Source organism: Pseudomonas sp. 22082 (assembly GCF_052046055.1).
In the GTDB taxonomy this organism is placed as follows: Bacteria; Pseudomonadota; Gammaproteobacteria; order Pseudomonadales; family Pseudomonadaceae; genus Aquipseudomonas; species Aquipseudomonas pharyngis.
In genome coordinates this window covers 57672-113810 of sequence record NZ_JBQEQB010000016.1, presented here as the reverse complement: position 1 = coordinate 113810, position 56139 = coordinate 57672, and the positions used below count along the sequence as shown (strand labels likewise).

Annotated in this window: 52 protein-coding genes (2 of these 52 running past the window's edge); 25 read left to right on the top strand and 27 right to left on the bottom strand. The window is 61.3% G+C overall.

Annotated features, from left to right (window positions below; translation table 11 throughout):
- Together ACTJK9_RS19120 and ACTJK9_RS19115 are read left to right on the top strand one after the other, a co-directional pair.
- On the top strand, positions 1-184 hold the final stretch of the coding sequence (locus tag ACTJK9_RS19120; protein WP_440815464.1) for a LacI family DNA-binding transcriptional regulator. It extends 854 nt beyond the left edge of the window; only the last 184 of its 1038 coding nucleotides appear in the window; the start codon falls outside the window, past its left edge; the stop codon is at positions 182-184.
- A 199-nt stretch (positions 185-383) separates the two neighbouring features.
- On the top strand, positions 384-644 hold the full coding sequence (locus ACTJK9_RS19115; RefSeq protein WP_007952727.1) for a hypothetical protein: 261 nt from the start codon (positions 384-386) through the stop codon (positions 642-644).
- Between the two features lie 24 nt (positions 645-668).
- Here ACTJK9_RS19115 and betT read toward each other — a convergent pair whose 3' ends face one another.
- A complete protein-coding gene (gene betT / locus ACTJK9_RS19110; protein ID WP_172829513.1) occupies positions 669-2630 on the bottom strand; it encodes a choline transporter BetT in 1962 nt (653 codons plus the stop codon).
- Positions 2631-2919: 289 nt separating this feature from the next.
- Positions 2920-3846, bottom strand: coding sequence for a serine O-acetyltransferase EpsC (gene epsC / locus ACTJK9_RS19105; RefSeq protein ID WP_007952730.1), 927 nt, complete (start codon positions 3844-3846; stop codon positions 2920-2922).
- A gap of 190 nt (positions 3847-4036) precedes the next feature.
- Between epsC and ACTJK9_RS19100 the strand changes: the two genes are divergently transcribed.
- From ACTJK9_RS19100 to ACTJK9_RS19050, 11 genes are all read left to right on the top strand, one after another.
- Positions 4037-5041 (top strand): D-cysteine desulfhydrase, encoded by a 1005-nt coding sequence (locus tag ACTJK9_RS19100; protein ID WP_085647938.1) that lies wholly within the window; start codon positions 4037-4039, stop codon positions 5039-5041.
- A gap of 245 nt (positions 5042-5286) precedes the next feature.
- On the top strand, positions 5287-6087 hold the full coding sequence (tcyJ, locus tag ACTJK9_RS19095) for a cystine ABC transporter substrate-binding protein (RefSeq protein ID WP_064592710.1): 801 nt from the start codon (positions 5287-5289) through the stop codon (positions 6085-6087).
- Positions 6087-6752, top strand: coding sequence for a cystine ABC transporter permease (gene tcyL, locus ACTJK9_RS19090; RefSeq protein ID WP_007952735.1), 666 nt, complete (start codon positions 6087-6089; stop codon positions 6750-6752). The genes tcyJ and tcyL overlap by 1 nt, the downstream gene beginning before the upstream one ends.
- Before the next feature lie 4 nt (positions 6753-6756).
- On the top strand, positions 6757-7506 hold the full coding sequence (gene tcyN, locus ACTJK9_RS19085; RefSeq protein WP_064382730.1) for an L-cystine ABC transporter ATP-binding protein TcyN: 750 nt from the start codon (positions 6757-6759) through the stop codon (positions 7504-7506).
- Between the two features lie 456 nt (positions 7507-7962).
- Positions 7963-8727 (top strand): hypothetical protein, encoded by a 765-nt coding sequence (locus ACTJK9_RS19080; protein WP_085611209.1) that lies wholly within the window; start codon positions 7963-7965, stop codon positions 8725-8727.
- A gap of 265 nt (positions 8728-8992) precedes the next feature.
- Complete coding sequence (locus ACTJK9_RS19075) at positions 8993-10234, top strand: SfnB family sulfur acquisition oxidoreductase (protein WP_039764545.1); 1242 nt, start codon at positions 8993-8995, stop codon at positions 10232-10234.
- Between the two features lie 38 nt (positions 10235-10272).
- Positions 10273-11466 (top strand): SfnB family sulfur acquisition oxidoreductase, encoded by a 1194-nt coding sequence (locus ACTJK9_RS19070; RefSeq protein ID WP_085611210.1) that lies wholly within the window; start codon positions 10273-10275, stop codon positions 11464-11466.
- Positions 11466-12818, top strand: coding sequence for an LLM class flavin-dependent oxidoreductase (locus ACTJK9_RS19065; RefSeq protein ID WP_085611211.1), 1353 nt, complete (start codon positions 11466-11468; stop codon positions 12816-12818). The genes ACTJK9_RS19070 and ACTJK9_RS19065 overlap by 1 nt, the downstream gene beginning before the upstream one ends.
- Positions 12819-12885: 67 nt before the next feature.
- On the top strand, positions 12886-13695 hold the full coding sequence (locus ACTJK9_RS19060) for a MetQ/NlpA family ABC transporter substrate-binding protein (RefSeq protein WP_440815455.1): 810 nt from the start codon (positions 12886-12888) through the stop codon (positions 13693-13695).
- A gap of 2 nt (positions 13696-13697) precedes the next feature.
- Entirely contained in the window at positions 13698-14822 is a 1125-nt protein-coding gene (locus ACTJK9_RS19055; protein ID WP_440815452.1) for a methionine ABC transporter ATP-binding protein, read from the top strand.
- Positions 14812-15456: a methionine ABC transporter permease gene (locus ACTJK9_RS19050; protein WP_007952752.1), complete on the top strand. Its 645-nt coding sequence runs from the start codon at positions 14812-14814 to the stop codon at positions 15454-15456. The genes ACTJK9_RS19055 and ACTJK9_RS19050 overlap by 11 nt, the downstream gene beginning before the upstream one ends.
- Positions 15457-15486: 30 nt before the next feature.
- Here ACTJK9_RS19050 and ACTJK9_RS19045 read toward each other — a convergent pair whose 3' ends face one another.
- Positions 15487-16890, bottom strand: a complete 1404-nt coding sequence (locus ACTJK9_RS19045; RefSeq protein ID WP_440815449.1) for a hypothetical protein — start codon at positions 16888-16890, stop codon at positions 15487-15489.
- 216 nt (positions 16891-17106) lie between these two features.
- Here ACTJK9_RS19045 and ACTJK9_RS19040 point away from each other — a divergent pair, with 216 nt between their 5' ends.
- Entirely contained in the window at positions 17107-17736 is a 630-nt protein-coding gene (locus ACTJK9_RS19040) for a class I SAM-dependent methyltransferase (protein WP_440815446.1), read from the top strand.
- Between the two features lie 26 nt (positions 17737-17762).
- Here ACTJK9_RS19040 and ACTJK9_RS19035 read toward each other — a convergent pair whose 3' ends face one another.
- Genes ACTJK9_RS19035 through ACTJK9_RS19025 form a run of 3 tightly spaced genes read right to left on the bottom strand, consistent with a single transcriptional unit; the run spans position 17763 to position 22977 of the window.
- Positions 17763-20816: an efflux RND transporter permease subunit gene (locus ACTJK9_RS19035; protein ID WP_085611215.1), complete on the bottom strand. Its 3054-nt coding sequence runs from the start codon at positions 20814-20816 to the stop codon at positions 17763-17765.
- Entirely contained in the window at positions 20813-21877 is a 1065-nt protein-coding gene (locus tag ACTJK9_RS19030) for an efflux RND transporter periplasmic adaptor subunit (protein ID WP_085611216.1), read from the bottom strand. Before ACTJK9_RS19030 ends, ACTJK9_RS19035 begins: the two co-directional genes overlap by 4 nt.
- Entirely contained in the window at positions 21874-22977 is a 1104-nt protein-coding gene (locus tag ACTJK9_RS19025) for an efflux RND transporter periplasmic adaptor subunit (protein WP_011331936.1), read from the bottom strand. The genes ACTJK9_RS19030 and ACTJK9_RS19025 overlap by 4 nt, the downstream gene beginning before the upstream one ends.
- A gap of 144 nt (positions 22978-23121) precedes the next feature.
- Here ACTJK9_RS19025 and ACTJK9_RS19020 point away from each other — a divergent pair, with 144 nt between their 5' ends.
- Positions 23122-24282 carry an AAA family ATPase gene (locus tag ACTJK9_RS19020; RefSeq protein ID WP_064592687.1) on the top strand — a complete coding sequence of 387 codons (1161 nt, stop codon included), beginning with the start codon at positions 23122-23124 and terminating at the stop codon, positions 24280-24282.
- On the opposite strand, the gene ACTJK9_RS19015 is transcribed toward ACTJK9_RS19020, so the two are convergent.
- The 12 genes from ACTJK9_RS19015 to ACTJK9_RS18960 all read right to left on the bottom strand — a co-directional run bounded on the left by ACTJK9_RS19015 (position 24279) and on the right by ACTJK9_RS18960 (position 36522).
- The gene (locus ACTJK9_RS19015; RefSeq protein ID WP_440815441.1) at positions 24279-25157 is read right to left on the bottom strand and encodes a transporter substrate-binding domain-containing protein; all 879 of its coding nucleotides are present in this window, start codon (positions 25155-25157) and stop codon (positions 24279-24281) included. The genes ACTJK9_RS19020 and ACTJK9_RS19015 overlap by 4 nt on opposite strands.
- Positions 25154-25951, bottom strand: coding sequence for an amino acid ABC transporter ATP-binding protein (locus tag ACTJK9_RS19010; RefSeq protein ID WP_440815438.1), 798 nt, complete (start codon positions 25949-25951; stop codon positions 25154-25156). The genes ACTJK9_RS19015 and ACTJK9_RS19010 overlap by 4 nt, the downstream gene beginning before the upstream one ends.
- Positions 25948-26607, bottom strand: a complete 660-nt coding sequence (locus ACTJK9_RS19005; protein ID WP_007952770.1) for an amino acid ABC transporter permease — start codon at positions 26605-26607, stop codon at positions 25948-25950. Before ACTJK9_RS19005 ends, ACTJK9_RS19010 begins: the two co-directional genes overlap by 4 nt.
- A complete protein-coding gene (locus ACTJK9_RS19000) occupies positions 26588-27253 on the bottom strand; it encodes an amino acid ABC transporter permease (RefSeq protein ID WP_440815434.1) in 666 nt (221 codons plus the stop codon). The genes ACTJK9_RS19005 and ACTJK9_RS19000 overlap by 20 nt, the downstream gene beginning before the upstream one ends.
- Before the next feature lie 462 nt (positions 27254-27715).
- A complete protein-coding gene (locus ACTJK9_RS18995) occupies positions 27716-28513 on the bottom strand; it encodes a MetQ/NlpA family ABC transporter substrate-binding protein (RefSeq protein ID WP_011331930.1) in 798 nt (265 codons plus the stop codon).
- 166 nt (positions 28514-28679) lie between these two features.
- Entirely contained in the window at positions 28680-29612 is a 933-nt protein-coding gene (locus ACTJK9_RS18990) for a sigma 54-interacting transcriptional regulator (protein WP_085611220.1), read from the bottom strand.
- 56 nt (positions 29613-29668) lie between these two features.
- The gene (locus ACTJK9_RS18985) at positions 29669-30250 is read right to left on the bottom strand and encodes an alpha/beta hydrolase (protein WP_007952774.1); all 582 of its coding nucleotides are present in this window, start codon (positions 30248-30250) and stop codon (positions 29669-29671) included.
- A 169-nt stretch (positions 30251-30419) separates the two neighbouring features.
- Positions 30420-30821 (bottom strand): ExbD/TolR family protein, encoded by a 402-nt coding sequence (locus ACTJK9_RS18980; RefSeq protein ID WP_003220570.1) that lies wholly within the window; start codon positions 30819-30821, stop codon positions 30420-30422.
- A 1-nt stretch (position 30822) separates the two neighbouring features.
- On the bottom strand, positions 30823-31548 hold the full coding sequence (locus ACTJK9_RS18975; RefSeq protein WP_011331927.1) for a MotA/TolQ/ExbB proton channel family protein: 726 nt from the start codon (positions 31546-31548) through the stop codon (positions 30823-30825).
- A gap of 45 nt (positions 31549-31593) precedes the next feature.
- Positions 31594-32415 carry an energy transducer TonB gene (locus tag ACTJK9_RS18970; protein WP_440815430.1) on the bottom strand — a complete coding sequence of 274 codons (822 nt, stop codon included), beginning with the start codon at positions 32413-32415 and terminating at the stop codon, positions 31594-31596.
- A 379-nt stretch (positions 32416-32794) separates the two neighbouring features.
- On the bottom strand, positions 32795-34138 hold the full coding sequence (locus tag ACTJK9_RS18965; protein ID WP_440815427.1) for an aryl-sulfate sulfotransferase: 1344 nt from the start codon (positions 34136-34138) through the stop codon (positions 32795-32797).
- Positions 34139-34161: 23 nt separating this feature from the next.
- A complete protein-coding gene (locus ACTJK9_RS18960; RefSeq protein ID WP_074689406.1) occupies positions 34162-36522 on the bottom strand; it encodes a TonB-dependent receptor in 2361 nt (786 codons plus the stop codon).
- Between the two features lie 165 nt (positions 36523-36687).
- On the opposite strand from ACTJK9_RS18960, the gene ACTJK9_RS18955 reads away from it, so the two are divergent.
- Together ACTJK9_RS18955 and ACTJK9_RS18950 are read left to right on the top strand one after the other, a co-directional pair.
- The gene (locus ACTJK9_RS18955; RefSeq protein ID WP_085611223.1) at positions 36688-37632 is read left to right on the top strand and encodes a LysR family transcriptional regulator; all 945 of its coding nucleotides are present in this window, start codon (positions 36688-36690) and stop codon (positions 37630-37632) included.
- Between the two features lie 171 nt (positions 37633-37803).
- On the top strand, positions 37804-39414 hold the full coding sequence (locus ACTJK9_RS18950; RefSeq protein ID WP_440815422.1) for an alkaline phosphatase family protein: 1611 nt from the start codon (positions 37804-37806) through the stop codon (positions 39412-39414).
- A 188-nt stretch (positions 39415-39602) separates the two neighbouring features.
- On the opposite strand, the gene ACTJK9_RS18945 is transcribed toward ACTJK9_RS18950, so the two are convergent.
- A complete protein-coding gene (locus tag ACTJK9_RS18945; protein ID WP_440815419.1) occupies positions 39603-40511 on the bottom strand; it encodes a TauD/TfdA dioxygenase family protein in 909 nt (302 codons plus the stop codon).
- 180 nt (positions 40512-40691) lie between these two features.
- Between ACTJK9_RS18945 and ACTJK9_RS18940 the strand changes: the two genes are divergently transcribed.
- Positions 40692-41612: a LysR family transcriptional regulator gene (locus tag ACTJK9_RS18940; RefSeq protein ID WP_041475105.1), complete on the top strand. Its 921-nt coding sequence runs from the start codon at positions 40692-40694 to the stop codon at positions 41610-41612.
- A 39-nt stretch (positions 41613-41651) separates the two neighbouring features.
- On the opposite strand, the gene ACTJK9_RS18935 is transcribed toward ACTJK9_RS18940, so the two are convergent.
- Complete coding sequence (locus ACTJK9_RS18935) at positions 41652-42665, bottom strand: ABC transporter substrate-binding protein (protein ID WP_440815415.1); 1014 nt, start codon at positions 42663-42665, stop codon at positions 41652-41654.
- A 309-nt stretch (positions 42666-42974) separates the two neighbouring features.
- Here ACTJK9_RS18935 and ACTJK9_RS18930 point away from each other — a divergent pair, with 309 nt between their 5' ends.
- Genes ACTJK9_RS18930 through ACTJK9_RS18920 form a run of 3 tightly spaced genes read left to right on the top strand, consistent with a single transcriptional unit; the run spans position 42975 to position 47010 of the window.
- A complete protein-coding gene (locus tag ACTJK9_RS18930; protein WP_440815412.1) occupies positions 42975-44573 on the top strand; it encodes an ABC transporter permease in 1599 nt (532 codons plus the stop codon).
- A complete protein-coding gene (locus ACTJK9_RS18925) occupies positions 44570-45385 on the top strand; it encodes an ABC transporter ATP-binding protein (protein WP_064592661.1) in 816 nt (271 codons plus the stop codon). Before ACTJK9_RS18930 ends, ACTJK9_RS18925 begins: the two co-directional genes overlap by 4 nt.
- Before the next feature lie 14 nt (positions 45386-45399).
- On the top strand, positions 45400-47010 hold the full coding sequence (locus ACTJK9_RS18920) for an arylsulfatase (RefSeq protein WP_440815408.1): 1611 nt from the start codon (positions 45400-45402) through the stop codon (positions 47008-47010).
- A 110-nt stretch (positions 47011-47120) separates the two neighbouring features.
- On the opposite strand, the gene ACTJK9_RS18915 is transcribed toward ACTJK9_RS18920, so the two are convergent.
- Positions 47121-48194: a fatty acid desaturase gene (locus tag ACTJK9_RS18915; RefSeq protein ID WP_440815405.1), complete on the bottom strand. Its 1074-nt coding sequence runs from the start codon at positions 48192-48194 to the stop codon at positions 47121-47123.
- A 100-nt stretch (positions 48195-48294) separates the two neighbouring features.
- On the opposite strand from ACTJK9_RS18915, the gene ACTJK9_RS18910 reads away from it, so the two are divergent.
- Positions 48295-49299 (top strand): AraC family transcriptional regulator, encoded by a 1005-nt coding sequence (locus ACTJK9_RS18910; protein ID WP_064592655.1) that lies wholly within the window; start codon positions 48295-48297, stop codon positions 49297-49299.
- A gap of 15 nt (positions 49300-49314) precedes the next feature.
- Here the strand turns inward: ACTJK9_RS18910 and ACTJK9_RS18905 are convergent, their stop codons facing one another.
- The 4 genes from ACTJK9_RS18905 to ACTJK9_RS18890 all read right to left on the bottom strand — a co-directional run bounded on the left by ACTJK9_RS18905 (position 49315) and on the right by ACTJK9_RS18890 (position 52952).
- Positions 49315-50538 carry a type II toxin-antitoxin system HipA family toxin gene (locus ACTJK9_RS18905; RefSeq protein WP_085647916.1) on the bottom strand — a complete coding sequence of 408 codons (1224 nt, stop codon included), beginning with the start codon at positions 50536-50538 and terminating at the stop codon, positions 49315-49317.
- On the bottom strand, positions 50531-50779 hold the full coding sequence (locus tag ACTJK9_RS18900; RefSeq protein ID WP_085647915.1) for a helix-turn-helix domain-containing protein: 249 nt from the start codon (positions 50777-50779) through the stop codon (positions 50531-50533). The genes ACTJK9_RS18905 and ACTJK9_RS18900 overlap by 8 nt, the downstream gene beginning before the upstream one ends.
- Before the next feature lie 114 nt (positions 50780-50893).
- Complete coding sequence (locus tag ACTJK9_RS18895; protein ID WP_440815401.1) at positions 50894-52282, bottom strand: heavy metal sensor histidine kinase; 1389 nt, start codon at positions 52280-52282, stop codon at positions 50894-50896.
- Positions 52272-52952, bottom strand: a complete 681-nt coding sequence (locus ACTJK9_RS18890) for a heavy metal response regulator transcription factor (protein WP_085611233.1) — start codon at positions 52950-52952, stop codon at positions 52272-52274. The genes ACTJK9_RS18895 and ACTJK9_RS18890 overlap by 11 nt, the downstream gene beginning before the upstream one ends.
- A 136-nt stretch (positions 52953-53088) precedes the next feature.
- On the opposite strand from ACTJK9_RS18890, the gene ACTJK9_RS18885 reads away from it, so the two are divergent.
- The gene (locus tag ACTJK9_RS18885) at positions 53089-53571 is read left to right on the top strand and encodes a GlcG/HbpS family heme-binding protein (RefSeq protein ID WP_085611234.1); all 483 of its coding nucleotides are present in this window, start codon (positions 53089-53091) and stop codon (positions 53569-53571) included.
- 16 nt (positions 53572-53587) lie between these two features.
- Complete coding sequence (uraH, locus tag ACTJK9_RS18880) at positions 53588-53998, top strand: hydroxyisourate hydrolase (protein WP_064592647.1); 411 nt, start codon at positions 53588-53590, stop codon at positions 53996-53998.
- 35 nt (positions 53999-54033) lie between these two features.
- Here uraH and ACTJK9_RS18875 read toward each other — a convergent pair whose 3' ends face one another.
- Entirely contained in the window at positions 54034-54717 is a 684-nt protein-coding gene (locus tag ACTJK9_RS18875; RefSeq protein ID WP_064592639.1) for a Crp/Fnr family transcriptional regulator, read from the bottom strand.
- Between the two features lie 85 nt (positions 54718-54802).
- Here ACTJK9_RS18875 and ACTJK9_RS18870 point away from each other — a divergent pair, with 85 nt between their 5' ends.
- Complete coding sequence (locus tag ACTJK9_RS18870; protein WP_440815397.1) at positions 54803-55327, top strand: Mpo1 family 2-hydroxy fatty acid dioxygenase; 525 nt, start codon at positions 54803-54805, stop codon at positions 55325-55327.
- Between the two features lie 123 nt (positions 55328-55450).
- Here the strand turns inward: ACTJK9_RS18870 and ACTJK9_RS18865 are convergent, their stop codons facing one another.
- Positions 55451-56139: the 3' portion of a sulfate/molybdate ABC transporter ATP-binding protein gene (locus ACTJK9_RS18865; RefSeq protein WP_064592629.1), read on the bottom strand. The gene runs 301 nt beyond the window's last position; 689 of the gene's 990 nt are visible here — the last part of the coding sequence; its start codon lies beyond the right edge, outside the window — the gene reads right to left on this strand; the stop codon is at positions 55451-55453.

The window sequence follows — 56139 nt, the reverse complement described above, 5'->3', positions numbered from 1 at the left end:
CTTCGGCGACTACCCGTTCGCCGAGATGCTGCTGCCCAGCCTGAGCACGATCAAACCGCCCGCGCTGGAGATCGGCGTGCTGGCGGCAACGCGGGTACTGGAAAGCCTTGGCGTGTTGCCGAGCGATGAGGTGCAGCGGCTGAACCTGCTGCAGTGCACGGTTATTGAGCGGGAAAGTACCTGACGAATATGGCGTGGGCTGGTTTGGCTATGCTCTAAATGAAACCGAGGTGGCGCCTTCGCGGGCAAGCCCGCTCCCACAGGTTCTGTGTTGCGTACAAAATCTGTGGAGGACACAGAACCCTTGTGGGAGCGGCGGTGCGACGATTCGACTTGCCCGCGAAGGCGCCCGACCAAACACCGACTATGCCGCAGGCCTCCCCATGCACACCGCAATCATCATCTTCTTCGGCCTGATCCTGCTGGCGCTGATGTTCTACATCGGCGAGCGCATCGGCTTCAGTCGGCAGACGCTGGCCTATGGTTTCGCGGCGTTGTGGCTGGCGTTGACGGTGATCAATGGTGCGGTCGGCGTGGTCCACGCCGGGCAGCCGTTGGGGTCGGAGATTGCGATCGGCAGCGCCGTGTATGGTGTGCCGCTGGCGGCGATGGTGTTGTTCATGGTGCTGAGCGCCGAGACCTGAAAGCGTCCCGGCGCCCTGCCCCGATCAACGCACCAGATGCAGGAACTGCATGTGCCGTTCGTACTGGTCGAGGATGTCGTTGATGATCTGCTCTTTCGTGTAACCGACCAGATCGTAATCCTGACTGCCCTCGCTCAAGTGCACCTCGGCACGGTAGTAGCGGCGATTGTTGAGCTGTTTGGAACCCATCCCGCCTCGAGCGAACGACGGCGTGAAGTAGCCGCGCATCTGCACCTGATAGATGAACGGGTGCTGCTCGCCGTGACCGATTTCCAGGCTGACGCTGTCGTGCGCCGGATCGGGTTGGGTGACCACGTTCAGGCCTTTCTCGGCGAACACGGCCGTCACTTCTTCGATGGCCGGTTTTACCGTGGTGTCCATGAAGCGGTACACCTCGTCGCGCGACGGGAAGTGCACAGCCTGGCTCAAACGCTGACGCCAGCCGCCCTTGCCACGCCGTGAACCGGAGACCGGCGCCAGGGAATGCAGCTGCGCGATCTGCTTCTGCGACTCCAGATAGAACGCCTTGTGCAGGCCCCACATCATCAGCAGCAAGATCATCGAGAACGGCAGCGAGGTCAGCACCACCGCCGACTTCAACGCATCGATGCTGCCGGAGAACAGCAGCGCACTGGTCACCAGCGCGGTCATCGCACCCCAGAACACCCGCAGCCATTTCGGCCCGTCTTCATCCGGGTTGCCGCCCTTCGCCGACAGGGTCGAGAGCACCACGGTGCCGGAGTCGGCGGAGGTGACGAAGAACACGAAGCTGATGAACACCGTCACCGCGATGACGGTCTTGCTCCACGGATAGGTCTCCAGCAGCAGGTAAAGGGTCATCGACGGGTTGTCGAGGGCCGACATGCCCAGTGCCGTCATACCGTGATTGAGCACCTGGTCGATGGCGCTGTTGCCGAAGATCGACATCCACGCCAGGGTGAAACCCAGCGGAATCAGCAGCACGCCGAAGACGAATTCGCGGATGGTCCGGCCACGGGAAATCCGTGCGATGAACAGGCCCACGAACGGCGACCATGCAATCCACCAGGCCCAGTAGAACACCGTCCAGCCGCCGAGCCAGTCGCTCGGTTTGTCGTAGGCATAGAGATCGAAACTCTTCATCGGCAACGCGCCGAGGTAGTCACCGAGGTTCTGGATCAGGGTGTTGAGCAAATGCTGGGTGGGGCCGGCGAACAACACGAACAGCAGCAACGCACAGGCCAGCAGCATGTTGATGTCGGACATCACCCGCACACCTTTATCCACGCCGGAGACGGCGACGATGATCGCCGCGCCCATCATCAGCGTGATCAGGCCGACCTGAATCCACTGGGTGTGGGCGATGCCGAACAGATAGTCCAGACCGGAGTTGAGATGGAGCACGCCGAAGCCCATGTCCGCACCGAGGCCGAACACCGTGGCGATAATGCCGAAGCCGTCCACCGCGTAGCCGATGGGACCGTTGATGCGTTTGCCGATCAGCGGATACAGCGCCGAACGCAGGGCCAGTGGCAGGTTGTGCCGATAAGCGAAATACGCCAGCGCCATGCCGACGAAAGCGAACACGCCCCAGCCGTGCAGGCCCCAGTGCAGAAACAGAATCTGCATCGCCTGACGCGCCGCGTCCGCCGTGCCGGCCTCGCCCTGGGGCGGCTGGAGCATGTGGGTCAACGGTTCGGACACACAGAAGAAAAACAGCGTGATGCTGATCCCGGCGGCGAACAGCATGCCGGCCCAGGACAGGTAACTGAATTCGGGTTCGTCGTGGTCGGCACCGAGTTTGATCTTGCCGTAGCCCGACAACGCGGTAACCACCACGAAGATCAGATACAGGGTCATGGCGAGCATGTAGTACCAGCCGACCGTGTTGGCCGCCCAGTTTTGCGCTTCGAGAAGCCAGGCGCCGGCCTGTTCCGGCATGGCGATGACGGTCAGGCCGAACAGCAGAATCACCGTCGCGGCGAACCAGAACACCGGCGGATTCATGCGCACCAGACCGCTGGCGGGGGTGGACGATGCACTCATGAACGGTGCACCTCAAGGCGTTGGGAAATGGCTGAAATGATCGGACTCAGCAAAGGCAAGCCTCCTGTTGTGAGCGGGCAGCGAACCGCCGGTTTAACTTGAATGAACGTTCAAGTTAAACATGGATAGCGCGCCAAGGACTAATCGCAGGGCTCAGCGGTACTTTTCGTACGCTAGCTCAAGAGGGGGTATGACGCTGTGGCGAGGACGATCGTTCCCGCGTTGCGCGGGAACGATCAGATAGAAAAAATTACTTCTGCGTCCCGTCATCATGCTGCAGGTTGGCCTGGGTCAGGTTGCACCCGGCCGGCACGCTGCGGGTCAGCCAGACGTTGCCGCCAATGGTCGAGCCTTTGCCGATGGTGATCCGCCCGAGAATCGTCGCTCCGGCGTAGATCACCACGTCGTCCTCGACAATCGGATGGCGCGGATGGCCTTTCTGCAACTGGCCGTCCTCGTCCGCCGGGAAGCGCTTGGCGCCGAGGGTCACCGCCTGATAAATCCTGACGCGCTCGCCGATGATCGCGGTCTCGCCGATCACCACACCTGTCCCGTGGTCGATGAAGAAACTGCGGCCGATCTGCGCGCCCGGATGAATATCGATGCCGGTCGCCGAGTGGGCGATTTCCGAGCTGATCCGCGCCAGCAGCGGCAGGCCTGCGCGGTACAAATGGTGGGCCAGACGATGGTGAATCACCGCCAGAATCCCCGGATAGCACAGCAGCACTTCATCGACGCTGCGCGCCGCCGGGTCGCCGTGGTAGGCGGCCAGCACATCGGTGTCGAGCAGGCTGCGCAGGCCCGGCAGTGCGAGGGCGAAATCCTGGATGATCCTGATCGCCTGTGCCTCGACTTCAGTGTCAGCCTGGGCGCTGTGACGGGCGACGTAACGCAACTCGAGTCGTGCCTGGGCCAGCAACGCATTCAGCGCGACATCGAGGGTATGACCGACGTAAAAATCCTCGCTCTCTTCACGCAGATCCACCGGCCCCAGCCGCATCGGAAACAGTGCGCCGCACAGGGCTTCAAGGATCTGCGCCATCGCATCGCGGGACGGCAATTCGCGCCCGCCCTGCTCGCCGGAAGCACGGCCATTTTGTGCCCGCCACTGATCCCGCGCGGTACGCAGCTGGCTGACGATGGTCTGCAATTGCCAATGGCTGGAACGCTCGCTCACGGTAAAGACTCCTCACGGGCGGCCGGACTGTCTGGCCGCGTCAACGGCGACTACTTTACGGCAAGCCCACGGGCGCGAATTAAGAACCGATAGTGCTGGACTAAGCACATTTGGCTATAAGCGATTGACGGTTGCCCCGGTAAATCGGCGTGCCTATAGTCCGGTGATCTTCCTCCGCCAGTACGGAACCATGTCCACACAACCGATCAAACAACAGCTGCAACGCTTCAACCGCCTCGACCTGCTCGGCCAACCGACCCCACTGGAAAAGCTCGAGCGTCTGTCCACCTGGCTCGGCCGCGATGTCTACATCAAACGCGACGACCTGACGCCGCTGGCCATGGGCGGCAACAAGCTGCGCAAGCTCGAATACCTTGCCGCCGATGCCCTCGCCCAAGGCGCCGATACCCTGATCACCGCCGGTGCACTGCAATCGAACCACGTTCGCCAGACCGCCGCGCTGGCCGCCAAACTGGGCCTGGGTTGCGTAGCGCTGCTGGAAAATCCACTGGGCACCGACGACAGCAACTACACCGGCAACGGCAACCGCCTGCTGCTGGACCTGTTCGACACCAAGGTAGAGCTGGTCGACAACCTCGACAACGCCGACGAACAACTGGCCGCCCTCGCCGTGCGCCTGCGCAGCAACGGCAAGAAGCCGTATCTGGTGCCGATCGGTGGCTCCAACGCCCTCGGCGCGCTGGGTTACGTGCGCGCCGGTCTGGAGCTGGCGGAACAGATCAAGGACACCGGGCTGCAATTTTCCGCCGTCGTTTTGGCCTCGGGCAGTGCCGGCACTCACAGCGGTCTGGCGCTGGCGTTGAGTGAAGCCCTGCCACAACTGCCGGTGATCGGCGTGACGGTGTCGCGCAGCGAAGAAGACCAGCGCCCGAAAGTTCAGGGTCTGGCCGAACGCACCGCCGACCTGCTGGGTGTGGCGCTGCCGGACAGCTTCAAGGTCGAGTTGTGGGACGAATACTTCGGCCCGCGCTACGGCGAGCCGAACGCCGGGACACTGGCGGCGGTGAAACTGCTGGCGAGTCAGGACGCCGTGCTGCTCGATCCGGTCTACACCGGCAAGGCCATGGCCGGGTTGCTCGACGGCATCGGTCGCGGGCGTTTCGACGACGGCCCGATCATCTTTCTGCACACCGGCGGCGCCCCGGCGTTGTTTGCGTACAAGGATTTTCTCTGACGCGCTCGTTCCCACGCTCTGCGTGGGAATGCATCCCGGAATACGAAAAACACATATTCCAAAGATGAATAACAAACAGAAAATTCATTATTTTCCATTCTAAAAGAACCGTCATATAGTCTCGCCGCAGGCGAATTTCGCGAGAGACGCATAAGCCGCTTTAAGGCAGGATAGCGCTGTCGTCCAATTCCCGGATTCGCCAACTTTCCTTAAGCGTCTTCCATAAGAAAACACAGGGGCTTGTCATGATTCTTTCCGCACTACGTCGAAATCTGCTGGTAGGTTCGCTGGGCCTGGCACTGAGCGCCGGTCTGATCAGCAGCGCCGTTGCCGGTGAACAACTGCAACAGATCAAGGACAAAGGCGTTATCAACGTCGGCCTGGAAGGCACTTACCCACCGTTCAGCTTCGTCGATGCCGACGGCAAGCTGTCGGGTTTCGAAGTCGAACTGTCCGAAGCCCTGGCCAAGAAGCTGGGCGTGAAGGCCAAGATTCAGCCGACCAAATGGGACGGCATCCTCGCGGCACTGGAATCCAAGCGTCTGGACGTCGTGGTCAATCAGGTGACCATCTCCGACGAGCGCAAGAAGAAGTATGACTTCTCCGAGCCGTACACCGTTTCCGGGATTCAGGCGCTGGTACTGAAAGACAAGGCCGCCGCGCTGAACATCAAATCCGCCGCCGACCTGTCCGGCAAGAAAGTCGGCGTGGGCCTGGGCACCAACTACGAACAGTGGGTCCGCGCCAACGTGCCGGGTGCCGACGTGCGCACCTACGACGATGATCCGACCAAGTTCGCCGACCTGAACAACGGCCGTACCGACGCGATCCTGATCGACCGTCTGGCTGCGCTGGAATACGCCAAGAAAGCGCCGAAAACCGTCGCCGCCGGTGAAGCCTTCTCGCGTCAGGAAGCCGGTATTGCCCTGCGCAAAGGCGAGCCTGAACTGCTGGCCGCCGTGAACAAGGCCCTCGACGAACTGCGTGCCGACGGCACCCTTGAGAAGCTGTCCACGAAATACTTCAACGCTGACGTCACCCAATAATGGAAGAAGCTTTCCAACTCGCACTGGACTCCGCGCCCTTCCTGTTGAAGGGCGCTTACTACACGGTAATCCTCAGCCTCGGCGGCATGTTTTTCGGCCTGCTGCTGGGCTTTGGCCTGGCGTTGATGCGCCTGTCGCGTTTCAAGTCGGTCAGTTGGCTGGCCCGCATCTACGTGTCGTTCTTTCGCGGCACGCCGTTGCTGGTGCAACTGTTCGTGATCTATTACGGCTTGCCGCAATTGGGCATGGAACTCGACCCGCTGCCGGCGGCGCTGATCGGCTTCTCGCTGAACATGGCCGCCTACGCCTGTGAAATCCTGCGGTCCGCGATCGGCTCGATTGAACGCGGCCAGTGGGAAGCCGCTGCGAGCATCGGCATGACCCGCGCGCAGACCCTGCGCCGGGCCATCCTGCCGCAGGCGATGCGCACGGCGTTGCCGCCGCTGGGCAACAGCTTCATTTCGCTGGTCAAGGACACCGCGCTGGCCGCCACCATCCAGGTGCCGGAGCTGTTCCGTCAGGCGCAGCTGATTACCGCCCGGACTTTCGAAGTCTTCACCATGTATCTTGCCGCCGCGCTGATCTACTGGATTCTGGCCACGGTGCTGTCGCACTTCCAGAACAAGTTGGAAGAGCGGGTCAATCGGCACGACCAGGAGTCCTGACCCCATGATTGTCGTGGAAAAACTGACAAAGCAGTTCAAGGGTCAAGTCGTGCTCAACGGCATTGATCTGGAGGTGAAGGAAGGCGAGGTCGTGGCAATCATCGGCCCCAGCGGCTCGGGCAAGACCACGTTCCTGCGTTGCCTGAACTTCCTCGAGGAACCCACCAGCGGCCGGATCAAGGTCGGCGAGATCGAGATCGATACCAGCCGCCCGCTGAACCAGCAGCAGAGCCTGGTGCGCAACCTGCGCCAGCATGTGGGCTTCGTGTTCCAGAACTTCAACCTGTTCCCGCACCGCACCGCCCTGGAAAACGTCATCGAAGGCCCGATCGTGGTCAAGAAGACGCCTCGCGATGCAGCCATTGCCCTGGGCAAGAAGCTGCTGGCCAAGGTTGGCCTGGCGGGCAAGGAAGACGCCTACCCACGGCGCCTGTCTGGTGGCCAGCAACAGCGCGTGGCGATTGCCCGGGCGCTGGCGATGGAGCCGGAAGTGATCCTGTTCGACGAGCCGACCTCGGCCCTCGATCCGGAACTGGTGGGTGAAGTGCTGGCGACCATCCGCGGCCTCGCCGAGGAGAAACGCACCATGGTGATCGTCACCCACGAAATGGCGTTCGCCCGTGACGTGGCCAACCGCGTGGTGTTTTTCGATAAAGGCGTGATCGTCGAACAAGGTGAAGCGAAAGCGTTGTTTGCCAATCCGAAAGAAGAACGCACTCGACAGTTCCTCAGCAAGTTCAGAAATAACGGCTGACCTGTAAACTTTCCGGAATACAAACTTCCATGGATGGAAGTTTCGCTTACGCCCTCCCCACTAAAAAATTAATCAAGTGACTGCATTACATATATATGTCCTGCAACAGTCTCGCCGCGATTAAAGTTCGCCCCCTCCAAATTCCCAGCTGTACAAACCGACCGACGACAGAACGATAAAATCCGGCAAAAGCTGTGGCTCGATTCGCCATGCAGAATAGGTAGAGTGCCTTATCTGCGTAGGAAGCTTCTGATAAATCCGTAATTCTCCAATTAACTAACCCTGTCCGTTGACACGCCATTCAGCGAACTTTTATCTAGTCACTCATCGCGCCCCACAACATTACCAAGACCCGATAACGAATGGCCGAACGACCCTGTTTTTATTACCAGGCAATTCACGCCATTTGAACTTTCAGAAACGGATTTCGCTGCAAGGCTTCAAGGAGAGGATTTCATGACCCGCACTTCGCACATTCCCGAACTGGCCGCGCCGAGCCTGGCGCCATCCCGAAACAAAGGCATCAACCTCGCGGCAGCGGCTCATCTGCTGGTCGATGTGCCGCCTTATCCGGACATGGACACCGGCGACCTGATCGAACTGTTCTGGAACAACTGCTATGTCGCCTCTCACCTGCTGACAGCACAGGACGTCGCGGCCCCAATCAGTCTGCGAGTGCCGGAAAGCTTCATCGCCAGCGGCTCGTCTCGCATCCACTATCGGGTCATGCGGGTGGGGCACGGGCCATCGCTGTCGGCGGCGGCGCGGGTCACGGTCAAGCTCGACTGCCCCGGAGGACAGCCTCCAGCGCTGTGTGGCGACGAAAACCAGCAACTGGCACCGGTGACGCTGCCCGAGACCATTCGCCGTCAGGGCGTCAACGCGAACCAGATCAGACGCGGCGTGCCACTGACTATCGAGCCGTATCTGAACATGGCCGAAGGCGATGCCATCACCTTGCGCTGGGGCGATGTACGGATGGATCTGGCACGCATCACCCCTGCCGATATCGGCAAGCCGATTCAGGTCTGGGTGCCGCCGGCAGTCATCACCGAGGCCGGCGAGGATCTGCGTCTGGACGTGACCTATTGCATCCTCGACCGGGTCGGCAACAACTCGCGCTGGGCACCGCCGCGAACGCTGAAGATCGGTTGCGTGAATCCCTACCTCAAGGTGCCGCTCAAGGAAACGCTGAAGGCGGCAGAGCCACAAAAGAAATGAGCCAAAACGGTCGATGAGGGACGCCGTCCCTCGTCGCCGCACGCTTAACCAGCCAGACCACACCCCCTTCTATACATATTCCTAAAAGTTAGTTTATTTAAATTTTATACGCGCTTAGGGTATATACACCGGACCACCGGACATTCTTTCGTTCGCCGCACTTTGCGGCGTTTTTCATGAGATGTGAGGTAGGTAGCATGGTCCGGAACACAATCACCCCAGTGCAGATCGCCAGGGCATTGCGTGCAGCCAAGGAGCGGCACTGATGTCCAGTCTGGCAGACGCAAACGTCCAGAGTGACCTGGACATCGCCCCGCTGTTGTTGCCCGCACAAGTGCTGCGCAACGACGCTCAAGCCATCAAGGCCGCCCATGAGCTGGCGCAGGTCGCCCGCGTGCAGGCCGCCAAACGTGATCGCCAGCGCAAGCTGCCATGGTCGGAAATCGAACAGTTCACCCGCAGTGGCCTCGGCAGCATCGCGATTCCGCGCGAGTACGGCGGCCCGCAGGTTTCCTTCGTCACCCTGGCCGAGGTGTTCGCGATCATTTCCGCCGCCGACCCGGCGCTGGGACAGATCCCGCAGAACCAGTTCGGCATCATCAACCTGATCCTCGGCAGCGCCACCGAGCAGCAGAAAAAGCATCTGCTGCAGAGCGTGCTCGAAGGCTGGCGCATCGGTAACGCCGGGCCTGAACGCGGCACCAAGGACACCCTGGAACTGAAGGCGCGCATCACCGCCGACGGCGATGACTACGTGATCAATGGCCAGAAGTTCTACTCCACCGGCGCCCTGTTCGCACACTGGGTCGCGGTCAAGGCGCTCAACGATGACGGCAAGCAAGTGCTGGCCTTCGTCCGTCGCGGCACGCCGGGATTGCGCATCGTCGATGACTGGTCGGGTTTCGGCCAGCGCACCACCGCCAGCGGCACGATCCTGTTGAACAACGTGCGGGTCGACGCCGGCCTCGTGGTGGACAACTGGAAGATCAACGAAAAGCCCAACACCCAGGGCGCGGTGTCGCAGCTGATTCAGGCAGCGATCGACGCCGGCATCGCCCGTGGCGCCATCGATGACGCCATCGAATTCGTCAAGACCCGCGCCCGGCCGTGGATCGACGCCAACGTCGAACGGGCCAGCGATGACCTCTACGTGATCGCCGACATCGGCAAACTGAAAATCGAACTGCACGCCGCCGAAGCGCTGCTGCGCAAGGCCGGGCAGGTGCTGGATCAGGTGCACGCCGCGCCACTGACCGCCGAATCCGCCGCCCGCGCCTCGATTGCCGTGGCCGAAGCCAAGGTGCTGACCACCGAGATCTCGCTGCTGGCCAGCGAAAAACTCTTCGAACTGGCCGGCAGCCGCGCCACCCTCGCCGAATTCAACCTCGACCGTCACTGGCGCAACGCCCGGGTGCACACCCTGCACGACCCGGTGCGCTGGAAGTACCACGCGGTCGGCGCCTATCGCCTCAACGGCAAGTTGCCAGCTCGCCATTCCTGGATCTGACGACCCGAACACTTTTGACCAGATCTCTGGAGAAACACATGACTCTTTCCCATCCCGTTGCGGTCATCACCAGCGACGAGCAAGCCCTGATCGTCGCCAGCGACCTGGCCGAAGATTTCCAGCGCGACAGCAACCTGCGTGACCGCGAACGCCGCCTGCCGCTGCCGGAACTCGACGTATTTTCCCGCTCCGGCCTGTGGGGCATCAGCGTGCCCAAGGAGTACGGTGGCGCCGGTGTGTCCAACGTGACCCTGGCCAAAGTCATCGCTTTGATCGCCCGGGCTGATGGCTCGCTCGGGCAGATTCCACAGAACCATTTCTATGCCCTCGAAGTGCTTCGGGTGAATGGCAGCCACGAGCAGAAACAACGCCTGTACGCCGAAGTCCTCGCCGGCCAGCGCTTCGGCAATGCCCTGGCAGAACTGGGCACCAGGACCGCCCACGACCGGGTCACCCGCCTCGAACGCGACGGCAGCGGTTATCGCATCAACGGTCGCAAGTTCTATGCGACCGGTGCCATTTACGCCCAACGCATTCCAACGTCCGTGGTCGATGAAAACGGCGTGCAGCAACTGGCGTTCGTCCCGCGCGACAGCAAAGGCCTGACCGTGATCGACGACTGGAGCGGCTTCGGTCAGCGCACCACCGGCAGCGGTTCGGTGGTGTTCGAAGACGTGTATGTCGCCGCCGAAGATGTCATCCCGTTCCAGAGCGCTTTCGAGCGCCCGACCCCGGTCGGCCCGCTGGCGCAGATCCTTCACGCCGCCATCGACACCGGCATCGCCCGCGCCGCCTACGAAGATGCGCTGCACTTCGTGCGCAGCAAGACCCGTCCATGGATCGATTCGGGCAACGACAAGGCCACCGAAGACCCGCTGACCCTCAAGAGCTTCGGCCACCTGAGTATTCGCCTGCACGCCACCGAAGCGCTGCTCGAACGCGCCGGCGAATTCCTCGACGCGGCCCAGGCCGAGACCAACGCCGAGACGGTGGCAGCGGCCTCGATTGCCGTCGCCGAAGCACGGGCGATCAGCACCGAAATCTCCTTGGCCGCCGGCAGCACCCTGTTCGAACTGGCCGGCAGCCAGGCCACACTGAGCGAGCATGGCCTCGACCGCCACTGGCGCAACGCCCGGGTACATACGCTGCATGACCCGGTGCGCTGGAAATATCACGCGGTCGGCAATTACTACCTCAACGATGAAAACCCTCCGCTGCGAGGGACCATCTGATGAGCAAGAAAAAGATCCTGCTCAATGCGTTCAACATGAATTGCATCGGCCACATCAACCACGGGTTGTGGACGCATCCCCGCGACACCTCGACCCGGTACAAGACCATCGAGTACTGGACCGAACTGGCGCAACTGCTGGAGCGCGGGCTGTTCGACGGGCTGTTCATCGCTGACATCGTCGGCGTGTACGACGTTTATCAAAACTCGGTGGACGTCACCCTGAAAGAGTCGATCCAACTGCCGGTCAACGACCCACTGCTGCTGGTATCGGCGATGTCCGCGGTGACCAAAAACCTCGGATTCGGCCTGACCGCCAACCTCACCTACGAGCCGCCGTATCTGTTCGCCCGACGCATGTCGACCCTCGACCACCTGAGCCGTGGACGGGTGGGCTGGAACATCGTCACCGGTTACCTGGACAGCGCCGCCAAGGCCATGGGCCTGAGCGAACAGGTCGAGCACGACCGGCGTTACGACCAGGCCGACGAGTACCTCGAAGTGCTCTACAAACTCTGGGAAGGCAGCTGGGAAAACGGGGCGGTGCTCAACGATCCACAGCAGCGGATCTACGCGCAGCCGGACAAGGTGCACAAGGTCGAACACAAGGGCGAGTTCTATCAGGTCGAGGGTTATCACCTGTGCGAGCCGTCGCCGCAGCGCACGCCGGTGCTGTTCCAGGCCGGCAGTTCGGATCGCGGTCTGCTGTTCGCCGGGCGGCATGCCGAGTGCGTGTTCATCAGCGGCCAGAACAAGCCGTCGACCAAGGTGCAGGTGGACAAGGTCCGCGCCAGCGCCGTCGAAGCGGGTCGCAATCCTGAGGACATCAAGGTGTTCATGGGCCTCAATGTGATCGTCGGCGAGACCGAGGAAGCGGCCTGGGCCAAGCATGCCGAATACCTGAGCTACGCCAGCGCCGAAGCGGGCGTGGCGCATTTTTCGGCGTCCACTGGCATCGACTTTTCCCAGTACGAAATCGACGAACCGATCCAGTACGTGAAGAGCAACGCCATCCAGTCCGCCACCAAAAACCTGCAGAACAACGACTGGACCCGGCGCAAGTTGCTCGATCAGCACGCTCTGGGCGGGCGCTACATCACGGTGGTCGGCTCGCCGCAACAAGTGGCGGATGAACTGGAATCGTGGATCGCCGAAACCGGCCTCGACGGCTTCAACCTGACCCGCATCGTCACCCCGGAAAGCTATGTGGATTTCATCGATCTGGTGATTCCGGAACTGCAACGGCGCGGCTCGTACAAGACCGCGTACGACACCGGCAGCCTGCGGGAAAAACTGTTTCACGGCGAAGCGCACCTGCCGCCGCAACACACCGGCGCCCACTACCGACACTAACCCAGGCACTCATCGTTCCCACGCTCGGCGTGGGAATCAGGCTAATTTCACTGACTGGAAAACCACCATGACCAAGAAGCTCCTGTCCCACCCAGTCAAAGCACTGGCCCTGGCCTTCGGCCTGTTCAGCTCGGCGGTGTTCGCCGCAGATACCCCGTTGAAAATCGGCACCACCGCCGCCTTCGCGATTCCGCTGGAAGCCGCCGTCGAAGAGGCCTCCAAACAGGGCCTGAAAGTCGAGCTGGTGGAATTCACCGACTGGATCGCACCGAACGTCAGCCTCGCCGCCGGTGACATCGACGTGAACTACTTCCAGCACATCCCGTTCCTGGAAAACGCCAAGGCCGCCTCCGGTTTCGACCTCGTGCCGTTCGCGCCAGGGATCATCAACAACGTCGGCCTGTACTCGAAGAAATACAAAAGCTTCGACGAGCTGCCGGAAGGCGCCAGCGTCGCCATCGCCAACGACCCGATCAACAGCGGACGCGGCCTGCAACTGTTGGCCAAGGCCGGTCTGATCACCCTCAAACCGGGCGTCGGCTACAAGGCTACCGAAGACGACATCGTCGCCAACCCGAAGAAGATCAAGATCCTGCAAGTCGAAGCCGTGCAACTGGTGCGCGCCTACGATGACGCCGATCTGGTCCAGGGCTACCCGGCCTACATCCGTCTGGCGAAGACTTTCGACGCCGGCTCCGCGTTGTTGTTCGACGGCCTCGATCACAAGGAATACGTGATTCAGTTCGTGATCCAGCCGAAGAGCAAGACCGACCCGCGCCTGATCAAGTTCGTCGACATCTACCAGCATTCGCCGGCCGTGCGCGCCGCACTGGATAAGGCCCACGGCAAGCTGTACCAGGCCGGTTGGGAAAGCTGAGGATGACCGCGGCCATCCAACGGCGACTGGATCTTCCAGAGCCACCCGCGCTGGCACAGCGCACCGAACTGCATCCTGAACTGAATCGCGCTCATGTGCGCTTCGTCGGGCTCGGCAAAACCTACGACGGCAAACAAGGCCCGGTCGCCGCCCTGCAAGGCATCGACCTGGCGATCCAGCGCGGTGAAGTGTTCGGCATCATCGGCCGCAGCGGCGCCGGCAAGTCGTCGCTGATCCGCACCATCAATCGCCTCGAACAACCGACCTCGGGCCGGGTGCTGATCGATCAAGTGGACATCGGCGAGTACGACGAAGATCGCCTCGTCGCCCTGCGCCGACGGATCGGCATGATCTTCCAGCACTTCAACCTGATGTCGGCGAAAACGGTGTGGCAGAACGTCGAACTGCCGCTGAAAGTCGCCGGCGTCCCGAAAGAACAGCGGGAGAAAAAGGTTCGCGAACTGTTAGAGCTGGTGGGCCTGCAAGCCAAGCACAAGGCGTATCCGGCGCAGCTGTCCGGCGGGCAGAAACAGCGCGTCGGCATCGCCCGCGCGCTGGTGCATGACCCGGACATTCTGCTCTGCGATGAAGCCACATCAGCCCTCGATCCGGAAACCACTCAATCGATCCTCGGCCTGCTGCGCGAAATCAACAAACGCCTGGGCCTGACCATCGTGCTGATCACCCACGAGATGGCGGTGATCCGGGAAATCTGCGATCGCGTCGTCGTGCTCGAACACGGCCGCATCGTCGAGCAGGGCCCGGTCTGGGAAGTGTTCGGCAACCCACAGCACGAGGTCAGCCAGACCTTGCTCGCGCCGCTGCAACACGCCTTGCCCGAAGAATTGCAAAGCCGTTTGCAGGCACAACCGTCGTCGCCCGATGCATCTGTGGTGCTGCGTTTGCAGTTCACCGGCAGCCAGCAGGACGAACCGGATCTGGCCGCGCTGTTCGCCGCGCTCGGTGGCCGGGTGAAATTGCTCCAGGGCGGCGTGGAACGGATTCAGGGCCATGCGCTCGGGCAACTGTTGCTGGCGGTCGCGGGTTCGCAGCTGAATGCCGAGCAATTGCGTGAGCGCGCCGGGCAATGGGCACAACGCACGGAGGTGCTGGGTTATGTGGTTTGATCGCTTGCTGCAGGGTTTTATCGACACGTTTCTGATGGTCGGCGTGTCGTCGCTGATCGCATTGCTGGCGGGTATTCCGATGGCAGTGATTCTGGTCACCAGCGACAAGGGCGGGATCTACGAAGCACCGGTGCTCAATCGCGCGTTGGGTGCGTTCGTGAACCTGTTTCGCTCGATCCCGTTTCTGATCCTGATGGTCGCGCTGATTCCGTTCACCCGACTGATCGTCGGCACCACCTACGGCGTGTGGGCGGCCGTCGTGCCGCTGACCATCGCGGCCACGCCGTTCTTTGCGCGTATCGCCGAGGTGAGCCTGCGTGAAGTCGACTACGGCCTGATCGAAGCCGCGCAGGCCATGGGCTGCCGGCGCTGGCACATCGTCTGGCATGTGCTGCTGCCCGAGGCGCTGCCGGGGATTGTCGGCGGTTTCACCATCACCCTGGTGACGATGATCAACTCCTCGGCCATGGCCGGAGCGATTGGCGCCGGCGGTCTGGGTGACATCGCCTATCGCTACGGCTATCAGCGCTTCGACAGCCAGATCATGCTGACCGTGATCGTGCTGCTGGTGGCACTGGTGGCGCTGATTCAGCTGGGCGGCGATCGTCTGGCGCGGGGGCTGAACAAGCGCTAGAACAATCGATGAGCGCTGCCCTCCCCGGCATCAATCATCGATCAGGCTGTCGAGCCACGCGTATTCCGTTTTGCTTCGATGCAGCGCCTGCATGCTTTTTGCCGCGTAAACAATGCTGTCGGCGTTGTTCGCGGCCAAATGCGCGCGCAGCGCCGGATTTGCATTGAACAGGCCGACCGCCGTCTGAAGATCCAGATCGTCGCCGATCCCCAGATAATCACTGATCCCGAACAGCAGGTTGTCGTGATCGTCCGTAAAAGCGTTCACGTACTCGACTGTCAATCCACCGCGCATTATCACTTCGGAAACGCTGCGCTCCGGAATGTCGTAGACGGTCAGCGGCTCCAGACTCAGCAAACCACGCTGGCTGTCACCCAGATAGAAGAAATCCGCGGCGTTGGGACCGATGGTCCTGAAGCGGTCGATGCGGTTGGTGTGCAGCATTTCATGGCCCAGGGACATGCCTAGAATCTCCTGCTGCATGTACTTGCGGTTGAGGAAGAACCGGCCATGAAAATCCTTCTTGTACATCCAGGCGGCGCTGTTGTTTTCAGTCTCCACTGCGAAGAATTTTTCCTCGCCCCAGGTCCCTTGGTACTCCCTGGAAAGCGCAAGACCTCGCGCCACCGAGTCAGAAAACTGCTGCGCCACGGCCTGGTGCCCTGCCCCAAAAAAACTTTCGTAAACCGCGCTCGCACCGTCGTATTTCATGCCAATGGCGTGAACGGCATCAGCGAAAACGCTTTCGACCACTCGCAACTCAGTGCGGACCATCGCAGCCTGATCCAGTGGAAACTGCTTCAGCCCCCGTGCAGTCAGCGTGGCTTCCTTTGCTGTCTCGTGCTCGATCGCGTCATCAATACCGGTGTGGACCCGACTGTGCTTTTCCGAATCTTTCCTGATATTGCGGATGAGCTCATCGATGTCGATATCGATGACATTGCCTGCGTTGCCGGATGACCGAGCCCGTTCCGGCGACCATATCTTGCTGTGCGGATCGAAGAACAGGACCGGTCCCGAAGCCGTCCACTCGGACATCAAGGTCGCGCGATATTCACCGCCCGCTGCGGTTTGCCGAACCTGGACAATCTCGCCGGGGGCGACATCGACGAACGTGCGTCCCTTGATAACCCTCAACCCCAGGGCATCAGGCACAGGCAGGGTGGCCGGCGCTTTCAGGCGATAGTCCGCAAGCGTCCTGCCCCCGAAACGACCCGACAGGATCTCGGCGGTCGGCAGGGATGAAACAATGACTGCGGCGTCTGGCATATCCGGTTGGCGAACGGCCTCCACATCCGTTTGATCCATGTCCCGAAAACTCTTGTGCGCAGGTTCGTACTCGGGAAAGTCAGCACCGGATCTTTTACGCAGTGCAATGGCGTCTGCCAGGCTGTGGCTGGAGGACGTGGTGGAGGTTTTTCGAGTATTGCCCATGAAAAATCCTTGTTGAGTAAATCCCCCTGAAAAAATCGGGCAGACATCGCGCTAGTCGTCTATCGCGTGGGCGCTATTGCAACCGATCGGGAACGGTCAGGTGCGGTAAATGTGTATTGCACTTGAGCCGGCGTTTTGTGCTTTGTCCGGATCTGGATCCTCTGAACCGCGAAAGCGCTTATAGTCTGCCGATCTTCCTTTCAGCCCATGACGACCATGAAGCAGACCCCCACCGATCTTGAACAGATCACCTCTACCACCCTCGGCCACTACAACTCGGTGGCCGAGGGTTTTCGTGAAGGCACCCGCGATCACGATGTCAGCCAGAACATCGACGCCCTGTTGCGGCACATCCAGGGTGAGGCGCCGTTTTCCATTCTCGATTTCGGCTGCGGGCCGGGGCGGGATTTGCAGACATTCACCAGGATGGGACACGTCGCCGTCGGCCTCGACGGCGCGGAAAAATTCGCGCAGATGGCGCGGGACGACAGTGGTTGTGAAGTGTGGTGTCAGGACTTTCTGAAGCTGGATCTGCCGGCAGAACGCTTCGACGGCATCTTCGCCAATGCGGTGCTGTTTCATGTGCCGTTGCAGGAGTTGCCAAGGGTCCTGAAGCAGCTGCACGGGACATTGAAGCCGGGCGGCGTGCTGTTCAGCTCCAATCCGCGTGGGGATAACCGTGAGGGCTGGAACGGGCCGCGTTATGGCTCGTATCACGATCTTGAAGCCTGGCGCGGATTGTTGACCGCTGCCGGGTTTGTCGAACTTGAGCATTACTACCGGCCGGCGGGGCTGCCGCGTGAGCAACAGCCTTGGCTGGCGAGTGTCTGGCGCAAAACCGTGTAGTTGGCGATGAGCGCAAGGCGCTCGCCTTACTGCGCCTCTTTTTTCGGCTCGCGAATCTTGTACCAGGCGACATACAGCGCCGGCAGAAACAGCAGCGTCAGCAGGGTTGCAATCACGATCCCGCCGATCATCGCGTAGGCCATCGGCCCCCAGAACACTTCCCGGGCGATCGGGATCATGCCCATGCTCGCCGCGGCGGCGGTCAGCAGGATCGGGCGACGTCGATGCTCGGTGGCTTCCACCACCGCATCCCACGGCGCATAGCCTTTGCGCTCGAACTCGTCGATCTGGGTCACAAGGATCACCGAGTTGCGGATGATGATGCCGATCAAGGCCAGAATCCCGAGGATCGCCACGAAGCCCATCGGCGTACCGGTCGGCACCAGCGCCAGCACCACGCCGATCAACCCCAGCGGCGCGACACTGGCCACAAGGAACAGCTTCTGCACGCTGTGCAGCTGGATCATCAGGAACGTCGCCATCAAGAACAGCATCAACGGCAGCACTTTCGCAATCGGTCCTTGGGCCTTGCCACTCTCCTCGACCGTACCGCCGGTGGCGACCTTGTAGCCAACGGGCAGTTTTTCGGCGAACGCGTCGATGGACGGCTTCAACAGTTTCACCAGGTCGGTCGGCTGAATTTCGTCACGCACCGACGCCTTGATGGTGATGGTCGGCAAGCGGTCACGACGCCACACCAGCGGCTGCTCCAGCTCATAACGAACCGTGGCGAAGGCCAGCAAGGGGATCGACGTGCCGTTGGGCGTGACGATCTGCAGGTTCTGCAGGGTTTCCGGCGTACCGCGTTCCGAACTCACCGCGCGACCGACCACGTTGATCAGGTAGATGTCGTCGTTGACCTGGGTCAACGGCGCGCCACTGACGATGCTGTTCATCAGGTTCGCCACGTCTTCGGACGACAGCCCGAGCTGGCGCGCCTTGTCCTGGGCGATGTCGATTCGCAGGACTTTGCCTGGCTCGTTCCAGTCGTAAATGATCTCGCCGATGTGCTCGTTCTTGTCCAGTTCAGTCGCCAGGTCGATGGCGTGCTTGCGCACCTGGTCGATGTCCTTGCCGCTGATCCGGTACTGGATCGGACGCCCTACCGGCGGGCCCATTTCCAGCGCCTGCACGTAGCTGCCGATGCCGACGAAGTCCTTGTGCAGACGTTCGCGCAGGCGCTGACTCAGGGCCTCGCGGGCTTCGAAGTCTTTGCTGACGATCACCAGTTGCGCGTAGTAGGGGTTCTGCAATTGCTGGTCGAGTGGCAGGTAGAAACGGATCGCACCCTGGCCGATGTAGGTGCTCCAGCGCACGATGTCCGCGTCGCCCTTGAGCGTGGCCTCGAGCTTGTCGACGGCCTTGCGGGTCTCGTCGATCGAGGCGTTTTGCGGCAGGTTGAGGTCGACCAGGATTTCCGGTCGATCCGAGGACGGGAAGAACTGATTCTGCACAAAACGCATGCAGAACACCGCCAGCACAAACAACAGCACGGTGATGCCGATGGCCCACCAGCGATTGCGCATGCACCACAGCAAACCGCCGTTGAATGCGCGGCCAACGCGCCCCGGTTCGGCTTCATGGGCTTTCACGTTGGTACTGAGAATGTGCACGCCGATCACCGGGGCGAAGAACACCGCCACGATCCAGGACACGATCATCGCCACGGCAATCACCGCGAACAGCGTGTAGGTGTACTCGCCGGCAGAACTGGCGTTGAGGCCGATGGGGACGAAACCGGCGACCGTCACCAGCGTACCGGTGAGCATCGGGAACGCGGTCGAGGTGTAGGCGAACGTCGCCGCCTCCTCCTTGCTCTCGCCCATTTCCAGGCGCGTGACCATCATTTCCACAGTGATCATCGCGTCGTCCACCAACAGGCCGAGGGCGATGATCAGAGCACCGAGGGAAATCCGCTGCATGGTGATGCCGCTGTATTCCATGAACACAAACACCATCGCCAGCACCAGCGGGATCGAGCACGCCACCACCAGCCCGGCGCGCACGCCGAGGCTGATGAAGCTGACCACCAGCACGATCACCACCGCTTCGAACAAGGCACTGGTGAAGCCGCCAACGGCCTCCTCCACCACCACGGCCTGATCGGACACCGTGTGCACACCCACGCCAACCGGCAGATCCGCGGTCAGTTCATCGATGCGCTTGTGCAGGGCCTTGCCGAACTCCTGAACGTTGCCGCCCTTCTGCATGGCAATCGCCAGCCCGATCGCCGGCTTGCCGTCGAAGCGGAATTCCGGCGTGGCCGGATCGGTGTAACCGCGAGTGATGTCGGCAACATCTGCCAGGCGATAGAAGCGGTCGTTGAGCTTGAGATTGACCTCGGCCAGGTCTTTCTCCGAAGCGAACTGGCCCGAAGTCCGCACAGAAATCCGCTCCGGGCCCGCCTCGATGACACCGGCCGGAGTCACGGCGTTCTGCGACTGCAGGCTCTGCACCACCTGACGCTGATCGATGCCCAGCGCCGCCAGTTTGCGGGTGGAGAAGTTCAGGTAAATCACTTCGTCCTGCTGGCCGATCATTTCGATCTTGCCCAGCCCCGGGACATTGCGGATCTCGGCCCGCGCCTGTTCCACGTAATCGCGCAACTGGCGCATGGTCAGGCCGTCGGCAGTGAAGGCGTACACCGAGCCGAACACGTCACCGAACTCGTCGTTGAACCCGGGCCCTTGAATGCCTTGGGGAAACTGCCCGCGAATATCGTCGATCTTCTTGCGCACCTGGTACCAGATTTCCGGAATGTCCTTGGCGCTGGTGGTATCGCGCAGGTACACGTAGACCGTCGATTCGCCGGGGCGCGTGTAGCTTTTCACATAGTCGAGGGAATCGAGTTCTTCGAGTTTTTTCTCGATGCGGTCGGTGACCTGCTTGAGGGTTTCTTCCTGGGTCGCGCCCGGCCATTTGGTCTGGATCACCATGGTCTTGATGGTGAACGACGGGTCTTCCTCGCGCCCCAGATTGAAGTAGGAGAACACCCCCATGAGCAATGCGACGAACATCAGATACCAGACGAAAGACTGATGCTTGAGGGCCCATTCGGAGAGATTGAAAGAGCCTTTCATTGACTGTCCTCGTCAAGTTTCACGGATTGTCCGGGTTTGAGACTGTTGACGCCGGCGCTGACCACACGCTCGCCGTTCTTCACGCCCCCCGCAAGTACAACGCTGCTATCGGTGCGGCTGATCACGCTGACGTCGCGCGGGTTGACGGTTTTGCTCTGGGTGTCGATGACCCAGATCCGCGCTTTTCCGTCGACCTCCTGCAACGCGGTGACGGGCAATTCGATACGCGGCTTGATCGCCGAGCTGAGGGTGACGCTGATCGCGGTGCCGAGGCGAAAGCCGTCGGGCGTATTGGCCAGGGTCAACCGTGCGCGGCGGGTGCGCGTCGCACTTTGTGCCTGGGGTTCGATCTCGCGCAGGGTGGCTGTGGTGTTGATGCTCGGGTCGAGCTGCCCGGCCACCAGAAACACCACGTCGGACGGGATCTCATCGACCAGGGTGTCCGGCAGATCGATCACGGCTTCCTTGATGTCCGGTTGCGCCAGGGTCACCACCTGCTGGCCCGCCGTCACCACTTGCCCGGCCTCGGCATTCCACGCGGTGACCACCGCCTTGTGGTCCGAGCGTAGCTGGGTGTAATCGAGTTGATCCTTGCTCTGGTTGACCGCCGCCCGCGCCTGATCCAGCGAGGCTTGGGTGGTCTTCAGGTCCGTCATCGCAATGTCCAGTTGCGCCTGCGCCCCCACGCCCCGGTCGAACAGCGCTTGCTGACGGCGGGCGTTGGCCTGGGCGTTGATCAGCTGTGCCTGAACCCTGGCCAGATCGCCCTGGGCCGAACGCAACTGGTTCTGCTGGTCGGACGGATCGAGGGTGGCGAGCAGCGTGCCCTTCTGCACTTCGGTGCCGACATCGACGTTGCGGCTGGCAATGCGCCCGCCGACACGAAAACCGGTGTTGCTTTCATAGCGCGCCTGAATGCTGCCGGCGAAACGCCCGAGGTTTTCCTCGCTCATCGCTTCGACCTTGACCGACAACACCGGCCGTACCGGCTCCGGCGGTGGCTCGCTTTTCGAACAGGCGGCCAGCAACACACCAATGGATAACAGCCCCAGACGCTTCATGGCTGTGCTCCCGGTTGCAGATCCTTGTAGGTGTTTTCGGCTATTTCGACCTTCATGCCCGGATGCAGCAACTGCCCACCCGCGACAATGACTTTTTCCCCGCCCTTGAGGCCCTCGCTGATGATGACCTTGCCGATCAGGTAGCGGCTGACGGTGACGTTGTGCAACTGCGCTTCACCTTTGTCGTCGACCATCCACACCGCCGGATCGCTGACGTTCTTGGTCAGCGCCGACCACGGTAATTCAACGGCCGACTTGCCGGTGCCCTTGGCCGTGGCGCTCACCACCGAGCCCAGCTGCATCCCCTGCGGCAGGCTGTCGAGGCTGACCTTGACCTGCACCGTGCCGGACTGCGCGGACACCGCCGGGGTGATTTCACGCACGGTGCCGGTGGTCTTGATGGCGGGGTTGTCGAGCAGGCTGACGACAATCGAACGCTCCGCCGGGCGTTCGGCCAGCAGGGATTCATAAACGTTGAACACGGCGTCGCGGTCGCCGTCACGGGCCAGGCTGAATATCGGCGCCGTGGCCTGAACCACCTGACCGACTTCGGCCTGACGCTCAGTGATGACGCCCGGCGCATCGGCGATCAGCGCGGTATAGCTCAATTGATCCTTGGCGTTGGCCAACTGCGCCTGCGCTGCGCTCAAGGCACTCTGGCTGCTGCGCAATGCGGCCTGCGCCGAATCGTATTCGCTCTGGCTGGTGTAGCCCTTGGGCAACAGTTTCTGCTGGCGGACGAACGCGGCGGCGCTCTGTTTGACCCGCGCCTGCTCGGCCACTACCTGAGCCTGGGCGGAATCGACGTTGGTCTGCAAATCCTTCGGATCGAGCTTGGCCAGCACTTGCTTGGCCGAGACGCGGTCACCGACATCGACCATGCGCTGGATGATCTTGCCGCCGACCCGGAACGACAGTTCGGTCTGCACGCGGGCCTGAACATCGCCGGTGAGGGTCACGGCGGCGGCGTAATTGGCGGGGTTCACCTCCTGCACGAAGACCCGGGGCAGGTATTCGGCAGGGGCCTTTTTCTCGCCGCACGCGCTCAACAAAGCGAACAGACTCAGCATGACCGCTGTTTTCAATCCGGGACTCGCCATGCAGACTCCTTCCTGTGTACGAACGTGCAAGTGACGATACGACTGTGAGCTTAGAACAGGGTTCAACCTTCGTCCGGCCGATATATGCATTTCTGTGCAGGGAGTATCCTGACCCGGATTTCGGGGCACTCAAGAAGGATTTTCATGCTCAAGACCCTCGCGGTGGCCAATTACCGCTCGATCAATAAATTGGTGATTCCGCTGGGCCGTCTGAACCTGATCACCGGCCCCAACGGCAGCGGCAAGTCCAACCTGTACCGGGCACTGCGGCTGTTGGCGGAAACCGCTCAGGGCGGCGTGGTCAATGCGCTGGCCCGTGAGGGCGGGCTCGACTCGACGTTCTGGGCCGGGCCGGAAACCATCAGCCGGCGCATGCGCAACGGCGAGGTGCCGATCCAGTCCACCGTGCGCCAGGGCGTCAAACGCCTGCGTCTGGGCTTTGCCGGGGAAGATTTCAGCTATTCGATCGCTCTTGGATTGCCGGAACCGAGCCTCTCGTTCTTTTCCCTCGACCCGGAAATCAAAAAGGAATGCATCTGGGCCGGGCCGCTCTATCGTCCGGCCAGTCTGCTGGTGGATCGCGACGGGCCGATGATCCGCACCCGTGAGGGTCGCAGCTGGGATGTGTTGGCCCAGCACACGCCAAACTTCGACAGCCTGTTCGATCAGGTCGGCAGCCTGCGCACCTCGCCGGAGGTGTTCCAGATGCGCGAGTTCATCCGCCGCTGGCGCTTCTACGATCACTTTCGCAGTGACGCCGACGCCCCGGTGCGCCAGCCGCAACTGGGCACGCGCACGCCGGTGCTGCATCACGATGGCCGCGATCTGGCGGCTGCGTTGCAGACCATCCGCGAGATCGGCGATCCCGAGGCGTTGCAGGCGGCGATCAGCGACGCCTTTCCCGGCGCACGGCTGAACATCGCACCGCTGGCGGGCGGGCGCTTCGCCATCGAGTTCTTTCAGGAAGGGTTGTTGCGGCCGTTGTCGGCAGCGGAACTGTCGGATGGCACGTTGCGTTATCTGCTGCTGGTCGCCGCGCTGCTGACGCCACGCCCGCCGTCGCTGATGGTGCTGAACGAACCGGAAACCAGCCTGCACCCAGATCTGCTGCCGGCGCTGGCGCGCCTGATCATCCGAGTGTCAGAGCAGTGTCAGGTGTGGGTGGTGTCCCACGCCCGACGATTGATTTCGGCGTTGCAGGAAGACCCGGAATGCAATTGCATCGTGCTGGAAAAAACCCTCGGCCAGACGGAGATCGTCGGGCAGAGGGTTCTGGATGAACCGGCGTGGAACTGGCCTGATTAGCCCTGCCACTTCCCGCCTTCGACAATCACGCTCTCAGGCTTGGTGTCATCACTCAGCTCTTTACGCACATATTGGTCATACAGCTTGAGCAGATATTTCTCCTCCCCCAGCTTGGCCAACTCCGCGTTCACCCAATCGCGCAATTCGATGTTGCCCTTCTTAACCGCCGGCGCAATCGGCGCTTCGGCGCCAAGTTTTTCGTCCAGCACACGGTAGCCCGGGTTCTGCTTGGCCCAACTGAACAGCACCAGATTGTCCTGCGCGTAGGCATCGCCACGGCCGTTGGCCAGGGCTTGCAGGGACTCGGAGTTTTTCTCGAACTTCAGCAGTTTCCAGTCCGGATGGTTTTTGGTCAGCCAGATATCGGCGGTAGTGCCGGTGGTCACGATGGTGGTGCGGCTCGCCAGGTCGTCGAGTTTTTTCACCTCGCTGTTCTGTGGCACCAACGCCTGCACCGCGACCTTGAGATTCGGGTTGGTGAATTCCACCGCTTCCTTGCGCTCCGGAGTCACGGTCATGTTGGCGAGGATCAGGTCGACCTTGTCACTTTGCAGGAACGGAATGCGGCTCGCCGGCTCCACGGCCACGAACTCGACCTTGTTTTCATCGCCCAGCAGATCCTTGGCGAATTGACGGCCGATGTCGGTATCGAAGCCGACGTAACGCCCCGCTTCGTTGACGAAACCGAACGGCGGCTTGTCGGTGAATACGCCGACGATCAGCTTGTCGCGGGCCTTGATCTTGTCCAGGTAACCGGCCGGCGCGGTGCTTTCGCTGGCGACTTTCGGCTTGGCCGGTTCTTCGGTCTTGTTGCAGCCGACCAGCAGCGCGAGGCTGATCAGCGGTAGTGCGAATAAGGCTTTGGCAGTTTTCATGGCAGTTCCAGTTCCTTGGTTTGAGACGTTGTGGGCGAAGTCGTTGAAGTCAGCGCTTCGACGTAGGAGAACTTCTCCAGGAACTGCTGCGCGCGTGCGGTTTGCGGGTTCGTAAAGAAAAGCTCGGGCGGGTTCTGCTCAAGGATGCGCCCGCCATCCATGAACACGATGCGATCGGCCACCGCGCGGGCGAAGGCCATTTCGTGGGTGACGATCAACAGGGTCATGCCTTCGCGGGCCAGGCCCTGAATCACTTCCAGCACTTCCTTGACCATCTCCGGATCAAGGGCTGCGGTGACTTCGTCGAAGAGCATGACCCGCGGGTTCATGCACAACGAGCGGACGATGGCGATGCGTTGCTGCTGGCCGCCGGAGAGCTGGCGCGGGAAGGCGTCGCGCTTGTCCGACAGGCCGACGCGCGCGAGCAACGCTTCGACTTGTTGCTGTGCTTCGCGGCGTTGGCGTTTTTGCACTTTCAGCGGGCCGAGCAGCAGGTTGTCGAGCACGCTCATGTGCGGGAACAGGTGATAACTCTGGAACACCATGCCGATCTGCTGACGCACTTCGCGCCAGTCGGTGGCCTTGTCCAGCAATTCACGGCCGGCGAATTTCAGGTGACCGCTGTGGGCGGTTTCCAGACCGTTGAGGCAACGCAGCAGTGTGCTTTTTCCGCAACCGCTGGGGCCAAGGATGACGATGACTTCGCCGGATTTCACTTGCAGGTCGATGCCCTTGAGCACCTGCTGTTCGCCGAAGAATTTGTTGAAACCCTGAAACTCGATCAATGCGCTCATGCTTGCGTCCAGCGCCGCTCCAGCACGCGCGAGGCGGCCGACAGCGGGTAGCAGATGAAAAAGAAAAACAGAAACAGCGCGCCGTAGATCAGCACCGATTCGTAGGTGCGCTCGATGATCTGCTGGCCGACCTTGATCACATCCACCACACCGATCAGCACCGCCAGCGAACTGGTCTTGATGATCCGCGTATAGACGTTGATGGTCGGCGGCGTCATGCGTTTCAGCGCCTGGGGCAGCAGCACGTAACCGTAGAGCTGCGCCGCGTTCAGGCCGATCGACAGCCCCGCCTCACGCTGCCCGCGCGGCAACGAATGCAGCGCACCGCGCGCCACTTCGCCGACCTCGCTGGCGCCCCACAGCGACAGCACCAGCACCGCGCACCAGAAGCTCGGCAGGCTCAGGCCGAAGAAAATCGGCAAGCCGAAAAACAGCAGGTACAACCAGACCAGCACCGGGATCGCCCGGAACAGTTCCAGATAGATGCGCAGCAGCGCGTTCAGCCACGTCACGTTGAGCGTGCGCAGCACACCGTAAAGCACGCCGCCGACGGTGCTGATGGCGATGCTCAGGAACGAGATCGACAGGGTTTGCCCGGCGCCTTTGGCCAATTGCGGCAACGACACCCAGAGCAGTTCAAGACCCGAACTGGCCATGCTGGAGCCTCCTTTCCAGACGGCTCAACAGCAGCGACAGCGGCAGGAACAGCAGCACGCAGATCAGCGTCAGCACGGCGAGCATTTCATAGGTTTTGTAGTAGAGCGCGATGTAGCTCTTGGTGGTGTAGAGAATTTCCGGCACCGCCACGGCCGAGACCACGGTGGTCTCCTTGAGCAGGAAAATGAAATTGGCGAACAGCGACGGCAGGCTGAGGATTCCCGCCTGCGGCAGGATCACGTAGCGCAGCAACTGGCCGTGGGACAAACCGATGGAGCGACCGGACTCAAGCTGCGCCTGGGGCACCGCATCGACGCCGGCGCGCAGTACTTCGGTGAGGTAGGCGCCGCCAAGAAACGTCATGGTGATGATCGCGGCGGTGAATCCCGAAACCTTGACTCCCAGGGCCGGCAACGCGAAGTAGACGAAGAACAGCTGGATCAGCAGCGGTGTGTTGCGCGCCAGCTCCACATACAGGCCGACCAGTTTTTGCAGGTAAGGCGTGCGGAACACCAGAATCGTCGCATTGAGCAACGCCACCAGCAGCGAGGTGCCAATGGCGATCAAACCGACCTGCAGCGTCACGCCCACGGCCTTGAGAAACGCCGGCAGGGTGCTGAGGATAAATGCGTAATCGAAGGTCATGAAACATCCTGACGCCGCGCGGTAAGCGGCGGTGTTGCAGTCCATGGACAGCGGGTAACTGTCCGGCAGGCACCGACTTTAAAGGTATAAGAAAAAGAATTTAAATACCGTTAAAGCATATTGATATCACGCAAAAAACTATCCTGCGGGTTTGTCCCGACAGAATAAGAAGGCTATTTTTCCTTTCGCTGTAGGACGGATCTTTTTTTCATGAAAGCCCTCCAAGGACGAACAGCTTTTGGCCAGACTCCCCGGCCGAACTCATAACAAGGAAGAGAACATGGACGTAAAAGTGCCGCAGCGACCGGACCCGCAGGATTTCGTGAAATGGCTGGTGGCTTTGCGCAGGGCGCTGAAAACCAGCGCTGCCTGAGTCAGCCACACGCAAGAAAAAACGCCGATGACCATCGCTGGTCATCGGCGTTTTTTTTCAACCTTGAAGGGGGTTGCTGCTGCGTCGGATCAGAACGCCGGCAGTACCGCGCCGTTGTACTTCTTCTCGATGAACGCTTTGACTTCAGGGCTGGTCAGGGCAGCGGCCAGTTTCTTGATGGCGTCGCTGTTCTTGTTGTCTTCACGGGCAACCAGGAAGTTCACGTAAGGCGAATCCGCACCTTCGATCACCAGGGCGTCCTTGGTCGGGTTCAACTTGGCTTCCAGCGCGTAGTTGGTGTTGATCATGTCCAGGTCGACTTCTTTCAGAACACGCGGCAGCAGGGCCGACTCCAGTTCCTTGAACTTGAAGTTGTGCGGGTTCTTGGCGATGTCTTTCGGCGTGGCCAGGGCGTTCTTCGGATCTTTCAGTTCGATCAGGCCAGCCTTCTGCAGCAGGATCAGAGCGCGACCGCTGTTGCTGCCTTCGTTCGGAATGGCGATGGTGGCGCCGTCCGGCAGTTCAGCCAGGGTCTTGTACTTGCTCGAGTAGCCACCGAACGGTTCAACGTGCACGCCTTGCACGGTCACCAGGTACTTGGCCTTGTCGTCCTTGTATTTGCCGGCGTTGAAGCTGTCCAGGTAAGGCTTGGTCTGGAAGTAGTTGGCGTCCAGACGCTTCTCGCCCACCTGTACGTTCGGCTGTACGTAGTCGGTGAAGACCTTGATTTCCAGATCCACGCCTTCTTTGGCGAGGGTCGGCTTGATCAATTCGAGGATCTCGGCGTGCGGCACCGGCGTCGCGGCCACCACCAGTTTCTCGCCGGCCTGGGCCAGGGAAGCAGTCAGAGCAGCCGCCAATGCGGTAAACAACAGAACCTTTTTCATGCAGTGTCCTTATCGAAAATCACGGTCGTCATCGACGACGGCATTAATACATGTGCCAGCGATGTGCTACTGCTGGCGTGAAGCGGACAATACCGGGATTTTTTATTCCCGGACAATAACGTTTATTCAGCTTCATATTCCATTTTGTTCATGTTGAAGAAAATGGTTACAACGCCTCGCTCAGGCTCAACAGCAATTCTTTCAATGCCTTACGTTCGTCGGCAGTGCCGTTGAGGCTGATGTTCGCCACTTGACGTTCGATCTGAACCAGCGGCCCAGACACCTCGGGCAGGTTCAGGTGCTCCGGCAGGATTTCGTCGCCGGTGCTCACCAGCAACGCAAAATGAATGACGTTTTCCAGCTCCCGGGTATTGCCCGGCCAGCTGTGTTGCTCCAGCACCTGTTGCGCCGCTTCGCTGATCAGCGGCACCGGAAGATCCAGGCGCTGGCTGTAGATGCCGAGGAAGTACTCGGCCAACGACAGAATGTCGCCGACCCGCGCACGCAATGCCGGCAGTTCCAGATGCCCTTCGCTGAGATAGTGATAAAGACGCTCGTGGAATTTCCCCGCCGCCACCGCTTGGGCCAGATCGATGCTGGTCGCCGCCACCAGGCGCACGTCCACCGGGCTCGGTTGATGCGCACCGACGCGGGTGACTTCGTGGTTTTCCAGGGCGGAAAGCAATTTGATCTGGATCGGCAGCGGCAGGTCGCCGATCTCGTCCAGGTACAAGGTGCCGCCGTTGGCCGAGCCGAACCAGCCGGCGCGACTGCTGGCCGATCCGCTGTAGCTGCCGGCGGCGTAGCCGAACAACTCCGCATCGGCGTAGGTCGGGCTGATCGCCCCGCAATTGACCGAGACAAACAGCCCGCTGCGATCACTGGCGCGGTGGATGTGGCGGGCGAGCAATTCCTTGCCGGTGCCGGTCTCGCCGCGAATCAACACCGAGATCGAGCGCGGTGCGAGTTGGGCCATTTCCTCGCGCAACTGGCGCGAGCGTGGATCGACGAACACCAGCGCCTTGGCGCGGATGCTCAGGGGACTTTTTTCCGCATCGGGAAAGGTCAGCAACGGCTGGCCAAAGGTTTCAAAACTCATGGCAGACTCCCGCCCCAAATCGCCGGGAGACGGGGGCGTTGAAAAAACAAAAGTGGTCAGGCACGGCGCCGGGCGTGGTGTTCCATGCGGTTTTGCAGGCGATACAGATAAGCGAATCCCTGCTCCCAGCGTTGATGCCCGGACTTCACGTTGATATGGCCGGCGCCGGCGAGAATCCCCGCCTCGGCGCCCCAGTTGCGCGCCAGCTCCAGCGCACGCGGCGCACTGACGGCGGCGTCGTTGTCGGAGCTGACGACCTGGCTCGGGAAGGGCAGCAGATCGGTCGGGATCGGCGCGAAATTGCGCAGCGCCGGCACGCAGGCCGGGCGCTCGACATCTGCCGGAGCCACCAGCAATGCCCCGCGCACTTGACGCAAATGATGCAGCGGCGCGGTGGCCGCCCAGTGCGCCACGGTGATGCAGCCCAGGCTGTGCGCGATCAGAATCACCGGCGAGCTGTCGGCGGCAATCGCCTCGGCCAGCGCCGCGACCCAGTCTTCACGACGCGGTGTCAGCCAGTCGGCCTGCTCCACCCGCGCGCTGTTTGGCAGGCTGTTCTGCCAGTGGGTTTGCCAATGATCTTCTGGCGATCCTTGCCAGCCCGGCACAATCAGATAACGGATTGATTCGTTGCGCATGGGGGAGCTCTCCTGCGTCGTGTCTGTTCCTGAACGAGTATAGGGACGGGATTTATATTCGTTAAGGAATAAGAAGCTATTTATTAAGACCCGAAAAGAATATTAAGCATTGGGCAAAAAAAGGGGCCGCACCCTGCCAAGGAGACGGCCCCGGAAAAACGTGAAACCCCTATCGTGCAGTGATCACCGACAGCTTGGTGATGCCCGCCCGCTCAATCGAAGCCATGGCTCGCGCCACTTCGCCGTAATTCACCCCGTCGTCCGCCTGCAATTGCACGCGCACTTCCGGGTCCTTGGCCTTGGCCGACTTGAGGTTGAATTCCAGCAGATCCGGCTGGATTTCGTCCTTGTTGATAAACAGTTTTCCCGCACCGTCGATGCTCACCACCAACGGGTCTTTCTGCTCGACCGGCGCCACCGCTTCGGTCTTCGGCAGGTTGATCGGTATCGCGTTGGTCAAAAGCGGCGCGGTGACGATGAACACCACCAGCAGCACCAGCATCACGTCCACCAGCGGCGTCACGTTGATCTCGCTCAGCACCTCGTCGCTGTCTTGCGTGGAGAAGGCCATATCAGGACGCCTCCTTCACTTTTGTTGCGTTGCCCTGGGCCGCAGCCTTGTGCGCGGTCGGGTGGATCAGCACGCGGAACGAGCTTTTTTGCGCCAGGCTGTAGAAGTCGTGGGCAAAGTCGTCCAGGTCCGCCGCCGTCAGTTTCAGACGACGCAAAAAGTAGTTGTAAACCAGCACCGCCGGCACCGCGACCGCGATCCCCACACCAGTGGCGACCAGCGCTGCACCGATCGGTCCTGCGACCGTTTCCAGGCTCGCCGAGCCCGCCGCGCTGATGCCTTTCAACGCTTCCATGATTCCCCACACCGTGCCGAACAGACCAATGAACGGCGAGGTGCTGCCAATACTCGCGACCACCGCCAGACCGGTTTCCAGCGAACGCCGCTCGCGAACGATCTGCTGACGCAAGGCACGTTCGAGGCGATCCTGATGGTTGATCGCCTGGCTCAGGTCATTGGCCTGCGGCGCCTCGCCCACTTGTATCGCCGCATAACCGGCCTGTGCCACCCGCGCTGCCGCGCCGGGCTGGGTTTCGCTCAACTCGGCGGCGGAGTCCAGACTCGACGCCGCCCAGAAGCGCTTGTGAAATTTGCGGTCCTGCGCCTTCAACCGGCCGAACTGCACAGCCTTGAGCAATGCCAGGCCCCAGGTAGCGACAGAGAAGACCACCAGCAGCCAGATCACCGCGCTTTCGATGGATTCCAGTGGAGATGCCAGTAACGTCATGATGTGTTCCCTCGTGTAAACGTTTAGCGCGAAATTGGTTTCGGTTTAATGAATCTTGAAATCGATGGGTACGCTGACCCAGCCGTCCTGGGCGACATCACCCTGCTTGGCCGGCACGAAGCTCCAGCGCTTCACGGCGCCCAGCGCCGCGTCGTCGAGTTGTTGCCGGCCACTGCTTTTCTGAATCTGGATCTCGCCCGGTTTGCCGCTGGCCAACACGTGCACCCGCAGCAACACCGTGCCTTCCCAACCGCGACGCTGGGCCAGCGACGGATATTCCGGCGCCGGGTTCTTCAGGTACGCGGCGTTGGCCGAGGCCGGCGTCACCGGAGCAGGCGCCGGTGGTGCAGGTGGCGCTGGCGCGGCGACCGGGGCGGCCGGGGCGGCCGGTTGTGGCGGCGCCGGTGGTTGCTCGACCGCTTTTGGCGCAGGTTTCGGTACGGGTTTGGCCACCGGTTTCGGTTTGGGGATCGGCTTCGGCTTCGGTGGCGGCTTGGTTGCCAATTCGTCTTCCACCGGCGGCGGAGGCTCGACCACAGGCGCCGGTGGCGGCGGCACAACTACAGGTGGTGCCGGTGGCGCCGGGCGCGAAAACTCGATGGTCATCGGTGGAATTTCCGGCGGCACGATCGGCAGCGCCGGCGTCGGATGCTGGTTGATCCAGTAGATCACCGCGCCGTGCACCACCAGCGCCAGAACGCCGAGCAGAATCGTTTCGCGGCGGCTCAGAATGCCCTTGGGCGCGCGCTGCAAACGCAGCTGCCCCAACGGCACGCGATGGGGCCGGCCGAGATCGACCAACTCGCCGCTCGGCGCCTGGCGCCACAGCACCTCCTGTGCGCTGGCGGCGGTCTGGACATTGCCCATTGATTTACTCCCTGCGGTCTCTTTGCGTTTTTTTCGCTTAGCCGATTCGCCGCTTGTTGAATCCCCCACGGCGTGATCGATGGGTCAATCATTGGGCCAGCGGCTTATCTCCGAAAGTAATCTTTCATGTTATGAATAGACGTTTATGGAATATATGAAACGGTCATTTCCGCCATAGCCGCGGCCTGCAAGGCTTCCAGCGACTCGCCGAAATCGACATGCTTTCGCGGCATAAAAAGTATTCATCCAAGGCATCGGATCTTGAAAAAAAGCAAACAAAAAGGCCGATGCATGTTTAATGCATCGGCCTTCGATGACTGAATTTCTTATTGCTTCACAAGCTCAACGGTCTTGGTTCGGCGCTGAATAATCCTGATAACTAACGACTGGCATTGGTCTGTTGCACGCCGATGGCCGGCGCAATCACTGCCGTCTCCGAGCGCGGCGTTCCTGCCGGCACCCAGTCATAACTTACAGGAAGGGCTCGATAGACCCAGTTGCTGATCGCGTCGCTGCCCGGTGCCTTGCCCAGATAAGGGCTGACGTATTCCCAGACATTTTCACCACTGGCCGTCACCTGGAAAAACCGCCCGTTCATGCCTTCGTCGATCAGCGTATTGCCGTTGGGCAAGCGCCGCGCGCTGCTGATGAACGAGCTGTAGAACGCCCACCCCGGCTGCTTTGAATTCGCCGCGCTGTACTGCCAGACGATTTCATTTTTCACCGGGTCGATCTCCAGCACCCGCGAACCGGAAATCAGCCCCAGCGTGACGTTCGGGTAACCCGCCGAACCCTGGTTGTCGAACACCAGCAGATTGCCCGCGCCGGGCAATCCAGCCGGGATGATGTGCGCGTCATGCTGGCCGACGAACTGGTCCACCGGCCGCGGGATTTTTTGCGCGGTTTTCGGATTGGCCAGCGGCAGATTCGGCCCCAGACGCCAGACCACCTTGCCGCTGTGTTTGTCGATGATCGCGATGAAGTTGGCGTTGCGCGAATCGATCAGCAGGTTGTCCGGGTTGAAGCGCTTGTCGCCGGCATCGAACCACTTGTTCGGCCCGACCAGGCTGAGGTTGTTGATGTGCAGGTAATCCGGATTTTCACTGGCGCGAACCAGCTTCAACTGCTCGGCGGTGAAGCCGAATTCGTTCAAGTGGTCCGACGCCAGCCACTGCCATTTCACCTCGCCGGCGGGGCTGACTTCATAGATCGCATCGTCAATCACCTCGGGCACTTTGAAGCCTTTGACCTTGTGCACCTTGTTCGCCAGCACCACGGTGTTGCCGTTGCTCAGGCGACGCTGATCGTGATGCTGTTGCGCGGCGCCACCGGGGGCCTTGTCGCCCCACTGCCAGACGACTTTGCCATTCCAGTCCAGCTCGCCGATGCTCTGATTGCCGAGGCCATTGCCGGCGGAACCGAGCTTGCCCGGATCCTTTTCGCTCAGTTGCAGCAACACGTGGCCGCGCTCGCCACCGACCAGTTGCGGGTCGATGATCGCCGACGGGAAACCCGACTGCGGCCAGCTCTTCACCTCGTTGCCGTTCATGTCGATCAGGTGCGTCTGCTTGTCGGCACCGCTGAAGATCACATATTGATTGAAGGCCTTGGCCGGATCGTAACGGGTGACGCCGGTGGGGTAGACGCTGGGGGCGGCGAGCGCCCCGGCACTGAGCACTGCGCCGGACAACAACACCGGTAAAGCGGTTTTGATGCGCAACATGATGCAGCTCCTTGAAGGATCGATCAGAAGTCGTAGCGACCGGTGACGCCGAGGGTGCGCGGCGTGCCGAGCAGGCCTTCATAGCCGCCGTTGCCGCCGGTCCACAGGGTCGTGTAGTAGGTTTTGTCGAAGGCGTTTTTCAGCCACAGCGAGACGTCCCACTGACCCTGATTGAAATCGCCGCGCAGGCCGGTGGAGAGATTGACCACCGCGTAACTCGGGATCTGGCCGTAGTCGGAATCTTCGACCGTGCCCACCGCTTTGGAGCGGAATGCGTAGCTGCCGGTGACGTAAGGTTGCAAACCGTTATCCAGGTTCCATTCGTATTTGCCGTTGGCATTGCCGATCCATTTCGAGGCGCCGACCACCTGATGGCCGCTGAGGTCGCAAGAGGCCGGAGCACCCGGTGCCTGGCTGACTTCCGGCGGGCACGGCGCGTCCTTGTAGGAGAGATAGCTGACGTCGTTGTATGAGCCGTTGAAGTTCAGCGTCAGACCGCGCAACGGGATCAGGGTGCTTTCGAACTCCACGCCGCGCGAGCGCACTGAACCGGCGTTGGTCAGGTATTGCACGCGGTTGACATCGTCGTAGGCGTTGGTCTGGTAGGCGTTGACCTGAGTCCAGAATACGTTGGCGTTGAGCTGCAAACGCCGATCCCACAACGTGCTCTTGAAGCCGAGTTCAGCGTTGTTGGCGCGCTCGGTGCCGATCAGCAAAGAGTCGGCGCCGGCGGTCGGTGCCGAGCCGACCACAAGGTTGACCCCACCGGATTTTTCGCCGTGAGACAACGTAGCGTAGCCGAGCAGATCGTCGGTGAAGCGATAGCTGAGGTTGAGCAATCCGGACGGGCTGGAGCTGTACTGATTCAGGTCGCCGGAATCGTAGGCACCGGTGCGGCCGCGTCGCGCAGTGGCTGCGGCACCCGTGACAGCGGCGCCACCGACCGGCGCATCACGATTGACCCAGGCGTTCTTCTCTTCATAGGTGCCACGCACCCCGGCGGTGAAATCCAGTCGCGGGGTCAGGTGCCAGGTGCCTTGGGCGAACAGCGCAAAACTGTCGGTCTTGATATGGCCACGTCCGACGCTGTTGACGTTGGCCAGCGCACCCCGTGGCGTGCCGTTCCAGATGTCTGCCTGGGGGCCGTAATAGGCGAAGGATTTGTTGTCCAGGTCCGAGCCGAAGTAGTAGGCGCCGAGGACGTAATCGAAGAACTCGCCCTTGGGCGATGCGAGACGAAATTCCTGGGAATACTGTTTGTCCTCAACCGACACCCCGGCGTTGTAGGTCGCCGGCACATTGAGGCCATCGTCGTTGCGCGGGGTGAAATTCCAGAAACGGTAGGAGCTGACCGAGGTCAGGGTGAAGTCGCTCGGCAAGGTCCAGTTGGCCTCCACCGATGTGCCGCCCTGATGGACGGTGACGTGCTGGTCGTTGTCCAGATTGACCTTGCGGTGCGAGCCGTTGACCAGCGTCGCGCCGGCAGCGGCGGCGCGGGCCGAGTAGAGATTGACGCCATTGATGGTCGGCCCGGTGTTGTACAGCACGCGGGTGCCGGCGCTGGAATCCTCTTCGTTGTAGTCACCGATCCAGCGCAGGTTGAAATTCTCGTTGGGCTTGAACAGCAGTTGCGCCCGGAAGCCGTCGCGGGAACCGCCGTTCAGATCATGGCCGTTGAATTCGTTCTTGATGTCGCCGTCACTGCGGGTGCGATAGGCAGAGATGCGTCCGGCCAACTGATCGTTGAGCGGCCCGGAAAGCGTGCCCTTGGTCTGGAAGTAACCGTCCTCGCCGACCGACGTCTCGATGCTGCGTTCCGGGGTGAAACTCGGCGCGCGGGTGCTGATGTTGATCACCCCGGCGGTGGTGTTCTTGCCGAACAACGTCCCTTGCGGCCCGCGCAGGACTTCGAGCTGCTCGATGTCCATCAGGTCGAACACCGCCATCCCCGGACGGCCCAGATAAACGTTGTCGATGTACAGGCCGACGCTGCCTTCCAGACCATCGCTGGCCGGGTTGTTGCCCAGGCCCCGGATCGACACGCTGGACTGGCGCGCATGCATGTAGGCGACGTTGACGCTGGGCACCAGTTGCTGCAGATCCTGAATCCGGTAGACCCGCTGCGTCTCCAGAGTCTGGCCGCTGACCACGCTCATGGGCGTCGGCACGTCCTGAGAACTTTCTTCGCGACGGCGGGTGGTGACGGTCACGGTTTCCAGTTGCGAAGTGGCGGTCGCGGTCTTGCCGGTCGGTGCCGGCGCGGGAGTTTCTGTCTCAGCGGCGTAGCCGTGGGTCCAACTGGCACTCCCCGCCAGCAACAGGGCCAGAGGCAGGCGTTTGAGCCGTCGTGGCGGCGGCGGTGAAGCGAGGTTCAACGGACTCATGGGACTGCTCCTGGTCAAAAAACACGCAGACATCTTCCGTGCCGCATATTCTTTTAAGTTATTTATTTATGTTTTTACAAAGATTTACTGCATAAGAGATTGCCTTTATAAGGAGTCGACCTAATGCATATCCAATGCATTTCCCGGATATTTTTTATGTGAAAAATGCATATCGACTTGCGCCAACTCAGACACTTCATCGCCCTTGCCGAACAACGCAGCTTCGTCGCCGGCGCGCAGGCGGTGAACCTGTCGCAGTCGGCGTTCAGCCGCAGCATTCAGGCGCTGGAGCACAGCGTCGGTTGCCAGTTGGTGGATCGCGGACGCAAGGAATTGCCGCCGACCAAACAGGGCCAAGTGCTGCTTGAACACGCGCGGCGACTGGTCAGCGGTGCGCAGCAGATGGCCAACGAGATCAGCCAGTTCAACGGGCTGGAGGCGGGGGAATTGCGCTTCGGTTGCGGCCCGGCGCCGGCGGCAGGATTGATCCCGCGAGCCATTGGCAGCTTCATTGGCCGATACCCGAAAGCGCGGGTGCATTACCAGGTTGATGACTGGCAGAGCCTGAGCAAAAGACTGCTGAGCGAGGAGTTCGAATTCTTCGTCGCCGACACTCGGCACTTCGAGGCGGATCCGGATTATCTGACCCACCGCTTGCGGCCACGCAAATGGCATTTCTGCTGCCGCGCCGGGCATCCGCTGGGCGCTTTCGAGCGAGTCACGGCAGAGCAACTGATGAGCTATCCACTGGCCGTGAGCATTCGCCCGCCAAACCTGCGCAAAGTCATCGTCGACCTCAGTGGCCGGCCGGATTTCGTCCCGAACGTAGAGTGCGAGAACAGCGCCAGCCTGCTCGGCGTGGTGCTGCGTTCGGATGCGATCGGCATCGTCGGTGCCTATTCGGATGCGCTGCATCAGGCCCGGGGTGAGTTGGTGTGCTTGAAGGTCGAAGGGTTGGCGGATGATCTGGAGGAGCTTTACACCCGTTACGGAATCGTCAGCCGCGCCGGGTATCGGTTGTCACCGTTGGCCGAGGCGATGATCGAGCAGATAAAGGCGATTGATGCGGTGGATGAAGAAGTGTGTTCACTGGAGAACTTTGCCGTCTGACACACCGCCTTCGCGAGCAAGCCCGCTCCCACATTTGNGCGGGCTTGCTCGCGAAGAGGCCTGTGCAGGCGCCGATGCATTTCCTGCATGAAACACATTCCCCGAATGCACTTGCCGAACACCCTCGCCGAAAGCGAAAAACCTCGCCTGTCTTCCTGACTGGTGAACCCCATGTCCAACCCGCAAAACCCTGTGCGCAATGTGCTGTACATCATGTGCGATCAACTGCGCCGCGATTACCTGTCCTGCTACGGCCACCCGCACCTGCACACCCCGAACATCGACCGCCTGGCCGCTGCAGGCGTGCGTTTCAGCCGCGCCTACACCCAAGGCACGATTTGTGGGCCGTCGCGGATGTCGGCCTACACCGGGCGCTATGTCAGCAGTCATCAAGTGGCGTGGAACGCCGTGCCGCTGCCGCTTGAAGAACTGACGATCGGCGATTACCTGAGACCCCACGGCATTCGTACCGCGCTGGTCGGCAAGACCCACGCCACGGCTAACGTGGATGCCTTGCAGCGGTTGTCGATCAACCCGGAAAGCGCCCAGGCCGAAGTGCTGAACGAAGTCGGCTTCGAGCCGTACTTTCGTCACGACGGCATCTTCCCCGACGACCCGCTGTTCGATGACAAACGCGAATCCGCGCCATACACCCACTACCTGCGCGAGCAGGGTTTCGAAGGGCGTAACCCCTGGCATGACTGGGCCAACGCGGCCGAAGGGGACAACGGAGAAATCCTCAGCGGCTGGAAAATGCGCAATGCCCATTTGCCGGCGCGAATTCCCGAGCAACATTCAGAGACTGTCTACACTACAAATCGGGCCATCGACTTCATCGGTGAGCAAGGTGAAAAACCGTGGTTTTTGCACCTGTCCTATATCAAACCCCACTGGCCCTACATCGTACCGGCGCCGTACCACACCTTGTACAGTACGAAATCGATTCTCAAACCGGTACGTAATGCCTCTCCCAGCGACCACCCGGTCTATCAGGCCTTTCGCCAGCATGAGGAAAGCCTGAATTTCTCCAAAGATCCGGTACGACTGAACGTGATCCCGACGTACATGGGCCTGGTCAAACAGGTCGATGATCAGTTGGGGCGGCTGTTCGATTTCCTGCAAAGCAACGGCCGCTGGGAGGACACGCTGATCGTGTTCACCAGCGATCACGGCGACTTTCTGGGCGATCACTGGCTGGGTGAGAAGGAGTTTTTGCTGGAACAAGCGGTGGGCGTGCCATTGATCGTGCGCGACCCGCGTGCGGCAGCGGATGTCACACGGGGCACGGTGGATGAACGCCTGGCGGAAACCATCGACGGCGTGCCGACCTTTCTCGAAGCGCTGGGCGTGACGGGGGCGGAGCATCGCCTGGAAGGTCGCTCGTTGATTCCGCTGCTGCACGGTGAAAACCCTGACTGGCGCCACTATGCGATCAGCGAATACGACTACGCCTTCCAGGCCCCGGCACGGGAGCGGCTGGGCCAGCCGATCGACCGTTGCCGCATGACCATGGTGCGCAGCGAACGCTGGAAATACCTGGCGTACGACGGCTTCCGGCCGCAGCTTTTCGATCTGTTGAATGACCCGCAGGAGCTGCAGGATCTGGGCGCGGACCCGGCGTATGCGGCGGTGCGCGAGGAGCATGCGGGGTATCTGTTCGAATGGGTGCGCGGGTTGAAGCGCCGCACGACGATCAGTCATCAGGAGATTGATTTGCGCGGGCAGCGGTTTCGCTATGGCGAACCCGAGACCGAGAAGCTCGTTCAGATTGGCGTTTGGTAGAGAACAAGCGAAGGCAAGAGCAAGAGCCCCCTCACCCTAACCCTCTCCCGGAGGGAGAGGGGACTGACCGAGCTGTTTTTTAGAAGGACGCCGACCTGAAATATCAGGGTTGAACTCAGGCTCAAAAAGCCCCCAATCGGCTCCCTCTCCCTCCGGGAGAGGGCGGGGGGTGAGGGTTGCTTTTGATCTTAATCGCGCCCTTTGATGGTCTGGCTACGCTGCCCATTCGCCCCGACCGGCACTTCCCCTTTGAGCGTCACCCGACGCACCACCCGATCCTGAGTGCCGTAATCATCAATCGCATAATGCTGCGTCGAACGGTTATCCCAGATCGCCACATCACCGGCCTTCCAGCGCCAGCGCACGACGTTCTCCTGGCGGATCACATGGCTCTGCAGCAAGCCGAACAGGTGCGCCGAATCGGCCTGGGAATAACCCTTGATGCGCTTGACGAAATGCCCCAGCAGCAAGCTCTTTTCGCCGCTGATCGGGTGCACACGCACCACCGGGTGCTCGGTCTCGTAGACGGTCGAGGTGAAGATCTTGCGATAGCGCTCGAGCTTCTCCGCCGACACGTCCGGCTTCACGGCGGCGTAGTCGTACTCGTTGCTGTGCACGGCCACCAGCTTGTCCGCCAGCTCACGCAACTCGGTCGGCAATTCGTTGTACGCGGTCGCGGTGTTCGCCCAAAGCGTGTCGCCACCGAACGCCGGGGCCACCACCGAGCGCAGGATCGAGGCTTTCGGATAGGCATCGACGAAGGTTACGTCGGTGTGCCAGGAGTTGGCGCGCTGCCCTTCGGCGCCGTCGAGTTCCAGCAGATAACGGGTGCCCTCGCGGGACGGCACGGTCGGATGCGCTACGGGCTCGCCGAGCAGGTGCGCAAAGGCTTCCTGCCGTTGATCGTCGAGCTGGGTCTGCTCGCGAAAGAACACCACCTTGTACTGGATCAGCGCCTGTTGAATGGCTTCAACCGTCGCGGCATCCAGCTCACCGGACAGGTGCACGCCACGGATTTCGGCGCCGATACGACCGGCCACCGGATGAATGTCCAGCGCGTGGACAGCGGGTTTTACAGCGAGTGCGGCATTGCTCATGGGTAGACCCTCATCGACTGCTTGCGGTTGGACGGCAGCGAAACAACGCTCTATCTATATTCCATTTACATCTAATAGATATTCACATGCTTCGTTGACGGAATAAGAGCTTGCATTTAAAACCTCAAGCAACCTCGTCGCAAATGCCTTCGAGCTATTTTTAGGATGCCGGAAAAGCATATGGATCTTCGCCAGTTGCGCTACTTCATCGCCCTCAACGAACACCGCAGTTTTGTCCGCGCGGCCGACGCCATGGGCATCACTCAACCGGCGTTCAGCCGCAGCATTCAAGGGCTGGAGCAGGAGTTCGGCTGCGTGCTGGTGGATCGCGGCAACAAGGATCTGCGCCCCACGCCCGAAGGCCAGGTGGTGCTGCAACACGCCCTGACCCTGGTGCAAGGCGCGGCATTGCTCAGCGCCGAGGTGACGCAGATGACCAAGCTCGATGCCGGCGAACTGCACTTCGGTTGCGGCCCGGCGCCGGCAGTGAAACTGGTGCCGGACGCGGTGGCGCAATTCATCAATGCGCACCCGAAAGTGCGCACCTGTTTTCAGGTGGATAACTGGGAAAAACTCAGCCGCGCCCTGAGCCGCGAGGAGATCGAATTCTTTATCGCCGACATTCGCCATTTCGAATCCGACCCGAACTTCCAGACCCAGCCGCTGACACCCAAGCGCGGGGTGTTTTTCTGCCGGCCGGGGCATCCGCTGCTGGCCAAGGAAAGCCTGTCGACCAACGACATGTTCGACTATCCGCTGGCGACCACGCTGATCCCGCCAGGCATTCGCAAATTGCTGGCGAATCTCAGCGGACGGATCGACTTTTCGCCGACCATCGAGACCGAGCACTTTCCGGCGCTGGTGAAAGTGGTGCTGCAATCCAACGCGATCGGCGTGGGTACTGAAGAGGCGTTTGTCGAGGACATTGCGCAAGGCTCGCTGGCGCTGCTGCACTGGCGCAATCTGCCGCAGAACCTGGAGAGCATGAATGCACGGTGCGGGATCGTCAGCCGCACGGGATTCCGGCTGTCACCGGCAGCGCGGGCGATGATCGAAACGTTGGTGGCGGTGGATAAACAGGCGATCAGCGTCGCGGTTTGAGGGTCATTCCCACGCTCTGCGCGGGAATGACCGCATGACTCATAGCTTTGCAGCCGCCAGTTCAGGCGCCACCCACTCGTTCACCTTGAACGGCTTGCGAATCAGCTTCTGCTGCGCCGCCAGGTCCACCTTGCCCTGCAGGTTTTTGAGGAACAGCGGGTCCAGTGTCGACGGGAACACTTCGCTCAGGTTCTGATCCTTCAGATCCTGGGTCAGGATCACCGGCGGATAGCTCGCCAGCCCCGACACAAGCTGCACATAGGCGTCCTTGTTGCTGTCCTGCGTCAACCACTGCACTGCCTGTTGCTGCGCCTTGAGCAGCTTCGCCACGGCTTCCGGATGCCCGTCGACAAACTTGCCGGTGCCCACCAGCACCGACTGCACACTGCCGGCGCCACCGAGATCCTTGGTATTCAGAGGCAACTCGGCCAGGCCTTTGGCCTGCAACGCGGTCAGCCCGGAACTGCCCCACGACGCATCGATCTGCTTCGCCGCCAGCGCCGCTACCGCTGCGTTGAAATCGAGGTTGATCACTTTCACGTCCTTCTCGCTCAAACCCACGCTGGCCAGCGCCGCATCGAACGACAACTGGGTCGCGGTGCCGCGGAAGATCGCCACGCGCTTGCCTTTGAGATCCTGCAGCGTCTTGATCCCCGAACCCGGCACCACGCCGAGGTATTGCTTCACACCCCGGGCGCTGGCGCTGAGCAGGCGCGTATCCAGACCGTTGGATTTGCCGATGATGGCCGCCAGATCTCCGAGATAGGCCAGATCCACTTGGCCATTGGCGAACGCTTCGTTGATCACCGGTCCAGCGCCCTTGAAGAAACTCCACTGAATCTTGATGCCCTGATCGGCGAAGGCTTTTTCGAAGATCTGTTGATCGCGCAGCACGTCCACGATGCCCCCGCCGCTGTGTTGAGTACCCGCGCTCAGATCAGGCACGGCAATCCTGATTTCCTTGAGCTCGTCGGCCTGGGCAGAGAACGCCAGCAGACCCGCCAGCGCCGGCGCGGCAAACAGACTGATGACACGTTTGAAGGGAAGGTTCATGGGTGCGGCTCCTGATCACGGCGGGCATTGAGGAGCCGAAAGTAGGCACATTCCGCATCAACGTTTAAATACTTAAAAAGCACATTTTTATAGCTTTAAACGCTAAGCCAGAGTGCACAGGGCTTGTAGATCGAAATGCATGCAGAGCATCGAAAATATTCTCCGAATGCATTGGATGCGCATGGGCTGGAGGCCTTAAATGGTCTTGCTTATCTCCCAATAGCATTGAATTGAATTTTTATATATCAAATTTGCATACCGCACTTCCATGAAGGCAGGCCTGCCTGCAACCCGACAACGGAGGTCACCATGGCCCGACAATCCCTGCTCAGCCTGCCGCTGCCCGCACCACCGCTGAAAGCACTGCGCTCATGGCCAAGCCTTGGCCAGCGTGTGCTGCCGTGGCTGCTGCCCCTCTCCCTGTTCGCCCTGTGGTGGCTGGCGGCGCGCAATCAATGGATGAGCGAACAGATCCTGCCCGCGCCTTCACTGGTGTGGAGCAGCGCGATCGAGCTGTCCCAGGGCGAGTTGTGGAGTCATTTGTGGATTAGCCTGCAACGGTTGTTCTGGGGACTGCTGGCGGGTGTTAGCGCCGGCGCGGTGCTCGGCGCGGCGCTGGGCTTCAGCCGTCGCCTCGAACGCCTGATCTTCCCGACGTTCGCCGGCCTGGCCCAGGTGCCCACGCTGGCGTGGATTCCGTTGTTCATGGTGTTTTTCGGCATCGGCGAAACGCTGAAACTGGTGGTGCTGGTCAAAGCCATCGTGGTACCGGTGACCTTGCATACGCTGGTCGGCGTGCGCGATGCGCAACCCAAGCTGCGCGAAGCCGCCGCTGTTTTACGTTTGCCTCCACCACTGTTGATCCGCCGACTGGTGCTGCCTGCCGCCCTCCCGGCGTTCATGGCTGGCGTGCGTCTGGCGCTGGCCGCTGGCTGGACCTCGTTGCTTGCGGTCGAGCTGCTGGCCTCCAGCGAAGGCATCGGTTACCTGATGGTCTGGGCGCGACAGCTGTTCATGCTCGACATCGTCTTCGTGTGCATCGTCGTAATCGGCCTGATCGGCGTGGCGATGGATCGCGGCATCGGTCTGCTGGACAAAAAACTGGTGCACTGGCCGCACCCGGCCACGGCGGAAATTCGTCGCGGCCCACGTTATGAAGGCTGGCAGCGCGTGCAGCCATGGCTGCTGCCACTGGCGCTGTTTGCGTTGTGGCAACTGGCGGTCGACCAGCAATGGATCGATGCCAACATTCTGGTCAGCCCATGGGTGGTGCTTGAGGCAACCAAAAACGGATTGCTCGACGGCACGTTGATCTCCGGCATGGCACTGAGCCTGGGCCGCACACTTGGCGGCCTGTTGATTGGCGGCGGTCTCGGCCTCGGGCTGGGTTTGCTGCTGGGTCTGTCACGCACCAGCGAACGCGTGCTCGGCCCGACCCTCGCCGCCCTGCGCCAGATCGCGATTTTCGCCTGGGTGCCGCTGCTCACCGCGTGGTTCGGTCTGGGCGAACTGGCGAAATGGGTGTTCGTCGCCCTGGCCGCTTTCTTTCCGTTGTTTGTCGCGACCCAACGCAGCGTCGCCAACCTCTCACCGCAGCTCAACGAAGCCGCGCAGGTGCTGCGCCTGAGCCTCGCCCAACGCCTGCGCCGACTGGTGCTGCCGGGGGCCGCGCCGGGGATTTTCGCCGGCCTGCGCCTGAGCCTGATCTACGCCTGGCTCGGCACCATCGGCGCCGAATACTTCATGCCGTCCAACGGCGGCATCGGCAGCCAGATGATCGGCGCCCAACAACTGCTGCGCATGGACCTGATCATGGCCGGGATGCTGCTGGTCGGCCTCACCGGCGCCCTGCTCAACCTCATTGGCCAACGCCTGGAAATCCGCGCCACCCGCTGGAGACACGCATGAACGCACCGATTGTCAGCTTCAACCATGTAGGCAAATCCTTCGACGTCGACGGCTTCGAACTGGAGGCGATTCGCGAATTCAACCTCGACATTGCGGAGGGCGAATTCGTCGCCATCGTCGGCTCCAGCGGCTGCGGCAAATCCACTTTGCTGCGCTTGCTGGTGGGCCTCGACACGCAGTTTCGCGGGCAGATCAGCGTCGACGGCAAAGCCGTCAGCGGTATCGGCGGCGAGCGCGGCATCGTGTTTCAGGAACACCGTTTGTTCCCGTGGCTGACGGTGGCCGACAACATCGGCCTGGGCCTGGTGAACGAGCCGCTGGCTGCCTCCGAAAAGCAGCAACGCATCAACGATTTCATCGAGCTGGTGGGCCTGCGCGACTTCACCCGCGCCTACCCGCATCAACTCTCCGGCGGCATGGCCCAGCGCGTGGCGATTGCTCGCGGGCTGGTGGCAAGCCCACGGATCCTGCTGCTCGACGAACCCTTCGGCGCCCTCGACGCGCTCACCCGCCAGCAGATGCAGGACGAATTGCTGGCGATTCGCGAGCGGGCAAAGATCACCACGATTCTGGTCACCCACGATGTCGAGGAAGCGATTTTCCTCGCCGACCGCGTGGTGGTGATGGAACCGCGCCCCGGCCGGATCAAGCGAGTGGTGGACATCGCCCTGCCCCATCCGCGCCAGCGCAGCAGTTTCGACTTCCATCAGCTGCGCGAAGAACTGCTGCATGAACTGACCAGTGACGACCATTACCAACCGAGCGCACCGGTGCAGATCCGCGATCTGCCGCTGTCGTTCATTGCCTGCTGAACAGGAGCCTGTCGATGCCGCAACGTCCCAACTTTCTGGTGATTCTGGCCGATGACCTCGGTTTCTCCGACATCGGCGCGTTCGGCGGCGAAATCGCCACGCCAAACCTCGATGCCCTGGCCAACAATGGCCTGCGCCTGACCGATTTTCACACTGCGCCGACCTGCTCGCCGACCCGCTCGATGCTGCTCACCGGCACCGACCACCACATCGCCGGCATCGGCACCATGGCCGAAGCACTGACTCCGGAGCTGATCGGCAAACCGGGTTACGAGGGTTACCTCAACGATCGGGTCGTCGCGCTGCCGGAGTTGCTGCGCGAAGCGGGTTACCAGACCTTGATGAGCGGCAAATGGCACCTGGGCCTGACCGCCGAACTGGCGCCCCACGCCCGTGGTTTCGAGCGTTCATTCTCGCTGCTGCCCGGCGCGGCGAACCACTACGGCTTCGAACCGACCTACGATGAACACACACCCGGCCTGCTGAAATCCACCCCGGCGCTGTACATCGAGGACGACACGTTCATCGACGAATTGCCCAAGGATTTCTATTCCTCCGACGCCTTCGGCGACAAGCTGTTGCAGTACCTCAAGGAGCGCGATCAGAGCCGACCGTTCTTCGCCTACCTGCCGTTTTCCGCGCCGCACTGGCCGTTGCAGGCGCCCGCCGACATCGTCGAAAAATACCGTGGCCGCTACGACGCGGGCCCCGAAGTCTTGCGCCTCGATCGTCTGGAAAAACTCAAGTCGCTGGGGCTGATCGAGCCGGACATCGAACCGCACCCGCTAATCCAGCTGACCGCGCAATGGGCAGCGCTGAGCGATGAACAAAAACGCATTTCCGCCCGGGCGATGGAAGTCTACGCCGCGATGGTCGAGCGCATGGACTGGAACATCGGCCGCGTCGTCGACTACCTGCGTCAGCAGGGCCAGCTCGACAACACCTTCATCCTGTTCATGTCCGACAACGGTGCCGAAGGTGCGCTGTTGGAAGCCTTTCCGAAATTCGGTCCGGAGCTGATGACGTATCTGAGCCAGCATTACGACAACAGCCTCGACAACATCGGCCGCGCCAATTCCTATGTCTGGTACGGGCCGAACTGGGCGCAGGTGGCGACCGCGCCGTCACGCCTGTTCAAGGCGTTCACCACCGAGGGCGGCATTCGCGTTCCGGCGCTGCTGCACTATCCGCAACTGCCGCTGAAAGGACAGATCAGCCATGGTTTCGGCACGGTGATGGACATCACGCCGACCATCCTCGATCTGGCCGGCGTGCGCCATCCGGGCAAGCAATGGCACGGCAAACCGGTGGCGCCGTTGCGCGGGAAATCGTGGCTTGGCTTTTTGTCCGGCGAGACAGCGCAGGTGCATGACGAACACACCGTCACCGGTTGGGAATTGTTCGGGCGCCGGGCGATTCGGCAGGGACAGTGGAAGGCGGTGTGGATTCCCGGGCCGGTGGGGCCGGCGACCTGGCAGCTTTACGATCTCGGGAGTGATCCGGGGGAGATTCATGACCTGGCGTCGAGTCAGCCGCAGAAGCTTGAAGCGCTGATCGAGCATTGGCAGCGGTATGTGGAGGAGACCGGGGTGATTCTGAGTGAGTCGCCGTTTCAGCCGGATTGAGGGGGGCTGAAATATTGCCATCGCGAGCAGACTCGGTCCCACATTGGATCGTATTCACCATTCAATTGTGGGAGCGAGCCTGCTCGCGATGAGAGCGTTGCAATCACCCATCAAGCCTGAGCTGTACGAGCCTCTTCGGCCGATACCTTCACTTGGCGTACAAACCTGTTCGCCCGCCCGAACGTCCCGAAATCGTTAAACCGAACCCCCATCTCCCGCATCACCTTATGCGCCACCGGCACCGTCAGCTGACGGATGTAAAACGGCTCCTTCACCACAAAATGATGAATCCCGTGACTGCTGCCGAAGTTGAAGCAGAACGCCTGCAACGGCCACAGCCACCAAGGATTCAGCACCTGACATTGCTGCAGCACATTGCCCGGTTCCACATCCCCGTAGTAATGCATGTTGGAGCTGATGAAGTGCAGGCAAAACGTGCGCAACACGTTCGGGCCAATGATCACCACGGCGGCGATGTCGATCACCTGCATCACTGAAAGCGTGGTCGCCGACCATTCAATCGGCGAGCCCATCAGGTAGGCAATCCCGTCGGCGGCATGGAACCCGAGAAACACATACCACGCCCCCCAATGCACCAGCGCCAGCGGCGCGTAGACCTTCAGCGTGCGCTTGATGATGCTGAACTTGTGCGCCCAGGTCCTGGCCCGGAGCATGCGGATGAACGCCGACATCACGTTGTCGCCGACCATCAGCAATCGCGCAAAACCCCATGGCTCGCCGTTGGTGATCGCCCGTTCTTCCATGTCGGTTTCGGTGCCGGACACCTTGTGATGATTGAGGTGCAAATGACGGCGGATCCAAGGGTTGATCGTGCTCGGCCGCGCCAGCCACACCAGGCCCATCATCAGGTTGTGCGGCACGCGCTGTTTGCGGAAATACATGCTGTGGATCAGGTCGTGCTCTAGCTCATGGGTCAGCGAAGCGAAAAACGCGTTGAGCAACAGGCACGCCCACCACGCCATGTGCCCACTGATATACAGCGCCGCCGAACCGATCATTCCGGCCAGGGCAAAGGCGAGAATCCCGGCGCCGAGTGCATCCTGATGCTTGAGAATCGGGTAGCGCTCGCGCAGCTCCACGCCCTTGGCCAGCACCACTTCGCGAATATGCGCTGATCGCTGGGCAGCATTGTGTCGCTGGGGACTTGCAGAAGTACGGTCCATGCTTCCATCCTCTGGTTATTGATGTTCGCATCCTGCCCCGCGCGGACTCCAAACGCGGTAGCCGAGAACGCCAACCTGTTGACCGGAAGCGCCAATCAGCATGAAGGAACCGACTTCTCTCGCCAGCTGGACCCGCGCCCTGCGCAAGCAACTCGACGCGCTGGGGCTGGACAGCACTGCCCTGTGCCGGCAGGCCGGGCTCGATCCGCAACTGATGGACGACCCGAACGCCCGCTATCCGTTGTCCGCCACCACGCGCCTGTGGGAAATCGCGGTGCAGGTCAGCGGCGATCCGGCGATTGGTTTGCGGGTGTCGCGGTTCGTCAGCCCCACGACCTTTCACGCACTGGGCTATGCGTTGGTGGCCAGCGGCAGCCTGCGGGAAGTGTTCGAGCGGATCGTGCGTTATCACCAGGTGGTCAGCGATGCGCTGGAACTGGAGCTGACCCGCACCGAGGACCGCTACCGCTTTCGCCTGAAAATCCCGGCCGGCAATCCGGCGCCCGCCTTCGAAGCCATCGACGCCTTTGCCGCCATCTACGTACGCACCTGCCGCAATCGCCTGGGCCGCGACTACGCGCCACTGGCTGTGTACCTGCGCCGCCCGGAACCGGTCGATGCGCATCAATGGCACAAGGTGTTCCGCTCGCCGGTGCATTTTTCCGCCGAAGAAGACCGGATCGAATTCGCCCTCACCGACTTCGACAGTCACCTCGACGACGCCAACCCGGAACTGGCCGAACACAACGAAGCCGTGCTCAAACGCACCCTCGCCCAGCTCAAACCGCTGACCTGGGAGCGCAAGGTACGCGACGCCATCGAAGAACAACTGCCCGAAGGCGAACCCAGCGCCGAACGCATCGCCCAGGCCCTGCACCTGAGCCTGCGCAGCCTGCAACGGCATCTGGCGGACGAGGGTTGCCGCTTCGACACCCTGCTGAATGAAAGCCGCGAAAACCTCGCGCTGCTGCACCTGCGCGATCCGCAATGCTCGCTGAGCGAGGTCAGTTATCTGTTGGGATTTGCCGATACCAGCAGCTTCAGCCGTGCGTTCAAACGCTGGACGGGGATGACGCCGGGGCAGTTTCGGGATCAGTTGCGCTGAGCGCAAATGGGTCGCTCAACCCTTGGTCAGACTGCGCTCAATCCCGGATTCCCACTGCTCGATCATTGCCGTACCTACCTCGGCGAACGACTGATGGGTTCGGCAATGCTCAAGCATTTCCGCCATCGCCGTCTGCATGCCATGAACAACCTGCTGCAGTAGTTCATTGCACCGGCCTTCAGTGAGATTGCACGCCGTACGGCCGAAGCGCATCAGCGCCTTGTACTTGGGCCATGCCTTCGACCCGCCCAACAGCAAGGCCAGGCTGTCGTTCCTGATGTAAACCGACGTGGTGATGATGTCGTAAGCCGGGGCTAGCCGGATCGAAGCCTGCGCGCCGCAATGGTCATACAGCACACCGAAGTTCTTCAGATGCGCATCGCCGTTTTTCAGTCCCGCTGACAGCGCCACGATCTTGAAAAAAGCTTCCAGCGCCTGACTCAACAGCGCAGGAGAAACAAAGGCTTTGATCTGTCGGGCAGCGCCTTCGTAAGAACCATCGTATTTGGCTCTGGAAGGCCAGCCATTGAGTACGCAAAAGTCCTCGAAACCCAGATAGCCATGCTCAGTCAGGTCAAAACGCTCGACCACCAGAAACTTGCCCTGCTCACTCAATTCAAACTTTGGCACTTCAAGTCCGCTAAGCGCTGCGGCGCGCATGCAGAAGTATTCGTTGGTCGCCAGCTCAGGAAACTCTTCGGGACGGAAGGCTTTGACCAGATGTGTGGAGCCTCGGTGAGTCAGGCGATCAACTGCTGCCGCGCTATCGCGCACCAGCACTTTGGGCTGCACGCCCGAAACCCCGGAGTATTGGCCGTACTTCTGTAGCAAATCTTCGAACAGTCCCTGGGCACCGTCATGCACCAAAAGCTCGGCCAGTGATGTTTCGGGCTGACGCTCGGTTGCCGACTCACTGGTAATCGCCAGCCGTCCCAACTGATGCGGTCCGACGATAGCGAGCAAGGCGAAATCATCAAAACCGCGCACTGCTTTACTGAAGCGTCGAACCAGCTCATCGCGCAGCGCGCCTTCCGGCAGATTCATTTCGAAGACAGGATGAATGCCCCGCTCCCAGCCGTAGCTCTCCAACCGGGTCGGCATTGTCAGCGACACTGCATTCTCGTCGATGGCGTCCTCGCGATAACTGAACACACTGTCCATGCCCGGCTGCCCTCGACCGAGCGTTCCGACCGGGCTATCAGCGACGGTGATGTGCAAGCGATCTGTCGGCTCAGTCATGGAAATTGACCTTCTGCAACGCGTCGAGTGTCGGACGTTGTGCTCTCACGGGAATCGCTGTCAGCTCATAGCCAAAGCCGTTGAGGATCGCCTCGACTTTGCGCAGACCAATTTCAGAAATCGTATTGTTTTCGATACCCGAAATGGTGGCGCGGCTCATGCCGTAACGTTGCGCCAACGCTTGCTGCGAGAGTTTTTGCGCTTTGCGCAGAGTTCTGATCAGTTCGCCCAACTGTTCCATGACACACCAGTGCATTATATGCAGTGCAATAAAGCGTAATTAAAAGTATATGCATCGTATTCGATGCCAATTCAGGGCAAGTCTAGCTCATATAAAACGGCATGTGCGGGTCGATTAGCGACGGGTTACAAATCCAAGCTCAAAAACCGTACCCGTTGCATCACTACTCACCCGCACCCGCCCCCCATGCAACTGCATGATCGACTGCACAATCGCCAGTCCCAATCCGCCGGAGTCTCCCGGCTCCGCGCGGGATGGGTCGACGCGGTAGAAGCGGTCGAACAGTTTGCCCAGATGCTCATCCGCGATCACCGGGCCGAGGTTGTGCACTTGCAGCCAGCACAGGCCTGGCTCATCGCGTCGGCGCAGGCTGATGACCGAACCGGCATCGGCATGGCGCACGGCGTTGGCCAACAGGTTGCCCAAGGCGCGTTGCAGCAGTTGCTGATCCGCCAGCAATTCTCCGCTGAACGTGTTTTCCAGACGGATTTCCCGGTCATCGGCCAGGGCTTCGAAGTAGTCGTACAACTCTTCGCCGATTTGGTGCAGCTCCAGCGTGCGCAGATCGAGCGCGCGTTCAGCCTGCTCTGCGCGAGCGAGAAACATCAGGTTCTCGGCCATGCGCTTGAGCCGTTCGAATTCTTCCATGTTCGACGCCAGCACTTCCTGATACTCGGTGCTGCTACGCGGGTGATTCAGTGCCTGACCATTGCTGGCGAGCAAGGTGTGCAGGGGCGTACGGATTTCGTGGGCGAGGTCGGCGGAAAACTGTGAGAGGCGCTGGAAGCCGTCGTCCAGCCGCCCGAGCATGCCGTTCAGCGCGTGCACCGGTTCCAGCAATTCCGCTGGCGTGCCGGCGGTGGGAACGCGTTGGTCGAGGCTGCGCAGGTCGATGCCGCGCAGTGCTTCACTCAGCTTGCGCAGAGGCCGCAAACCTCGGCGCAACAGCACCAGGCCCAAGGTGAAGGCAAGCAAAGCGCCAAGGCTGACGGCCAGATACAAGCGCAGGCGATAGCTGCCGAGCATCTGCTCGCGCTCGCTCAGAATCTTGCCGGCGATCACGGTCAGCGCTTCACCGTTCGGCCCTTGGGCCTGACCTGACAACAGGGCCAGCTCGACACCGTCCGCCGCCTGCCAGGTCAGCACATCGCGGCGTTGCGGCGGTTGATCCCGGGGGATGGCCTGCACGGGCGGCAGTGCGCGCTGGCGAGGGTTGATCGTGATCACATTCGAGCCGTCCGCGCGTTGCACCAGCAGCAGACTGTCGAGGTTGCCCAGCATGTTCTGGTACAGCCGTGGCCGCGCCTGCAGGGCGTCGAGGCTGTCGCTGTCGGCGAGCAGCGCGCGCACCTGTTCCAGGCGACCGAGTAACGCCATGTCGTCGCGCCAGGCGATTTCCGAGGCCAGCGAGCGATACAGGAACACGCCAATAGCGCTGAGTACCAGCGCACAGACGGCGGCGAACGCCAGGGCCAGGCGCCAGGCGATGGATCTAGCGCGCATCGTCGGGCGCTTCGAGTTGATAGCCGACCCCGCGCACGGTGTGGATCAGTTTCGGCATGTACGGATCATCGACTTTCGAACGCAGTCGACGCACCGCGACTTCGACCATGTTGGTGTCGCTGTCGAAATTCAGGTTCCACACCTGCGAGGCGATCAGCGTGCGCGACAGCACTTCACCCTGACGGCTGGCGAGCAGATGCAGCAGGGCGAATTCCTTGTTGGTCAGGGCGATGCGCTGGCCGCCACGGCTGACCCGGCGGCGCAGCACGTCGATTTCCAGATCGGCGATGTTGTACGACTCGGCTTCACGCAGGGGGCCGCGCCGCAACAACGTGCGCACCCGCGCCAGCAATTCGGCGAAGGCGAACGGCTTGAGCAAATAGTCATCGGCCCCCAGTTCGAGGCCGCGCACGCGGTCTTCGATGGCGTCCTTCGCCGTCAGGAATAGCACCGGCGTGGCGCCGCGCTGGCGAATCAGCTGCAGCAGTTGCCACCCGTTGAGGCCCGGCAGCATCACGTCGAGGATGATCAGGTCATATGCCTGCTGCTCAATAAAGTAGCGACCGTCGAGGCCATTCAGCGCCACGTCCACGGCAAAACCCGACTCTCCCAGCCCTTTGGCGATGAAGTTCGCGGTTTTGGCTTCATCTTCTACGACCAGCAAACGCATGGCACACCTCGATTGATCAGAGACACAGGCTAGGCTCCTTCGACCGTGTTGCCCATTACAAACTTGTAATCCGACTGACGAGGTTTCGACGGGGACCGGCGGATAAGGTGGTGGCCTTCGCTTCAGGAGCCTGCCCATGACCGCTAAATACTTGATCGCCAGCCTGGCAATCAGCTTCGGCACCGCCGCAATCGCCGCGCCTGAGCTGCCCCATCACGCCGACCTCGATCTGAAAACCGCACGGCTGCTGGCCGACGCGGCACTGGAAAACTGCACCGGCACGGTATCGGTGCTCGACCGTGGCGGCAACCTGCTGGTGACCCTGCGCGGCGACGGTGTCGGCCCGCACAACACCGCCGCCAGCCAACGCAAGGCCTACACCGCGCTATCGACGAAAACCCCGACCCGATTGTTTGCCGAGCGCGCCCGCAACAACCCGGAAACCGCCAACCTCAACACCCTCGATGAGTTGCTGTTGCTCGGCGGTGGCATCCCTTTGTTTGCCGGGAAAGAACTGGTCGGCGCCATGGGCGTGGCCGGTTCCGGCGGTGGCGAACAGGACGAAACCTGCGCAATCAAGGCCGCCGAAATCGTCGGCCTGTCCATCAACCGTACTTGAACCGAGGAGCATCACCATGACCCCACTGCGCATGACTTTCACCGCGCTTGGATTGAGCGCCTTTTCGAGCCTGGCGCTGGCCGCCGGCAACCCGCTGAGCGTACACGTACTCAATCTGGAAAACGGCCTGCCGTCACCGGGTATCAACGTGACGCTGGAACGTCATGTCGGCCAGGACTGGCAGCCGCTGGCGCAGGGCACCACCAATGAACAGGGACGGATCGCCGAACTGTTCCCGGCGAACAAGCCGTTCGAGGCCGGTGAGTATCGGGTGGTGTTCAAGACTGGCGAGTACTTCGAGAAGGCGAAGCACGAGACGTTTTTTCCGGAGATTCCGGTGATCTTTAAAGTGAAGCAGACGGACCAGCACTATCACATTCCGTTGCTGCTCAGCCCTTATGGCTTCTCGACGTATCGCGGTTCGTAAAAACAACATCGCTCCCACAGGGAAACCCGTGTTCTTCAGAGGGTCGCCAGCGCGCGCAATCGCACAGCGTCGAGGATTTCGATCTCGCCATAACTCAAGCCGATAATCCCCTGCCCCTGCAACTCCTTGAGGATCTGGTTGGTGGTCTGCCGCGACAGCGACAGCATCGACGCCAACTGCTCCTGAGGCAGTTGCAGCACGCGGCGCGGCGGGTCCAGTTCGCCATAGCCCTCGGCGATCATCAGCAAACGATGAGCCAGACGTGCCGGGGCCGGCAGCAGGCTCAACTGTTCGAGGTTGATGAAGGTCAGGCGCAGTTTGTGGCTCATCAACAACGCCAGATGTCGCCAGTAGACGGGGCGCTCATCGAGCAGTTGCAGCAGTGTGGCCTGGGGAATGTTCAGCAGCGTGCAGGGCCCGACCGCGTAGGCATCGTGGGTGCGCGGCTGGCCGTCGAACAGGCAGATTTCGCCGAACCAGTGCGGCGCCTCCACCAGACTCAGCAACGCCTCCTTGCCCTGCTCGCTGACCGCGCCGATGCGTACCGCGCCGTCGAGCACCGCGTACAGCCCGCACGGCGCATCGCCGCGCTGGAACAGCCGCTGCCCCGTCGTCAGCCGCCGCTCCCGGGCCGCCGCCAGCAGACTATCCTGAAAGGACGAGGGCAGATGACTGAACCATTGCCCGGTCAGCAGGCGCTCGCGCCAGACCTTATCCATGCGTTCTCCGAAAGATTGTCGCCTGCCTGACAGAGCGAGCCGTGAACCCGGGGCATGATTCGATCACCCTACAGGAGGAACAACAATGAAAAGCCTCGTCGATCATTTGAGTCAATACGCCGCTTACCACCGTGACCCGCGCAACATCGCCAGCCACTTTATCGGGATTCCGCTGATTGTGGTGGCGGTGGCCGTGCTGTTGTCGCGGCCGGAATGGTCGGTGGGCAGTTTGTGGATTTCCCCGGCGGTGATTGCCGCCCTTGCTTCGGCGTGGTTTTACCTGCGCCTGGAACTGAAGCTCGGGGTGTTGATGACCGTGTTGATGGGGTTGTCGGTCTGGGCCGGGCATGTATTGGCGCAGCAGAGCACCATGGTCTGGCTCAGCAGCGGTCTGGCGATGTTTGTGATTGGCTGGGTGATCCAGTTTGTCGGGCACCACTATGAAGGGCGCAAACCGGCGTTTGTCGATGACGTGAGCGGGTTGATTGTCGGGCCGCTGTTTGTGGTGGCCGAACTGGCGTTCCTGCTCGGGATGCGGCATGAACTGAAAGAGCAGATCGAGGCGCGGGCGGGTGTGGTGCGGGTCAATCCGAATCGTGCGGCCGTCTGAACCACTGCCCGGCTCGCTCGTTCCCACGCTCTGCGTGGGAATGCATCCCGTGACGCTCCGCGTCATAGTGGACGCTCCGCGTCCATAGCGGTGTTCCCACGCAGAGCGTGGGAACGAGCGAGATCAAAGGCTGGCGACTTTCTGCCAGACCTTCGGCTTGAAGAACAACGTCTCCCCCTTGGCCAACCCGGTCAGGCTGTCGTGGTCTTTCACCACTTCCGCCTCGATCAGATCAGCCTGCCCCTCAACCTTCAACGTCACCCGCGTGGTCGCGCCCAGCGGCCGGATATCGCGGACTTCAGCGGCGTGGTGATCCTCCAGCTCATGCCGCGACAGCGACACTTCGTGCGGGCGGAACAGCACGTGATTGTCATCGCCCAGATGCAGACGGTTCGAATCGCCGAGGAAGTGATAGACGAAATCGCTGGCCGGGTTTTCGTAGACGTCGCCCGGTGAGCCGATCTGCTCGATCACACCCTTGTTCATCACCACGATGCGGTCGGCCACTTCCATCGCCTCTTCCTGGTCGTGGGTCACGAACACCGACGTCAGGTTGATGTCTTCGTGCAGGCGCGCCAGCCAGCGGCGCAGCTCTTTACGCACCTTGGCATCGAGGGCGCCGAACGGCTCATCGAGCAGCAGCACTTTCGGCTCTACCGCCAGGGCGCGGGCCAGCGCGATACGCTGACGCTGGCCGCCGGACAGTTGCTCCGGATAACGATCCGAAAGCCAGTCCAATTGCACCATGTTCAGCAGCTCGTGAACCTTGGTCGCGATCTGGCTTTCGTTCGGGCGCTGGTTTTTTGGTTTCA

What these genes read in the sequence shown, in the direction of transcription:
- ACTJK9_RS19115 (WP_007952727.1), top strand. Translation starts at nt 384, where the DNA reads ATGCACACCGCAATCATCATCTTCTTCGGCCTGATCCTGCTGGCGCTG.
- betT (WP_172829513.1), bottom strand. Translation starts at nt 2,630, where the DNA reads ATGAATCCGCCGGTGTTCTGGTTCGCCGCGACGGTGATTCTGCTGTTC.
- ACTJK9_RS19100 (WP_085647938.1), top strand. Translation starts at nt 4,037, where the DNA reads ATGTCCACACAACCGATCAAACAACAGCTGCAACGCTTCAACCGCCTC.
- tcyJ (WP_064592710.1), top strand. Translation starts at nt 5,287, where the DNA reads ATGATTCTTTCCGCACTACGTCGAAATCTGCTGGTAGGTTCGCTGGGC.
- tcyL (WP_007952735.1), top strand. Translation starts at nt 6,087, where the DNA reads ATGGAAGAAGCTTTCCAACTCGCACTGGACTCCGCGCCCTTCCTGTTG.
- tcyN (WP_064382730.1), top strand. Translation starts at nt 6,757, where the DNA reads ATGATTGTCGTGGAAAAACTGACAAAGCAGTTCAAGGGTCAAGTCGTG.
- ACTJK9_RS19080 (WP_085611209.1), top strand. Translation starts at nt 7,963, where the DNA reads ATGACCCGCACTTCGCACATTCCCGAACTGGCCGCGCCGAGCCTGGCG.
- ACTJK9_RS19075 (WP_039764545.1), top strand. Translation starts at nt 8,993, where the DNA reads ATGTCCAGTCTGGCAGACGCAAACGTCCAGAGTGACCTGGACATCGCC.
- ACTJK9_RS19070 (WP_085611210.1), top strand. Translation starts at nt 10,273, where the DNA reads ATGACTCTTTCCCATCCCGTTGCGGTCATCACCAGCGACGAGCAAGCC.
- ACTJK9_RS19065 (WP_085611211.1), top strand. Translation starts at nt 11,466, where the DNA reads ATGAGCAAGAAAAAGATCCTGCTCAATGCGTTCAACATGAATTGCATC.
- ACTJK9_RS19060 (WP_440815455.1), top strand. Translation starts at nt 12,886, where the DNA reads ATGACCAAGAAGCTCCTGTCCCACCCAGTCAAAGCACTGGCCCTGGCC.
- ACTJK9_RS19055 (WP_440815452.1), top strand. Translation starts at nt 13,698, where the DNA reads ATGACCGCGGCCATCCAACGGCGACTGGATCTTCCAGAGCCACCCGCG.
- ACTJK9_RS19050 (WP_007952752.1), top strand. Translation starts at nt 14,812, where the DNA reads ATGTGGTTTGATCGCTTGCTGCAGGGTTTTATCGACACGTTTCTGATG.
- ACTJK9_RS19045 (WP_440815449.1), bottom strand. Translation starts at nt 16,890, where the DNA reads ATGGGCAATACTCGAAAAACCTCCACCACGTCCTCCAGCCACAGCCTG.
- ACTJK9_RS19040 (WP_440815446.1), top strand. Translation starts at nt 17,107, where the DNA reads ATGAAGCAGACCCCCACCGATCTTGAACAGATCACCTCTACCACCCTC.
- ACTJK9_RS19035 (WP_085611215.1), bottom strand. Translation starts at nt 20,816, where the DNA reads ATGAAAGGCTCTTTCAATCTCTCCGAATGGGCCCTCAAGCATCAGTCT.
- ACTJK9_RS19030 (WP_085611216.1), bottom strand. Translation starts at nt 21,877, where the DNA reads ATGAAGCGTCTGGGGCTGTTATCCATTGGTGTGTTGCTGGCCGCCTGT.
- ACTJK9_RS19025 (WP_011331936.1), bottom strand. Translation starts at nt 22,977, where the DNA reads ATGGCGAGTCCCGGATTGAAAACAGCGGTCATGCTGAGTCTGTTCGCT.
- ACTJK9_RS19020 (WP_064592687.1), top strand. Translation starts at nt 23,122, where the DNA reads ATGCTCAAGACCCTCGCGGTGGCCAATTACCGCTCGATCAATAAATTG.
- ACTJK9_RS19015 (WP_440815441.1), bottom strand. Translation starts at nt 25,157, where the DNA reads ATGAAAACTGCCAAAGCCTTATTCGCACTACCGCTGATCAGCCTCGCG.
- ACTJK9_RS19010 (WP_440815438.1), bottom strand. Translation starts at nt 25,951, where the DNA reads ATGAGCGCATTGATCGAGTTTCAGGGTTTCAACAAATTCTTCGGCGAA.
- ACTJK9_RS19005 (WP_007952770.1), bottom strand. Translation starts at nt 26,607, where the DNA reads ATGGCCAGTTCGGGTCTTGAACTGCTCTGGGTGTCGTTGCCGCAATTG.
- ACTJK9_RS19000 (WP_440815434.1), bottom strand. Translation starts at nt 27,253, where the DNA reads ATGACCTTCGATTACGCATTTATCCTCAGCACCCTGCCGGCGTTTCTC.
- ACTJK9_RS18995 (WP_011331930.1), bottom strand. Translation starts at nt 28,513, where the DNA reads ATGAAAAAGGTTCTGTTGTTTACCGCATTGGCGGCTGCTCTGACTGCT.
- ACTJK9_RS18990 (WP_085611220.1), bottom strand. Translation starts at nt 29,612, where the DNA reads ATGAGTTTTGAAACCTTTGGCCAGCCGTTGCTGACCTTTCCCGATGCG.
- ACTJK9_RS18985 (WP_007952774.1), bottom strand. Translation starts at nt 30,250, where the DNA reads ATGCGCAACGAATCAATCCGTTATCTGATTGTGCCGGGCTGGCAAGGA.
- ACTJK9_RS18980 (WP_003220570.1), bottom strand. Translation starts at nt 30,821, where the DNA reads ATGGCCTTCTCCACGCAAGACAGCGACGAGGTGCTGAGCGAGATCAAC.
- ACTJK9_RS18975 (WP_011331927.1), bottom strand. Translation starts at nt 31,548, where the DNA reads ATGACGTTACTGGCATCTCCACTGGAATCCATCGAAAGCGCGGTGATC.
- ACTJK9_RS18970 (WP_440815430.1), bottom strand. Translation starts at nt 32,415, where the DNA reads ATGGGCAATGTCCAGACCGCCGCCAGCGCACAGGAGGTGCTGTGGCGC.
- ACTJK9_RS18965 (WP_440815427.1), bottom strand. Translation starts at nt 34,138, where the DNA reads ATGTTGCGCATCAAAACCGCTTTACCGGTGTTGTTGTCCGGCGCAGTG.
- ACTJK9_RS18960 (WP_074689406.1), bottom strand. Translation starts at nt 36,522, where the DNA reads ATGAGTCCGTTGAACCTCGCTTCACCGCCGCCGCCACGACGGCTCAAA.
- ACTJK9_RS18955 (WP_085611223.1), top strand. Translation starts at nt 36,688, where the DNA reads ATGCATATCGACTTGCGCCAACTCAGACACTTCATCGCCCTTGCCGAA.
- ACTJK9_RS18950 (WP_440815422.1), top strand. Translation starts at nt 37,804, where the DNA reads ATGTCCAACCCGCAAAACCCTGTGCGCAATGTGCTGTACATCATGTGC.
- ACTJK9_RS18945 (WP_440815419.1), bottom strand. Translation starts at nt 40,511, where the DNA reads ATGAGCAATGCCGCACTCGCTGTAAAACCCGCTGTCCACGCGCTGGAC.
- ACTJK9_RS18940 (WP_041475105.1), top strand. Translation starts at nt 40,692, where the DNA reads ATGGATCTTCGCCAGTTGCGCTACTTCATCGCCCTCAACGAACACCGC.
- ACTJK9_RS18935 (WP_440815415.1), bottom strand. Translation starts at nt 42,665, where the DNA reads ATGAACCTTCCCTTCAAACGTGTCATCAGTCTGTTTGCCGCGCCGGCG.
- ACTJK9_RS18930 (WP_440815412.1), top strand. Translation starts at nt 42,975, where the DNA reads ATGGCCCGACAATCCCTGCTCAGCCTGCCGCTGCCCGCACCACCGCTG.
- ACTJK9_RS18925 (WP_064592661.1), top strand. Translation starts at nt 44,570, where the DNA reads ATGAACGCACCGATTGTCAGCTTCAACCATGTAGGCAAATCCTTCGAC.
- ACTJK9_RS18920 (WP_440815408.1), top strand. Translation starts at nt 45,400, where the DNA reads ATGCCGCAACGTCCCAACTTTCTGGTGATTCTGGCCGATGACCTCGGT.
- ACTJK9_RS18915 (WP_440815405.1), bottom strand. Translation starts at nt 48,194, where the DNA reads ATGGACCGTACTTCTGCAAGTCCCCAGCGACACAATGCTGCCCAGCGA.
- ACTJK9_RS18910 (WP_064592655.1), top strand. Translation starts at nt 48,295, where the DNA reads ATGAAGGAACCGACTTCTCTCGCCAGCTGGACCCGCGCCCTGCGCAAG.
- ACTJK9_RS18905 (WP_085647916.1), bottom strand. Translation starts at nt 50,538, where the DNA reads ATGACTGAGCCGACAGATCGCTTGCACATCACCGTCGCTGATAGCCCG.
- ACTJK9_RS18900 (WP_085647915.1), bottom strand. Translation starts at nt 50,779, where the DNA reads ATGGAACAGTTGGGCGAACTGATCAGAACTCTGCGCAAAGCGCAAAAA.
- ACTJK9_RS18895 (WP_440815401.1), bottom strand. Translation starts at nt 52,282, where the DNA reads ATGCGCGCTAGATCCATCGCCTGGCGCCTGGCCCTGGCGTTCGCCGCC.
- ACTJK9_RS18890 (WP_085611233.1), bottom strand. Translation starts at nt 52,952, where the DNA reads ATGCGTTTGCTGGTCGTAGAAGATGAAGCCAAAACCGCGAACTTCATC.
- ACTJK9_RS18885 (WP_085611234.1), top strand. Translation starts at nt 53,089, where the DNA reads ATGACCGCTAAATACTTGATCGCCAGCCTGGCAATCAGCTTCGGCACC.
- uraH (WP_064592647.1), top strand. Translation starts at nt 53,588, where the DNA reads ATGACCCCACTGCGCATGACTTTCACCGCGCTTGGATTGAGCGCCTTT.
- ACTJK9_RS18875 (WP_064592639.1), bottom strand. Translation starts at nt 54,717, where the DNA reads ATGGATAAGGTCTGGCGCGAGCGCCTGCTGACCGGGCAATGGTTCAGT.
- ACTJK9_RS18870 (WP_440815397.1), top strand. Translation starts at nt 54,803, where the DNA reads ATGAAAAGCCTCGTCGATCATTTGAGTCAATACGCCGCTTACCACCGT.